The following is a 57,671-nucleotide window of genomic DNA, read 5'->3' on the forward strand; positions in this document are numbered from 1 at the left end:
GCTCGGGCTCGTCGAGGGTGTTCGCGGCACCGGGATCGTCGTCGTGGAGGAGGTGGGTCTCGACGACCTCCACCTCGCCGAGGGCGCTGACGTCGATATCGACGGCGACGGGGTGTTCGAGCCCCCTGTGGACGACGAAGACCGAGGCGGTTCCGGCCTCGTCGTCGACGGTGGCCACGGCATCCACCGCGGGCACCGTCCCGTAGCGGGCGGTGTCGAGCGTCGGGGCCTCGAGGGGCAGTCGCACCGCTCGCCCTCGAGCCAGGCGCGAGCAGATCGCGAAGGGGAAGAAGGTCGTCTGGCGCCAGGCGGGGCCGCCGGGCTCGGTCATGATCGGCGCGATGACGTTCACGAGTTGAGCGAGAGACGCCGACGCCACCCTGTCGGCATGCTTCAGAAGCGAGATGAGCAGACTGCCGAAGACCACGGCATCCAGGACGGAGTACACGTCTTCGAGCAGGCGCGGGGCGACCGGCCAGTCGTCGATGGCGGTGGGTTTGACGGCATCCACGCGGTCGATGTACCAGACGTTCCACTCGTCGAACGAGATGCCGATGCGCTTCGTGCTGCCGCGCGCCGCGCCGACGTGGTCGGCGGTGGCGACGACCGCCTCGATGAAGCGATCCATGTCGACGGCGGAGGCGAGGAAGGATGCCGCGTCGCCGTCGTGCTCCTGGTAGTAGGCGTGGCACGAGATCATGTCGACGTCGTCGTAGGTGTGCTCGAGCACCACCCGCTCCCACTCGCCGAAGGTGGGCATCTGCGCACCCGACGAGCCGCACACGACGAGCTCGATCGAGGGGTCGAGCTGGCGCATGCCCTTCGCCGTGCGGGAGGCGAGCTTTCCGTAGTCGTCGGCGGAGCGGTGGCCGAGCTGCCACGGGCCGTCCATCTCGTTGCCGAGGCACCACACGCGCACGTCGAACGGTTCGGCGCGGCCGTTGTCGATGCGCTGCTGCGACAGCGCCGACCCACCCGGGACGTTGGCGTACTCGAGCAGGTCGATCGCCTCGAGCGTGCCGCGCGTGCCGAGATTGACCGCGAGCATGAGGTCGCTGCCGACGGCCTCGAGCCAGTCCGAGAACTCGTGCAGGCCGACCTCGTTCGTCTCGGTCGAGTGCCACGCGAGGTCGAGGCGACGAGGCCGCTCGGCGCGGGGCCCGACACTGTCCTCCCACCGGAAGCCCGAGACGAAGTTGCCACCGGGGTAGCGGATCGTCGAGACCCCGAGTTCTCGGACGAGCGCGATCACGTCGCGGCGGAACCCGCGCTCGTCGGCTTCGGGGTGGTCGGGCTCGTAGAGGCCGTCGTAGACGTGGCGGCCGAGGTGCTCGACGAACCCCCCGAACAGGCGCCGGCGCACGGGGCCGATCGCGAAACGGGGGTCGACGGTCAGTCGGGCAGCGGTCATCGGTGCTCCTCGCGGTTTCGACGACGGTACCCCGGCGCGGGCGCCGCGCTAAACGTTTTCGAAACCTCGCGGAGACGCCGTACCGCCGAGGGCGCGGTCGTTCGGCGAGGCCGCCGTGGGCGCAGAGCGCGGGTCGGGCGCGGAGCGCCGGGCCGGTCAGATGACCGATGCGCTCCATGCGTCGACGGCGCCGAAGCGGAACGCGCCGATCGACACCGCCTGCTCGCGCAGGAACGGCAGCAGCTCGAGGCGGCCGGCCGTCGTGACCTCGTCCGCGTACACGGTGAGCGAGACATCGCCCGCGACCGTCTCGGCAACGGCCGCGCGCAGCGTCGCCACCGTCTCGGCGGGGCCCACGAGGCGCAGGCGCCCGGGGCGCGGGGCGACGACGAGGGTTTCGGCATCGCCGTCGGCGGCATCCGGGATGCCACCCGCCAGACGCTGCAACCACTCGGCGTCGCTCTCGACCGAGACCGCGACCCCGCTGTCGCCCAGCAGGTGTCGGACGGCGGCGGGAAGACCCACCGGGGTACTGAGGCTGAAGGCCGAGCCCGAGCGCACCGCGGCCACCAGAACGCGCAGCACCGCCTCCCACGCGGCGTCGGCGGTGGCGCGCACGGCGACATCGACCGGACGGTAACGCCGGAGGTTGCGTTCGACGACCAGGCGCGACACGTCGCGGACGCGGCCGAACTCGCGATCCCACGCGACGGCGTCGGCGAGAGCGCCCCGACGGAGCCAGTCGAACGCCTCGTACGACAGGGTCGGTTGGGCCGCTTCGATCAGGGCCGTGATGCGCGAGTCGAGTCCGCGCAGGTGCAGGGTCGACGACGACGCCCCTCCCGACGACGGCCGCCACGATCCGAGGGTGACGAGACGGTTCGGTCCTCCCGACATCGCCCCGTCGCCCACGGACGCCTCGCCCCACCCGCCGAGCGGCTCGCGCTGGATGACGGCCCCCGTCGAGGGACGGTTGACCCGCAGCACGGCGGCCTCGACGGTGTCGAGCCAGAGCTCGAGGTCGGCCTCGTCGCGGGTGTGGAGACCGGCGACGAAGCCCGAGCCGATCGCGTTCTGCAGCTCGATCGCGCGTGTCACGGTGGGGGCGTGCAGGATGCCGAGCACCGGCGCCGCGACCGCGGCCCGGGTGAGGTGAGACCCTGCGGTGACGCCCGTACGCACGCCCGGTGACCAGAAGCGGCCGGCCGTGTCGGGTCCGAGGTCGAGCTCTCGCGGTTCCACGAGCCAGCGTTCGCCGTCGCCGAGGACGGTCAGGGCGCGTCGCACCTCGCCCGCGGGTTCTTCGACGAGCGGACCGATGTCGGAGAGCGGGTCGTCGGCGGGACCCACGCGCAACGACGAGACCGCGTCCTTGAGCTGCTCGGTGAACCACGGCGAGCGGCCGACCGCCCCGACGAGGATGACGAGCGACACGGCCGTGGCGGCCTGGCCCGCTCGGGCGAAGGCGCCGGCGACGATGTCGGCGACGGCGGCGTCCACGTCGGCGGAGGGGGCGACGATCGCGACGTTGCGCCCGGCGGTGAGCGCCTGCACGGGCAGGGCCGGTCGCCAGGCGGCGAAGCGCTCGGCCGTCGTCCGGGCTCCCGCCAGCAGCACGCGGTCGACGCCGGGGTGGGCGATGAGCGCGCGGCCCGAGGCGTCCTCGTTGAGATCGACATAGGCGAGCACGTCGCGCGGCACCCCCGCCGCCCAGAGAGCCTCGGCCACGACGGCTCCGCAGCGCCGTGCGCGCGGCGAGGGCGTGAGCAGCACCCCGGATCCGGCGGCCAGCGCGGCGACGGCCTCGGCGGCGCAGAGCCCGACCGGGGCGTTCCAACGCGGGGCGACGACGCTCAGCCGATCGGGTACGAACACGGCCCCGGGCACGCGATCGAGCTCCTTCGCGGTGGCGGCGTAGTACGCGGCGGCGTCGACGGCCTGGCTCACCTCGGCGTCGGCCTCGGCGAGCAGAGCCCCGCCCTCGGAGGCGAGAACCTCGATCAGCTCGCCCCGGCGCTGCTCGAGGCTGCGTGCGACCGACTGCAGCACAGCGGCCCGGTCGGCGGCGGCGAGCGCACCCCAGGGCTCTGCGGCGGTGCGCACGCGGTCGATCACCGCGTCGAGCCCCGCTTCGTCGTCGATGCGTCCCGCGGCGGCCGTGGCGTCTCCGGCGGTCGAACCGGCGACGCGGCCGAGGGCGGCCATCGACCAGGCGCGGTCGGCGGCCAGAGTCGGGTCGGTGTCGGGCACGTTGCGGAACCCGGGTGCGCCGCCCGCGAGTTCCGCGCTCTCGCGAGCCGAGAACACGGCGGTGTCGACGAAGGCCTGTCCGCCGAACAGCATCTGCTGCACGTCGGGGCCCAGAGCGGAGGTGTCGGCGGATGCCGCGGCCTCGCGCGCGATGCCCAGCACCGCCTGCGTGAGTCCGGGCTCGGCGGCGTCGTCGGCCGGGCGCTCGCGCAGGATCGCCGGATCGGCCTCGGTGTCGCGCTGCGGAGCGCGCACGGCGGGCGAGGGAAGGTCGGCTGCGGCCAGGGCGCGTCGAGCGCGGGCCGCGATCGATGCGGTCTCGGGGGCGTCCTCGGGCGTGCTCTCGCCGGGCTCATCCTCCGACGCGGGCACCGCCAGCGGCAGGTCGGGGGAACCGGCCACCTCGATCGCGTAACGGGCGGCGAGGCGCGCGACGACGGCATCGACATCGTCGGGGTACGCGGTCGGCGCCGTCCACAGGCGCCCCTCCCCCGGTGTCCACGGCGCGGTGTGCGGCACGGCGAGCGCGAGTTCGGCCCCGGCCTCGGTCGCGAGAGACAGGGCGAGGGCGGCACGTTCGGGGTCGGCGGTCGCAAGTTCCACCGCGAAACCCTCGATCCCCCTCGTGCTCAGGGCCTCGCGCAGGCCGCGCACGAGGGCGGCATCCACGTCGTCTCGAGCCGTGACCGCCGGGGCGAGCCACCCGTGGCGCGCCGCCGACACGGCATCCGGGGTCTCGATGGGGGCATCGCTCAGGCGCAGCGTCAGGCGGGCGCCACCCGCGGAGGTGCGCACGCGCGCCCACGCCGACAGCTCCCGGACGGCCTCGGGGACCTCGGCGACCGCCGCGGGCAGCTGGACACCGGCCCGGAGCGAGGTGAGGCGCGGCTCCTCGAGCACGCGGGTGAGCACCGCGACGGTGAGATCGAGGTCGTCGCGTCCTTCGACGACGAGGGTGACGTGGGTGCGCGCGGCGAGCGCATCGAGGAAGACCGGCAGCAGCCGCTCGGCCGCGTGCTCGACCTCGGCATCGAAGGCCCACGGCGACGGCTTGACCACGACATCGGAGATCGCGAGACAGACCCGCGGGACGTCCTCGCGGGAGAGGAGCGAACGGATGCCGTCGACCCGGCGTCGCGCACCCGCGTCGCCCACGACGGCGGGACCGACGAGGCGCACCTCGACCGGTGAGCCGAGCGCATCGAGCGCGGGGCTGAGCCGCTCGGGGCGCGCGTCGAGCACGAGGGCGGCGAGGAGGTCGCGCAGCGCGCGGCGAGCGAGGGGTACGGCGGGACTCGGCAGGACGGGCGCGACGGCTCCGCCGAGCTGCAGGGCACCGCGGACGAACCACGGGAGGGACGCGGGGAGGTCGCCGGCGAGCCGGTGCAGCGCGGAGGCGGCCGAGGTCAGCGACTCCGGACGGGAGACGCCGTCGACCGCTGCGGCCAGGAACGCCGCGGCGGCGGGATCGGCGGGCAGTTCGCCACGACGCGGCGCGGCGGTGGGGGCCGTTCGTCGAGAGAACGTCGAGGCGACGCGAGCGGCGCGGGCCGGAAGGCCCGGAGAGAGCGCGGGAACGGGGGCGCCGGGGTCGTTCGTGCTCATGCCCGTCAGCCTAATTAGCGCGTGCGCGGCACCTCGGCGGCCCGCCGCGCAACCCGCGGATCGGCGGCCGGGTCGCAGCTCACGGGGACCGAATCGCGTGTCCCCCGAATGGGCGACATATTTGCACTCTGATCAGAAATTCACAGGAATTCCTTCGCTTTTCGTCCGGGTCGTGTTTTCATGGCGGTGGGTACCCCGCCATTTATCCCCCCTGGATGGAAGGTCACTCCACGTGAACCGCATATCGAAGACCGTCGTGGGCGCCACCGCTCTCGGCCTGTTCCTGACCACCGCCGCCACCGCTCCCGCGCTGGCGCAGACCCCCACGTCATCGCCCGGCGCGGCCGTCGACGGAGTCGACGCCCAGCTGCTCGAAGCGATGGCGGCCGACCTCGGCACCGACGTGGCCGGAGCGCAGGACGTCCTGCGTTTCCAGGCCGACGCGGCCGGGACCGCCGACGAGGTCGCCGCCGTCTCGGGCGACGCCTTCGCCGGCACCTGGCTCGACGAGTCGACGCGCACCGTGTACGCCGCGGCGACCACGGATGCCGCTCGCGAAGCGGCCGCAGAAGCGGGCGCCGTCCCCGTCGCCGCGGAGCACTCCCTCGACGACCTCGAGGCGCTCGCCGCGAAGCTTGCGGCGAGCCCCGTTCCCGATGCGATCCCCTCGTGGTGGATCGACGTCGAGCAGAACGACCTCGTCGTCGACGTGGTGGCCGGCGGCGACCAGGCCGCGGCCGACTTCGTCGCGACCCTCGACGCCCCCGCGGGCGCCGTGCGCCTGGAGACCGGAGCCGAGGCCCCGGAGACCTTCGCGACGATCCAGGGCGGCATCGCCTACAACATCAACAACCAGAGCCGCTGCTCGGTGGGCTTCGCGGTGCAGGGCGGTTTCGTCACCGCCGGCCACTGCGGCGACGCGGGCGACAGCACCACCTACGGCACGTTCCAGGGCTCCTCGTTCCCCGGCAACGACTACGCCTGGGTCAGCACGCCCAACCACACCCCCGTCGGCTCGGTGTCGAACTACTCCGGCGGCTCCGTCGCCGTGAAGGGCTCGACCGCCGCCGCCGTCGGCGCGACCGTGTGCCGCTCGGGCTCGACCACCGGCTGGCACTGCGGCCAGATCCAGGCCTACAACTCCACGGTGCGCTACGCCGAAGGATCGGTCTCGGGCCTCATCCGCACCAACGTCTGCGCCGAGCCCGGCGACTCCGGCGGCTCGCTGCTCGCCGGCAACCAGGCCCAGGGCGTCACCTCGGGCGGCTCGGGCAACTGCTCGAGCGGCGGAACGACGTACTTCCAGCCCGTGAACGAGATCCTGCAGACCTACGGCCTGCGCCTGCTCACCAGCTGATCCCCTCCCGGTACCCCGGTGCCCCGGTCGCCTCACGGCGGCCGGGGCACCGTTTTTTCGATCTTCTGTCCGGGATGCCGCGGTCACCTCACCGCGGCCGGGGAACCGTTTTTCCCGTCTCCTGTCCGGGATGCCGCGGTCACCTCACGGCGGCCGGGGCATCGTCTTTGCCAGTCCCCTGTTCGGGATGCCGCGGTCGCCTTGCGACGGCCGGGGCATCGTTCGACTCCGTCGTCAGCTGATCGCCCGGCGGCGGCGCTTCAGGGCCGCCCCGACCAGGACCGCGAGCAGTCCCAGGGCGAGGGCCGCGCCCGAGACCGCACCACCGGTCACCGCAAGCGGTGCCGCGCTCGAATCTGCGGCGTCGTCCCGAGCCGGGGGAACGACGGGGGTGGTGCCCGTGGCGGCAGCCGCGACCTCGATACCCACCGCGGCCTCGACGCCGCCGATGCGCGCGATCACCCGGTGGACGCCCGCGGGGCTGTCCGAGGGGAGCGTGACGTTCACGAGGAACGCCCCGGCGGCGTCGGTGCGGACCGTGCCCAGCTGGACCGGAGTGGAGCGCAGTTCGAGCTCACCGTCGGCGTTCGCCGGCCAGCCCGTGCCCGACACGGTGATGACCCCGCCGGCGGTGAGGTCGCCCGAGACCGACAGAGTCGGGTCTCCCGCGCTCGCGCCGACAGAGGTCGATCCGATCCCGCTGACGTTGCCGGCCACGTCCACCGCCCGGTACGACACGGTGGTCACGCCCGCACCGACGCTCGCGACCGCCCGCTCCCCGGACGCGGTCGTCCAGGCCGCTGCGTCGCCGACGCGGTACTCCAGGCGCGCGACTCCCGACCCGCTGTCGCTCGCGAGGAGTGTCACCGTGCGGGCCGCGGCATCCACCGTCGCCGTCGTCGCCGGGGCGGCGCGATCGATCCTCACCGCCGCGGTCACCGACTCCGAGACGTTGCCCGCGGCGTCCGTCGCGCGGAACGCGAGGTTCCACGTCCCCTCCGCCGGGGTCACCGCGCCGGTGTACGTCGCCCAGGTCGTCCCCCCGTCGGCGCTGAACTCGAGGCGCGGCGCCGGGTCGAGGTCGTCGGTCGCCGAAGCCGTGATCGTCGGCTGCGACACGTACCACCCGTCGGCTCCATCGGGCGAGATCGGATCGGCCGTCACGGCCACCGTGGGCACCGTCTTGTCGGCCGGACGCGTGTGCATCCGCACGAACGTGACCGAGTACGGCTCGAACGACTGCGTGAAACTGCTCGAGACCGGCATCCGCGAGGTCTTCGGAGCCACGGGCGTCGATGTCGCCGTGTTCAGCGCCGTCGGAGCCGCCTGCAGGGTCGTCACGTCCGCGGTCGGGAGCACCGTGAGCCCTCCGAGATCGACCTTCGTCACCGCCGCCTTGGCCTGGGCGTTGACGACCTTCAGGATCACATCTCCCGTTGACTCGTCCTTCGTCATGACCTGGGCGAAAGGCTCGACCGCCGTGTTGGAGAACTGGCCCTGCTGCACGCCGTCGGCGAAGAGCGTCACCTGCGCGCCCCGTACCTGCACGCGCAGGTCATAGGTCCGACCGGTCTCGACGCGGGGGGTGCCCGTATCGGCGACGATCGATTTCGCCCCGTCCACGGCCTTCTCCACGACGCTGCGGGTGTTCCCCCACCCGCCGAGGTTCCACCAGAGGTAGTCGGCCGACCCCTTCACGCCGAAGCCCACGAGGAAGCCCTCGGCGCCGGCGAGCTTGGTGGCCTTGAGCGAGACGTCGTAGTCGGTGGCGGTCAGTGCGGGACCGGCGACCAGCGTGTTGTTCGCCGTCGTCGACGACTGCACGTAGCTGCCGTCGGCGGCCGACCACGATCCGGCGCCCGCGAGCTTCGTCCACCCGTCATCGTTCTTGTCGGCGAAATCGTCGGAGAAGAGCGTCTTCCCATCGGGCGTCGTGACCTTCACGTCGTCGTAGCGGGCGGAGGTGCTCCACGTCGACAGACCCACGGCACCGGAGACAGCGGTGGATGCCAGATCCCCGCCCGCCGTGGTCGGAACGACCCGGTCGCCGACATTCCTCATGAAGAGCTTCTGCACCTCGTAGTTCGCCGAGCCCCACACCTGGTCGCGGTCGAACCAGATGAGGTCGGGGCTCCACTGCACGTTGCTGGTGTCGGCCAGCAGCGGCGCGTACGACGCCATCTTGACCACGTCGGCGTTGCGCTCGAGGCCCGTCATGTACGCGGCCTCGGAGAGAGCGTTCGCGAACCGGTTGTCACGCGAGGCGTACTCACCGATCCACACCTTGGGTCCGCCCCGGTCGTACGAGTCGTACCGCTGGTTGTGCGAGAGGAACCACGAGGGGTCGCGGTAGTAGTGCTCGTCGACCATGTCGACCTTCTCGGCCCTGTTCTGCTCCCAGTGCTTCTCGAAGCTCGCGCCCTCGGCGTCGGGGCCCGAGTTGCTGATCAGGATCATGTCGGGGTACTTCGCCGTGATGGCATCCCGGAACTGCACGAAGTTCGCCATGAACGCCTCGGGGTAGTTCTCCTCGTTGCCGATCTCGATGCGGTCGAGCGCGAAGGGGGCGGGGTGGCCCATGTCGGCACGGAGCTTGCCCCACGTCGTCGTCACGTCGCCCTTGGCGAACTCGATGAGGTCGAGGGTGTCCTGGATGTGGCGCTGGAGCAGGGCCGGGTCTGTCGGCTGGAGGGCCTGACCGCAGCCGTTCATCAGGGCCGGCACGTCGGGGACGGGCTTGGCGCCGATGTCTTCCGCGAACTGGAAGTACTCGTAGTACCCCAAGCCCAGCGACTGGTTGTAGCCCCAGAAGTTGGCGTTGGTGGCTCGGGTCTCGACCGGGCCGACGCTGTCCTTCCACTGGTACGACCGGGCGCGCTCCCAGTTCGAGTCGGCCGAGTAGTCCTCGTGGCTGTTGACGTTGACGATGCAGCCGCCGGGGAAGCGCACGAACTTGGGGTGGAGGTCGGCGATCTTCTGCGCGACGTCCTTGCGCAGGCCGTTCTCGCGGCCCTTGAAGGTGTCGCGCGGGAACACCGAGACCTCGTCGAGCCGGAGCGTTCCCGCCCCTGCCGCCTGCACGAGCACGCGCGCGGCGTCGGTCGTGGCCGTCGCCGTCACGGAGCCGCGGTACTTCACCCAGCCGTCTCCGCCCACGGTCGCGGTGAAGGGGTTCGACAGCACCGTACCGTCGGCGGAGCGCAGCGCGAGCGAGACGGGGGTACCGCTGGTCGCGGTGGTGCGCGCCCAGAACGACACGTCGTAGACGCCGTCCTTCGTCAGCGCGACTCCGGTGTCGAAGCCCGCGTTCTCGACGCCGTACGTGCCCGCGCCGCTGTTCAGATCGAGCTGCAGGTAGGTGCGGTTGCGCTCGTTCATGCGCTCGTCGTCGTTGACCGGCTTCGCCGATCCCGCACCGCCGCCGAGCGCCACCGGCGTCCACGCCGTCATCCCGGTGAAGCCGCGGTTGTCGACGGGCAGGAACTCGAACGAGCGGTTGCGCACGAGCTCGGCGTACAGGCCGCCGTCCGCGGCGTTGTTGATGTCCTCGAAGAAGACGCCGTACATCGCGTCGTCGATCTCGGCGCCGTCCGTGTTCGGGTCGGCCGTGATCGAGTAGTCCGCGGTCTCGTCCGTCGGGTACGCCGCGAGCAGCCGCTGCTGCTCCGCCGCGGTGATCGGCAGGACGGTTCCGTGCCGCGGACGCGCCGGGAGGGTGGCATCCAGGACCGATGTCCAATTTCCGGACGCGATGTCTCGGGTCTCGAACATCATGTAGCCCTGACCGCCGTGGTAGCTCGGTTGGTCGATGAGCATGTACCAGTGACCGGCCTCGGCGTTGTCGGGGAACACCGTGGGTCCCTCGCCGTTGGTGAACGTCCCGCCCCAGGGGTTGGGCTGACCGACGCCGATCTGCTCCTTCACGAGCTGCCAGCCGGGGCTGGAGGTCGGGGTGGGAAGGGAGCCGGATACGGTCGCGGTGAGCGAGGTCGAGCGCTCCTGGCGCACGGTCATCGACGCTTCGTCTTTGATGAAGCGGTAGTACGTGTCGCCGTCGCGCACGACGGTGGCGTCGATCGTGCCCTTACCCGCGCCGCGCTGGACGTCGACCCACGGCTGCGGCTCGCTGAAGGTGACGAAGTCGCGCGTGGTGACCATCATCATGCGGTTGTAGGTGTCCGATGCCTTCCGGCCCGCGGTGGACGCGCTCGGGTACAGGTTCGATGCCCAGTAGACGACGTACTCACCGCGGTCGGCGTCCCACGTGGCTTCGGGGGCCCAGGTGTTGCCGGCCAGCTCGCTCGACACGGTGATCTGCCGGAGCGGGCTCCAGGTCGCGAGGTCGTCGGACTGCCAGACATTGAGCGTGCGGCTGCCGACCTCCTGTGCGCGGCCGAAGTCGCCGTTGTAGAGGTCGTACATGTTCAGGTCGGTCGACAGCATGTAGAAGCGGTCACCGTCGGGCGAACGCATCACGAAGGGGTCGCGGATGCCCTTCTCGCCCTGGTCCGAGGTGAGCACGGGCTGGCCGTCGTTCAGGGTCAGCCAGCTCTTCGGGTCGTTCCCGCGGCTCGTGGCGAACGAGATCTCCTCGTCCGTTGTCGTGCTCTCACCGGTGAAGAACGGGAAGAAGTAGCCCTCGAGCTTCTGCTGCGCGGGCTTCGGCTGGACGACCAGGTCGAAGGTGCGCGTGGTCTCGCTCGACCCCTTCGCGACCGTCGCGGTGAGCGTCACGGTGACGGCCGCCGACCCGGTGGCCGGCCGCGCGACCTCGCCGGTCGGGGTCACGACCTGCGCGTTCGACGACGACCACGCCACCGATGTGCCGTTCGACCCGACCGTGGGCAGCGTCACGTTGCCGCGCACGTCGTCGGCATCCGGGATCGAGAGGGCCTTCGCGGCGGTGTCGACGTCCTGCGCGTTCGTCGGTGTGCCCTGCGCGACGAGCGCCTTGACGTCGTCGTCGCTGAGCGCGCTGTCGAAGATCGCGACATCGCGCACGCCGCCCTTCCACACGCGATCGGGATAGGACGAACGACCGATGTAGCCCACGAGACCGGAGCCGAAGTCGGCGATCGAACGCGAGGTGGCGACCGTGCCGATCTTCGTCTCTCCCAGGTAGGAGGTGATCGAGGTGGGCGTGATCACCGTGGTGTACAGCGCCCATTCGGACGTCGAGGAAGGACCCGGGATGCCGCGGGTGCCGTCAGTCGGAGCGATCCCGCGCTCGAGGGTCCAGGGCTGGGCGATCCGCGGCCCGTCGGTGAGGACCGACTTGACCTGACCGGCCGGATTGGCGGGGTTGAGCAGCCAGTACTGCTGGGGGAGGTTCTCTGTGGTGCCGAAGAACATCGCGGCCTGGTTGCCGGAGCCGGTGCGGTCCTGCAGCCACGCCGAGACGGTGACGGTGCTCTTGCCGTCGAACAATCCCTTCGGCAGCTCGACGTACGCCGCCGACGAACCCGCCGCGCCGCCGGGGAGCGACAGGGCGTCACCCTCGACCGTCGCCCCGGCGCCGACGACGGTCGCATCGCGACCGTGACCCGAGGCATCGGGAACGACGGTGCCCGAGGTGGCGGCGAAGTCGTACGACGCCAGCGGCGCGGGCAGCGGTGCCGCCGACGCGGCGGCACCCGGAACGAGGCCGGTCAGAACGACGACGGCGGCTGCGGCGATCGCGCCCGCGCGTCGAATCCGTCCCCCGGGCAGATGGGGTCGTGACAGCACCATGATCGTCCTCCTCGACGATGGGTGGCCGGCTGACAGCCGGCGTGCAGCGGCGCTGAATGTGAGCGCTCACTATGAGTAGTGTCTGAGATTCCCAACTGCAAAGTCAACGCATGAATGCGTCACTTTGTGCGTTTCGAGCGGTCGATGTGAAGCTTCACAGAAGTAACAGGCAACTGAAAGAAAGCTGGGCGACTGCGTTTTACGGCCACAACGATGTTTTACTTCCGGCGGGTACCCACACCATTTATCCCCCTGGATGGAAGGTCACTCCGTGAACCGCATATCGAAAATGACCGTGGGCGCGTCCGCCCTCGGGCTGATCCTCGTCTCGGCGGCCGCAGCGCCCGCACTGGCCCAACCGTCACCCGCCGCGTCCTCCCCCTCCTCCGAGACGCAGCTGCTCGATGCCATGGCCGAAGCCCTCGGCACCGACGTCGCCGGCGCGCAGGACGTCCTGCGCTTCCAGGCCGACGCCGCCACCCTCACGGCCGATGCGTCGGCTGTCGCCGGCGACGCCTACGCCGGTTCGTGGATCGATGAGAGCAGCCGCACCGTCTACGCCGCCGCGACCAGCGAGGCCGCCCGCGCCCTCGTCGCGAACGCCGGTGCCGTTCCGGTCGCGGCCGAGCACTCGCTGAACGAGCTCGAGGATGTCACCGCGCGTATCAGCGCCGCAGACCGCCCCGCCGGGGTCGCCTCCTGGCACGTCGACGTCGCGGCCAACGACGTCGTCGTCGAGGCCCTCCCGGGCTCGGAGGCCAGCGTGACCACCTTCGTGACCGGCCTCGGCGTCGACGCCGACGCGGTGCGCGTCGAGACGGCCGGCGGCACGCCGCAGACCTTCGACGACCTGCGCGGCGGCATCGCGTATTACATCTCGAACCATGTACCGCTGCTCGATCGGCTTCGGTGTCGTGGGCGGCTTCGTCACCGCCGGCCACTGCGGCAGCCAGGGCGAGAGTACGAACTACGGCACCTTCGCGGGCTCGTCGTTCCCCGACAACGACTACGCCTGGGTCTCCACCCCGAATCACAACCCCCTGGGCGAGGTCGTCGACTGGTCGGGCGGCAACGTGGCGGTCAAGGGTTCCACGCCCGCCCCCGTCGGAGCGACGGTCTGCCGGTCCGGGTCGACCACCGGATGGCACTGCGGCGAGATCCTGGCCTACGACACATCCGTGCAGTACGGCAGCGACACCGTCAACGGTCTCATCGAGACCACCGTGTGCGCCGAGCCCGGCGACTCGGGCGGTTCGCTCCTCGCCGGTGATCAAGCCCAGGGCGTGACCTCCGGCGGATGGGGCGACTGCAGCAGTGGTGGGCAGACCTGGTTCCAGCCGGTGAACGAGATCCTCGACGCCTACGGCCTCACCCTGCTCACGAACTGAGCACGCGCAACGCCCCGATCGCCCTCGTGGAGTCGGGGCGTTGCCGTGCCCGCTACTGTCGATGTCCATGGCCGTGACCTTCACCGACATGCCACTCGACCTGCTGCGCGAGTACCGCCCATCCCTGGTGGAGCCCGCGGGTTTCGACGACTTCTGGAGCGAGACCCTGACCACGGCCCGGGAGTCCGCCCGCCCCGCGTCCCTCACCCCTGTCGAGGCCCCCGTCAGAGCGCTGAGCGTTCACGATCTGACGTTCACCGGCTTCGCGGGTGACGAGATCCGCGGCTGGGTCGTGCGGCCGCACGGCGACGAGGTCCTCCCCGCCGTCGTCGAGTACATCGGCTACGGCGGCGGCCGTGGGCTGCCCGGCGAGAAGCTGTCGTGGGCGGCCGCCGGATACGTCCACGTCATCATGGACACGCGCGGCCAGGGATCCACCTGGAGCAACGGCGACACCCCCGACCCGCACGGCTCGGCGGCTGCGTTCCCCGGTGTCATGACGCGCGGCATCCTCGACCCTCGCGACTACTACTACCGCCGCCTCTACACCGACGCCGCACGTCTCGTCGATGTGGTGCGCGAGCTCCCCGGCGTCGATCCCTCGCGCGTGGCCGTCACCGGGGGCAGCCAGGGCGGGGCGCTGTCGATCGCGGCGGCCGCCCTCAGCGGCGATGCGGTGGCGGCGGTCATGCCCGACGTGCCGTTCCTGTGCGACATCCCGAACGCGATCGTCCGCACGCCGTCGGCACCCTTCACCGAGATCACGCGCTACCTGTCGGTGCATCGCGACGACGCCGAGCGCGCGCTGCACACCCTCTCGCACATCGACGGCGCCATCCACGCGCGCCGCATCAGCGCGCCCGCCTACTTCTCCGTCGGCTTCATGGACGACATCGTTCTACCGTCCGGAGTGTTCGCGGCGTTCCACGCACTCGCCTCCGACGACGCAGCGATCGAGGAGTACACCTACAACGGCCACGAGGGCGGCGGCCACCGCCACTGGATGCGCCAGGTCGCCTGGCTCGACGCGCGCTTGGGCCGGTAGGGCCGGTCTTCAGCACCGGTGACCCCGACCCCGCGTCTCGACTGCGCCGCGCCCTGCCGCGCGTAGGAGGGGTGAACCCTCACCCCCACACGCTGGGCGCCGGACGCTTCGTCGAGGGCAGCGCCGAACCGGCGGCCCAGTCGTGCACCCACGACTCGATGTCGGGCAGCCCCTCGGGGCGCCCGACGGCGGCGAACAGCTCGTCGTGCGGGACCGTGCCGCCGGTACGGCGGAGGATGCGGGCACGGATCATCGCCCGGGCATAGATCTCGCCCCTCACCAGCGCGCGGTGCTCGAGGTAGACGGCGCGATCGTCGTGCCCGATGAGACGGGTCTCGAGCACGAACCGCTGCCCGAGCTCGAGGGAGCGACGGAACGTGATGGTCTCGGCGGCGACCACCGCGTACCAGCCCTGCTTCGTCATCGCGGCGAGCAGACCGGTGCGGGTCAGCAAATCCCACCGCCCGAGGTCGAACAGCGACAGGTACCGCCCGTTGTTCAGGTGGCGCAGCAGATCGATGTCGGTGGGCAGGACGCGGATCGACACGCGGGCCACGGTGTTCGGATCGATGGGACCTTCGCGACGAAGACGACGGCGGGCACGAGCGAGCACCAGCAGGGTGCGCCAGAGGACGTTCACGAGGGGCGAGCGTAGCGATCCGACCACGGATCGGCGATCCCGTTGTAGACGAGCGACAAGGTGGCCAGCTCGCCGTATAGCGCATCCGAGAGCCGGAGCGCCTCGATTTCACCCGCGACGAGCGCCCGCGTAGAGTCGCGCCATGACTGCGGAAGCCCGAACCGACATCGTCGTCCGTCCGGTAAGAGACGTGGATGCCGAGGCCCTCGGCCGCGTGCACGCGACCTGCTGGCACGAGACCTACGACCACCTGATCAGCAAGGCCGCCCTCGAGGCCGTCTCGCCTCGCCGCATGGCAGAACTCTGGACCCACTGGGCCTCCCAGGGCGAGGATTACCGCATGCACGCGGCCCTCGTCGACGGCGAGATCGTCGGTTTCGTCGGCTCGGGCCCGGCGCGCGACGACGACGCTCCGCGCGAGCGCGAGCTGTACTTCATCTACCTGCTCGACGCTTACCACGGCACCGGTATCGGCCAGCAGCTGTTCGACGCCGCGATCGACGACGGTGAGGGCGTGTACCTCTGGGTCGCCGATGACAACCCCCGCGCGCACCGCTTCTACACGCGCAACGGCTTCACCCTCGACGGCGCCTCGCAGGTGCAGCCCTTCCTCGGTGAGGAGCTCACCGAGGTGCGCTTCGTCCGCTGACGTGCTGCAGATCTGGGCCCTCGACGGCATTCCCGAGATCACCGCGGGCGACGACCTCGTCCGGGTGATCCTGGATGCCACGACCGAACCCCTGCGTGACGGTGTCGACGGGTCGCTCCGCGACGGCGACATCGTGGTCGTCACCAGCAAGATCGTGTCGAAGGCCGAGGGCCGGATCATCCACGCCGCGGACCGCGAGGACGCCATCACGCGCGAGACCGTGCGGCTCGTGGCATCGCGCACCTCCCCCACCGGTCACGTGACGCGGATCGTCGAGAACCCCCTGGGGATCGTCTCGGCCGCCGCCGGCGTCGACGCGAGCAACACCCCCGAGGGCACCGTGCTGCTGCTGCCGATCGACCCCGACGCCTCCGCGCGCGCCTTGGCGACCGGGCTGCGCGCCGCGACCGGGGCCCACGTCGGCGTCCTGATCACCGACACGCTCGGCCGCGCCTGGCGCGAGGGCCAGACCGATCACGCGATCGGGGCCGGCGGCATCCACGTGTTCGAAGATCTCCGCGGAACGGTGGATGCCGAGGGCCGCCCCCTCGTCGTGACCCTGCCCTGCGTGGCCGACGAGATCGCCGCGGCCACCGACCTCGTCAAGGGCAAGGCCGCGCGCCGCCCCGTGGCGGTCGTGCGCGGCCGCGGCGACCTGGTGGGAGAGCTCGACCTGCCCGGAGCCCGCTCGATCGTGCGCGATCCCGCGCGGGACATGTTCCGTCAGGGAGCCGACGAGGCCTATGCCGAGGGCTTCGCCGCCGGGCGGACCGCCGCGGGCTGACGCGGCGAGTCATCGCGCGGGGTACTGACGCCGCGGTCGCCTCGTCCGCGCCTTGCCACCGCTCTCGCACGTCGAGACCGCAACCGTTCGGCGAAGAGGACGCATCGCACCGACGGTGGGCGCCCGCGGTCTCGACGCCGACTCAGCGCACCCCGCGGGCGGCGAGGGCCTCGCCGAGCTGGTCGGCGTGCCGAAGCGACAGCACGAGGAACGGCACGATCGAGAGTCGCAGCGAGGGCCGCACACCGCGGGCCCGCTGCGCCTCGCGCACCTCGGCAGCCCGTCGCGCCAGCACCGGCACGGTCGTGACCGTGACGGCGAGCAGCAGCACTGCGCGCTCGGCATCGCCTCCGACCCGCCGCAGCGGGGCGAGTCCTCGCTCGAGGGCGTCGAGCAGCTCGTCCGCGCGCGTCGTCAACGGCAGCAGGGCCGCGATCAGCAGCGCCGCCGTCACGCGCGCGGTGTTCGCGACGGCGGGTTCGATGCCGAGGAAGAGCAGTTGCCCCGCCGCGGTGACGACGACGATCCATCGCAGGGCCCAGGTCTGTCTGGCCAGCTCCCGAGCCCCCAGAGCCGACACCGCGTAGCAGGCCCCCGCCACCGCCGCCGCGACCCCCGCGGCCCACAGGGTGGTCGGCAGCACCGCCACCGCGAGGGCGAGCACCGCGACCGCCAGCATCTTCGGGCCGGCGGGGAGCCGATGCAACACCCCCGTCCCCGGCCGATACACGGTCAGCACGTCAGCGACCGCTCATAGCGATCGACGATCCCGGATGCCGCGCCGGCGGCGAGCACGCGACCGTCCGCGAAGAGCACCGCGGCTTCGCATCGTCGTGCGAGGGCGAGATCGTGGGTGACGACGAGCGCGCGGTGGCGTCCGTCTCCGAGCAGATGGTCGGCCACCCGGCGGGCGTTGCGTGCGTCGAGGAGGGCCGTGGGCTCGTCGGCGACGACCAGCGCGGGGTCGCGCACGAAGGCGCCGCAGAGCGCGAGCAGTTGCTTCTGCCCACCGGACAGGTCCGAGGCGGGACGGTCCGCGAGGTCGGTGAGACCGAACCGTTCGAGGGCCGCGGCCACGCGCGCCGCCCGCTCGGGCTTCGGCAGGCGCTCGGGACGCAGCGAGAAGGCGACGTCATCGGACACGACCGGCATCACGATCTGCGCGTCGGGGTTGCTCAGCACGAGGGCGATGCGGCGGCGGTGGGTCGCGGCATCCGTCGCCGGATCCGCCCCGAGCACCTCGAGCGCGCCCGAGGACCGGGGCACGAGCCCCGCGACGACGCGGGCGAAGGTCGACTTGCCGGAGCCGTTGTCGCCGATCACGGCGATCGTGCGGGCATCGAGGTCGAGGGTCACGTCGCGGAGGACGTCTCGGCCGTCGAGGCGTGCGGCCAGGCGAGAGCAGCGGACGGTTCCTCCGCGGATCGTCGGCCTCACGCGCGGGCGATCGCCGCGGGGCGCACCGGAGCGCCCCAGTCACGCCGGAAGCCCCGCGGGTAGGCGCGGACGAGGGTCGAGACCACGACGGTCGCGAGAGCGGCCTTGAGCAGGTCGCCGGGGACGAAGACCAGGCTCGACAGCGCCGTCTCACCGAGCGGCAGCCGGGTCACGAGACTCTGCACGGGGATGCCGACGGCGTAGATCGCGACGATCCCGCCCGAGACCATGGCCAGACCCGTACGCCAGACGACGGGCCGCCGTCCGCCCGCGTGCACCACGAGGCCGATGACCGCCGCCCCGAGGATCCACCCCAGCGCGTAGCCCGCCGTGGGGCCGAAGAAGACCGCGATGCCACCGCGTCCGCCCGCGAGCAGCGGGAAGCCCACCGCGACGAGGGCGAGCAGCACCGTGACCGAGAGGGCGCCGAGCGCCGGGCCGAGGACGGCACCCGCGATCATGACCCCGAGGGTCTGTGCGGTGATCGGCACGCCGCCGAAGACCGGGAAGCTCCCGGGGAGCCCGAGAACAGCGATGAGGGCGGCGAAGACGGCCACGCGGGCGAGGTCGGTGGCATCGAGGGAGCGGCGCATGGGGGCCTTTCGGAGCGGGTACCTGAACACTGTTCACCTGAACGGCGTTCACTATACTCAGGCTCATGGCACCGCGAGGACATACGGCCGACGACGTCGCGAGCACCGCCCTACGGATCCTCGACGACCACGGCCTCCCCGACCTGACGATGCGTCGCCTCGCAACCGCCCTCGACGTGCAGGCCAGCGCCCTGTACTGGCACTTCCCGAACAAGCAGTCCCTGCTCGCGGAGCTGTCCGATCGGATCGTGGGGCGCATGGCATCCGGCACCTCCGACGACCTCCGCTCTCGGGCCGGCGCCCTGCGCGATGCCCTGCTGGCCTACCGCGACGGCGCCGAGGTCGTCTCGAGCACGCTCGCTCTGGGCCTAGGCTCGACCCTCGCGCTCGACCGACTGACCGAGGCGGTCGCCGCCGACGGCTTCGCCCCCGACACCGCTCGGCGGGTCGCTACCACGGTGCTGCACTACGTCCTCGGGTTCGTCTGGCACGAGCAGCAGCGCCTGCAGTACGACAGCGCCGGGGCCCGAGAGGGAGCACGGGAAACGCCCTTCGCCGCTGCATCCTCCGCGGACGACTTCGCCTTCGGGCTCGACCTCATCGCCGCGGGCCTGCGCGCGAGCGGTCGCGTCTGAGGCCGGAGCGGCCACCAGGGGAGTTGCCGGGACCACCCACGTTCGCCGAGACGACCCGAGATGCCGCGCATCGGCTCGTGATCTGGCCCACCGGCTCGTCATCCCGGGGCGGCGACCCGCGGCAACGTCAGCGCTGCTTGACCTCGCCGAACAGGCGCGCGATCGGCACGAGCACCGCGGGGCGCGCGGCCACCCAGGCCGCGGCCATCACGACGAGGGATGCCGCGAAGATCAGCAATCCGGTGGGATCGCTCACGAACGCCTCGGGATCGACCGCGCCGCGCGCGGCGTACATGTGGTTCAGGTTGCGCAGGGCGCCGGTCGCGAGGACGAGGGCGACGTGCACGATGATGAACGCCACGAAGAAGAGCATCGTGGGGAAGTGCACCTTGCGCGCCCACTCGACCGGGTACAGACGGTTAAGCTTCTCGGCGTTCTTGGGCCACACGCCCGACAGACGCACACCGCTGACGATCGCCAGAGGCGCGGCGACGAAGGTGATCGCGAAGTACGACAGCTGCTGAAGACTGTTGTAGTTCACCCAGCCGTTCTCGGTGGGCCAGTCGAGAGAGGCGTACTGCAGCGCGGCCGAGAGCGCGTTGGGGAAGACCTCCCACGACGTCGGCACGATCCGCATCCACTGCCCGGTGACGAACAGCAGCACCACGAAGACGACGCCGTTCGCCATCCAGAGGATGTCGAGCGCCTGGTGGAACCACAGCGCGAGGCTGATGCGGCGCTTCTTGTTGTTGCGCGGCGACCAGAAGGCCGAGGGCCTCTTCTCCCGGCGTACCTGCCACCCGGTGCGGATGATCAGCAGCAGGAAGAAGCTGTTGAGGAAGTGCGACCAGTTCAGCCACGCCGGAAGCCCCACCGGAGCGGATGCGGGCAGGTGGTACTCGCCCGGGAATGCCGCGAGGAACTCCCGCCCGGGGCCGATCGCGAGCACGAATCGCGCGAGCAGCACGACGATGCCCACGAGAGCGAGTGCGAAGACGCCGAGAACGGCGGTCGATCCGAGCAGTTGGACGGGCGAGTAGTCGCCGAGGGCGGCTGCGCGGGGCTTCGCTCCGGGTACCGCGCGAGTCGCGGAGCGACGGGCCGCGGCGCCGGGCCAGACGGTGCGTGCAACGGTGAGGGGCGGCCGCGGGGCCGGGTGCGCGAGGGCCCCGGGCGCCTCGGCCGGGGGCACGGGCACCGAGGTCGCGCCGATCGCGCCGTCAGCCGGCTCGGCGGGGGCTGTCACCGCAGACGCCCCAGCGGATTCGGACGCGTGCACCGGACCCGGACGCGACGGCGCCTCCGACCCGATTCCGCTGCGCACGCCCGAATCCGACGCCGAGCGCACACCGGATGCAGCATCGGATGCCGGAGGCCAGGGCTCCCCGCCGGGCTCGCGCGGCAGACCTCGGCGCACGCCGGTCGCCGCGGCATCCGACGTCACGCTCTGCTGTGCCGGACCGAGCGAAGGGCTCGCGAGCTCGACGGATTCGGACGCGTGCACCGGATCCGGGCGCGACGGTGCCTCCGACCCGATTCCCATGGACGAATTCGAATCCGCTGCGGGCGAGCCGGCGCCGCGCTTCTCGACGGCCGCTGCGGGGCCGTCCGCGTCATCGTGAGGCGAAGACGTCGAGGGCGCGTCCGAGCCCGCGAGCGGCCAGGGCTCCCCACCGGGGACGCGCGGCAGCCCGCGACGCGGAGTGCGGGGTGTGGACGCCATCTACTTCTTGTGAGCCTCGAGCGCGCTGATGAGTTGCGGGACGACGGTGAACAGATCTCCGACGATACCGAAGTCGGCGATGTCGAAGATCGGCGCCTCGGGGTTCTTGTCGATCGCGACGATCGTGCGAGCGGTCTGCATGCCCGCGCGGTGCTGGATCGCACCCGAGATCCCCAGGGCGACGTACAGCCTCGGCGAGACCGACACCCCCGTCTGCCCGACCTGCGCGGTCGCGGGCACGTACCCCGCGTCGACGGCCGCGCGCGAGGCGCCGACGGCAGCGCCCAAGGCGTCGGCGAGCTGCTCGACGAGGGCGAAGTCCTCTTTCGATCCCACGCCCCGGCCCCCGGCGACGACCGTCGCCGCGCCACGCAGCTCCGGCCGGGTCGAGGGAGCGGTCGTCTCGGAGAACGCCTCGACGCGAGCGGAGGGCATCGCGGATGCCGGCGCCTCGAGGTCTCGCACGGCGAGCGGCCGCGCGTCGAGGCGCCCCTCGACCGCCCCGGGCCGCAGGGTCGCGACGAGGGGCCCGAAGGTGGGCGCGCCGTCGACGGCGAAGGCACCGCCGAACACCGAGTGGTGGGCCACCACCCCGAGGTCGTCTCGAGCGACGCCGACGACGTCGGTGGCGAGGGGCAGGCGCAGCCGCACCGCGAGGCGGGCCACCGCATCACGCGATTCGATGGCGTTCGAGGCGAGCACCAGGTCGGGGTTCTCGGCTGCCACGGCGGCCGCGAGCACGTCGACGACCGGGCCGGTCAGGAGGGCGGGGTCCACCTCGGCGGAGAGGACGCGGACCGCCCCGAGCTCCGCGGCCTCCCGGGCGGCGCGGTCGAGCACCCCGGCGGGGGCCGCGATCACCGCGACCGGCTCTCCCGCCGCGTCCGCGGCCACGAGCAGCCCGGGGGACGAGGCCGCCAGCGCTCCGGAGGGCAGCACCTCGAGCAGCACGAGAGCAGTGCTCATCACGCCACCCCCTCGGCCATGAGGAAGGCCGCGAGCTTCTCGCCGGCATCGCCCTCGTCGACGATCTTCGTCCCTGCCTCTCGCGGCGGCCTCTCGGCGACCGACAGCATGATGTACCGGGCCTGCGCCGGGTCTTCGGCCTCGACGCCCAGCTCGACGGCATCCGGGGTCTCGTACGGCTTCTTCTTCGCGGCCATGATGCCCTTGAACGTCGTGAACCGCCCCTCGGGCTGCGCCTCGGTCACCGAGACCACCGCGGGAAGCGACGCCGACACCCGCATCGTCCCGGCATCGCTCACGCGGTCACCGGACACGGTGTCGTCGGTCACCTCGAGATTCGACAGCGCGGTGAGCTGCGGCACGCCGAGCACCTCGGCGACCATCGCCGGAACGACTCCCCCACCGCCGTCGGTGGAGAGGTTGCCCGCGATGACCAGGTCGAACCCCGTGCGCCGGATGGCTGCCGCGAGCACGTCGGCGGTCAACAGCAGGTCGGCACCGCGCAGGGCGTCGTCGACGACGTGCACGGCCGAGGTCGCGCCCATCGCGAGCGCCTTTCGCACGGTCGCCGTGGCCGAGGCCGGAGCCATCGTGAGCGCAACGACCTCGGCGCCGGGGTTCGCGTCGGCGTATGCGAGGGCGGCTTCGACCGCGCGCTCGTCGATCTCGTCGAGCACCGGGGCCGACGCGGCGCGGTCGGAGAGCCCGGTCTCGAGGTCGAGGCGACGCTCGCCCCAGGTATCGGGGACTTCCTTGATCAGCACCACGATCTTCATCGATCATGCTCCTTCGGTGAGAGGACGAATGCCGCCACCCCGCGGCAGCGGCCGGACTCGGGGCGCCGACGGGCTCAGCCGCCGCCGGGCAGCGCGGCCCGCGGGCGAGCGGTACCGTGAAACGCGAGGAGGACCGATGACGCGACGATTACCGGTCGACCCGATCGCCGAGGCCAAGCGCCAGTGGCTCGCACACGGGTGGGACGACGCCGCCGACGGCATGACGGTCGTGACCTCGGTGATCCGCGCGCACCAGTTGCTCCTGGCATCCATCGATCGAGCGCTCAAGCCCTTCGACCTGTCGTTCTCGCGGTTCGAGATGCTGCGGTTGCTCGCCTTCACGCGAGAGGGCCGGATGCCGATGGCCAGCGCGATCGCGCGCCTCCAGGTGCACCCGACGAGCGTCACGAACACGGTCGAGCGCCTCGCTCGAGACGGGCTCGTGACGCGCGAACCGCACCCGACCGACGGGCGTGCGGCCCTGCTCGCGCTCACCGAGGACGGGCGTCGACGGGTCGACGACGCCACGACGGCCTTGAACGAGGTGTTCGCCGATCTGGGCCTCGACGACGAGGACGCGACGGCACTGGTGCGGATCATCGCGCGCTTCCGCAAGGGCGCCGGCGACTTCGCCGACCCCGCGCCGGTGCCCGATCCGCTCTGAGCGCTCATCGGTGCGTGAACGACGGCGACCGCTTCTCGCGGAAGGCCGCCATCCCCTCCTTCTGATCGGCGGTGTCGAACAGCGCTGCGAACGCCTGACGCTCGAAGCGCACGCCCTCGGCCAGCGTCGATTCCAGGGCCACGTCGAGAGCGGCCTTGGCCGCGTACAGGGCCGGGAGCGGCTTCTCTGCGATCGTGCGGGCGACCGCCTCGGCTTCGTCGAGCAGGTCGGCCGACGCCACCACACGAGAGACGAGTCCGGCGCGCTCGGCCTCGGCGGCGTCGATCATGCGTCCGGTGAGCACGAGCTCGGCGGCCTTGTAGTACCCGAGCGCGCGGACGAGCCGCTGCGTGCCGCCCATCCCCGGGATCACGCCGAGCTGCACCTCGGGCTGGCCGAACTTCGCGCGATCGGATGCCAGGATCACATCGCACATGAGAGCGAGCTCGCACCCGCCGCCCAGGGCGTACCCCGAGACCGCGGCGATCACGGGCGTGCGGACGGCGGCGAAGCGCGCCCAGGCACCGAAGTGGTCGGTGAGCATCATGTCGAGACCCGACTTCTGCTCCATCTCTTTGATGTCGGCCCCGGCCGCGAAGGCCTTCTCGCTGCCGGTCACCACGATCGCGCCGACGCCTTCGTCGGCGTCGAACGCCTCGGCAGCCGCGACGACCTCGGTCATGGTCCGCGTGTTGAGCGCGTTCAGGGCCTCGGGACGATCGAGAGTGATCCACCCGACTCGTGCGCGCTGCTCGACGCGGATCGTCTCGTACCCTGCATCGTGATCCGTCATGTCACTCCCGTCTCATCGGCGCGGCGAAGCCCGCACCGGCATGCTCGCACGACCCGCCGACATCCGCCCGGGCCTTTCCTCCGCGCGCGTCACGCGGCCAGGACGCTGCGGCCGACGATGAGCCGCATGATCTCGTTCGTCCCCTCGAGGATCTGGTGCACCCGCAGGTCGCGGACGACCTTCTCTATGCCGTAGTCCTGCAGGTAGCCGTATCCGCCGTGCAACTGCAGCGACTCGTTGGCGACGCGGAAGCCGACGTCGGTCGCGAACCTCTTCGCCATGGCGCACCGGGTCGCGGCATCCGGAGTCTTCGCATCCAGGGCCGTCGCGGCATCGCGCACGAGCAGTCGAGCCGCCTCGAGCTCCGTCGCCATGTCGGCCACCGCGAACACCACGGACTGCTTCTCGCTCAACGCCTCGCCGAACGTGAATCGCTCGTGCACGTAGGCGACGGCGCGATCGAGCGCCCAGCGCGCCCCTCCAATCGAGCAGGTGGCGATGTTGAGGCGACCGCCATTGAGGGCGTTCATGGCGATCGAGAAACCGCGCCCCTCGCCGCCGAGCAGGTTCTCGGCCGGCACACGCACCTCGTCGAGGATGACGGGCCGGGTGGGCTGGGCGTTCCAGCCCATCTTCTTCTCGTTCGGCCCGAACGACAGCCCCTCGGCGTCGGCGGGCACGAGGAAGGCGCTGATGCCGCGCGCCCCCGGCTCGCCCGTGCGCGCCATCACGACATAGACGCTCGCCTCGCCCGCGCCCGAGATGAACTGCTTCACGCCGGTGAGCACGTACGAATCGCCGTGGCGGATCGCCGAGGTCGTGATGGCCGCGGCGTCGGACCCCGCCCCGGGTTCGGTGAGGCAGTACGCCCCGAGGTCTTCCATCGCCGCGAGAGTCGGCAGCCACCGCTCACGCTGCTCGGCGGTGCCGTAGGTGTCGATCATCCACGCGACCATGTTGTGGATGGTGATGTAAGCCGTCACGGTCGGATCGCCGTAGGAGAGCTCTTCGAAGATGGCCACCGCGTCGGCACGAGACAACCCGGCGCCGCCCACGTCGTCGTTGACGTAGACGCCGCCGAGACCCAGCTCCCCCGCGCGGCGCAGGACGTCGCGGGGGAAGTGCTTCTCGGCATCCCATTCGAGGGTGTGCGGGGCGAACTCGGCGGCGGCGAAGTCCCGCACGGCCTCGAGGATGGCGTCGCGCTCGTCGGCCGACAGGGTGCTGCCGGGTGCGGCGTCGAGCGCGGGGGCAGGGGTGGTGTCCATGCGGCTCTCCTTCGTGGGGCGACGACCTCGTCGCACTGTTCAGAATAGCTGGACGTCCTAGTAATTAGTAGAGGGGCCGACGGATACTCGAGGACCACCCTCGTATCGCGCTCTGGGCGTCGCGTTCTCCCCCCGTTCACCGGACCGACACGAACTCCAGGCAAAATTCACAGGATCGCGCCTCCCGCGCGCTTCGCCATCCCCACCCGAACCCGAGGACACAGCCATGCCTTCGACATTCCTTCGCCGCGCCGCCGCGTTCACCGCGACGACCGCGGCGGTGTGCGCTCTCGCCCTGTCGAGTACCACCGCGGCATCCGCCGCGATCGTTTCGCAGCCCGTCTCGAACAGCGTCTCCGGCGCCGCGATCAGCGTGACCCCGGTCGGCTCGTACGACACCGGCGTCTACAAGGAGTCGGCCGCCGAGATCGTGCAGGCCTACCGCGACCGCCTGTTCGTCGTCAACGCGCAGGCCGGCACCGTGACGGTGCTCGACAACAGCGACCCGACCAAGCCCGTCAAGATGTTCGACATCGCCTCCGCCGGTGTCGCCAACTCGGTCGCCGTCCGCGACGACGGCCTCGGCGTCATCGCCTTCGAAGCCAGGACGAAGACCGACCCCGGCCACCTGGTCTTCTTCGACGCCAACAAGACGGATGCCGCGAGTGCGAAGCTCGGCGAGGTCATCGTCGGCGCCCTGCCCGACATGGTGACCTTCTCGAAGGACGGCTCCTACGTCGTCGTCGCCAACGAGGGCGAGCCCGCGGCCGACTTCTCGGTCGACCCCGAGGGCTCGGTCAGCGTCGTCGCGCTGTCGTCCGCCCTGTCCGCCCCCGCGCAGAGCGCCGTCAAGACAGCGGGCTTCCGCGCCTTCGAGCCCGGCGGGAGCAAGACGCTCGACTCCAAGGTGCGCATCTTCGGCCCCGACGTGGCCGCCCCGAGCCAGGACCCGGCGACCCTGTCGACCAACCGCGTCTCGCGCAACCTCGAACCCGAGTACATCACCACCGACGGCACCGTGGCCTACGTCACCCTGCAGGAGAACAACGCCGTCGCGACGGTGGATCTGACGAAGGCCGAGGTGACCGGCATCCTGCCCCTCGGGTACAAGGACTGGAGCGTCGTCGGACTCGACCCGAGCGACAAAGACGGCACGACGGCCGCCGAGAGCATCCGCCCCGTCGCCGGCCTCAAGGGCCTCTACATGCCCGACGGGATCGCCTCGTACTCGGCGAGCACCAACGGCAAGGCCACGACCTACCTCGTCACCGCGAACGAAGGGGACGGGCGCAAGTGGGGCTCCTTCGACGACGAGGCGCGCATCAACGCCTTCGGCAAGAACGGCCTGGCGCCCATCTGCGCCTCGAGCCCGCTCGCGGGCCAGACCGCCAATGACGCCGCCGGTCGCCTCAAGGTCGTCACCGACCTCGGCAAGACAGCGGACGGCTGCTACAGCGAGCTCTACGCCTACGGCGGGCGCTCCTTCTCGATCTGGGACACCAAGGGCGCTCTCGTCTTCGACTCGGGCGACCAGTTCGAGCAGAAGCTCAAGAACGTCGCCCCGCAGCTGTTCAACGTCTCGAACGACAACAACACCCTCGACGACCGCAGCGACGACAAGGGCCCCGAGCCCGAGAACGTCACCATCGGCGTCGTAGACGGCCGCACCTACGCCTTCATCGGCCTCGAGCGCGCGGGCGGCGTGATGGTCTACGACATCACCGACCCGACGAAGGCGAGCTACGTCACCTACGTCAACAACCGCAACGTCAACACCACGAAGGCGGACGACACGATCGACTTCGCCGCGTCCGGTGACCTCGGCCCCGAGGGCATCACCTTCGTGTCAGCCCTGCGCTCGCCCACCGGCGTGCCGCTGCTGGTCACGGGCAACGAGGTCTCGGGCACCACGACCGTGTTCGAGGTGCGTCCGACGCAGCCGAAGACCCCCGACCTGCAGATCCTCACGATCAACGACTTCCACGGACGCCTGCTGCAGGAGACCGGTGGCGTCGCCGGGGCCGCGGTGCTCGCCGGCGCCGTCGAGAAGTACCGCCAGCAGAACCCGAACACCCTGTTCGTCTCGGCCGGCGACAACATCGGCGCGAGCGCCTTCGAGTCGTTCATCGACCAGGACACCCCGACCATCAAGGCCCTCAAAGCCGCGACGCTCGACGTCAGCGCGGTGGGCAACCACGAGTTCGACCGCGGCTTCGCCGACCTGACCGAGCGGGTCATTCCCACCTACGGCGGCAACACGGGAGCATCGAGCGACTTCGCTCTCGGCGCGAACGTCTACAAGAAGGGCACGAAGACCCCCGCCCTCAAGCCCTACACGATCAAGCAGGTCGGCAGCACGAAGATCGCCTTCGTCGGCACCGTCACTCCGCAGACGGCCGGCATGGTCGACCCCTCGAAGATCACCGACATCGAGTTCGGCGACGAGACCGAGGCCGTGAACCGCGAGGCGAAGAACGCCCGCGCGGCGGGTGCCGACATCGTCATCGTGCTGGTCCACGACGGCTCGGAGAGCACGAACTGCACCACGATCGCGACCGAGTCCAGCGACTTCGGCGCCGTCGTGCGCGGTGCCTCCGCCGACGTCAACGCGATCGTCTCGGCGCACACGCACCAGAAGTACTCGTGCACCATCGGGGGTCGCTCGGTCATCCAGACCGGCTCGTACGGCACGAACCTCGGCACACTCGACATCGATCTGGACGCCTTGGGCAAGCTCGTGTCGATCGCGCCCGGCGTGCGCTCGCTCTACGACTCCACCGTGGGCCAGTACATCGCCTACCCCCAGGCCGCTGCGGCGAAGGTCGTCGCGGATGCCAAGGCCACCGCCGACACGAAGGGCAAGGTCGAGGTCGGCACGATCACCGCTGACATCACCCGCGCGAAGAACAGCTCGGGTGGCGAGGACCGCGGTGCGTACTCCACGCTCGGCAACACCGTCGCGGACGTGTACCTCTGGGCCACGAGCGAGAACCCCTCGTTCAACGGGCAGGACGCGCAGATCGCGTTCATGAACCCCGGCGGTCTGCGGGCCGACCTGCTCTACGGCTCCGACAACGGCTCCGTGTCGTACCGCGAGGCGGCCAACGTGCAGCCCTTCGGCAACACGCTGGTGACGCTGTCGCTCACCGGCGCGCAGCTGAAGCAGGTGCTCGAGCAGCAGTGGCAGCCGTCGGGTGCGGCGCGCCCGGTGCTCGCGCTCGGCGTCTCGAAGGGCTTCACCTTCCAGTACGACCCGAAGGCCGCGGAGGGCTCGCGGATCTCGTCGATCGCACTGAACGGAACGCCCATCGGCGCGACGACCTCGTACCGCGTCGTGACCAACTCGTTCCTCGCGGCGGGAGGCGACAACTTCGGCGTCTTCGCGCAGGGCACGAACAAGGCCGACTCCGGTCAGATCGACCTCCAGGCCACGGTCGACTTCTTCACCGCGAAGAAGACCATCGCGCCCTCACCTCTCGGCCGGGCGTACCTGATCGGTTCGACGCCGGTCGACGAAGGCACGCCGAAGCCGACGCCCACCGCCAACCCCACGGGCCAGCCCACCGGCAGCCCCACGGCGTCGCCGTCGACCTCGGCGCGCATCACGGCGAGCGCGGCGCGCGTCGAGCAGGGCGGGTCGTTCACCGTCACCGTCTCGGGGCTGAACGCCGGCGAGCAGCTGACGGCCACGCTCAACAGCACGCCGATCGTGATCACCGGCATCCCGGCCGCCGATGCCTCCGGCACCGTGACCTTCCGGGTGAACGTGCCCACGACTCTCGAACCCGGGGCGCACACGGTGGTCATCAAGCGCGCCGACGGCACCGTGCTCCCCGCTCTCGCGGTCGAGGTGGTCCGTAAGGGCGCCCTGGCGGCGACGGGCGCGCAAGCGCCGTGGGGCATCGCCCTCGCGGGCGGCTTCCTCGTGGTCGCGGGCGGTCTCGCCTTCGCGCTGCGTCGCCGCCGCACCGCCTGACGCGCGGATTCCGCAACGGCCCTCACCCCTCGGGGTGGGGGCCGTTGCGTGCAGGAATCGCCGGGCTCCGCCGCGTCGGGGCTCGCGCGAGAGACAGATCCCTTCGACTCGCGGCGAGCGCTGAGCCTCAGGCGCGGAGCACCTGGACGTGGACTCCGGATGCCGAGGACTCCACGCGCCAGACCTGCCCGCCGCCGCGGACGGCCGGGGCCGCCTGTGCCGAGATCACCAGGGCCGTGTGCTCGTCGATCGCCACGCCGTCGGAGACGAGCCCGGCATCGACCGCGGCGACCAGACGAGAAAGGGTCCCCCACTGGGCGGCGTGCACATCGACGGCGAAGTCCAGCAGTCCGAGGCCCGCGCGGACCTCGAGCTCGTCGAGCTCCTCGCCGGCGTTCTCCGACACGACCTCGACCCCGCCCAGACGGTATCCGCCGACCAGCGCCGGACCGGCGGCGATCACCGAGCCGGCAGAGAACCCGGCGTACGGCATCCCCTCGCGGACACGCTCGATCACGGCATCCCGGATCTGCGCGAAAGCGTCCAGGTAGGCCGGGGTGAGGCCGCCGCCGACGAACAGCGCGTCGGCGGCGAGCGCCGAGGCATCGAAGACCTCGCCCTCGACGATCGTCTCGACGCGGATCTCGGCGGGCACCGCCTGCGCTGCGTCCAACATGGCGCGGTGGAGGGCGATCCTGGTGTCGTCGTCGGCATCGAGCACGAGCACGAGCAGCAGCGCGATCACCGGAGGGCGGTCGCCTGCGCGCTCGCGCGCCTCGAGGACGAAGGGACGCAGCAGGTCGCCGCAGCGCGCGACGTCGCGCCCGCCGCCGAGAAGGAACACGCTCATACGCCCAGTATCGCGGGCCCGTCCGCGTCGCGATTCCTAGACTCGACGCATGGACATCCGCCTCCGACCGAGCGTGCCCGCCGACATCACCTGGCTCGTCGAGCTGCGCGCCGAGGTGTTGCGCGCCGATCTCGAGCGCCTCGGCCGCTACGACGAGCATCGCGTCCGCGAGCGCATGCGCGCGGGTTTCCGTCCCGAGTTCACGCGCGTCATCGTCGTCGACGGGGCGGATGCCGGCTCCCTCACCATCCGTCCGGACGGGGCCTCGCGCTGGGTCGAGCACTTCTATCTGGCATCCGCTCTGCAGGGTCGGGGCGTGGGCGGCGAGGTCCTCTCTCGCGTGCTGGCGGAACCGTGGGACGGCCCGACGCGCCTGAACGTGCTGCAGGGCAGCCCCGCCCGCCGCCTCTACGAGCGCGCCGGGTTCACCCTCGACTCCGAGGACGAGGTCGACGTCTTCCTGGTCCGCCCGGCGCACACCTGATGGCCCCCGCGCCGCGGCCCGCATCGCCCTGGGCGGGCCGTCCCGCGGACCCCGCCCCCGACACGCCGACCACCCGCCCGCCGCCCCGGCATGTCGCCGACGAACTGCGCGGGACGGCCCGCTTGGTGAGGGCGAAACCCGACTCAGTACCGCCGCAGCAGCGCGGCCAGGGCCTGTCCGCCACCGATGCACATCGTCACGACGGCGTACTCGAGGTCGCGACGGCGCAGATCGAGGGCCGCGCGCACCGTGAGGATTGCGCCCGTCGCACCGACCGGGTGGCCGAGGGCGATCGCGCCGCCGTAGGGGTTCACCTTCTCGGGGTCGAGGCCCGCGTCGCGGATCACCGCCACCGCTTGGGCGGCGAAGGCCTCGTTCAGCTCGATCACGTCGACGTCGGCCGGCGTGAGCCCGGTCTGCTCCCACAGCCGCTGCAGCGCGATGACGGGCGCATAGCCCATGATCTCGGGGTCGACGCCGGCGGTGGTCACGGCCTCGAGCGTCGCGAGCCCCGACAGACCGCGCTCGCGCACGTCGTCCTCGCGCATCAGCACGGTCGCCGCGGCGCCATCGTTGATGCCCGAGGAGTTGCCGGCCGTGACCGATCCGTCCTTCTCGAACGCGGGGCGCAGGCCCGCGAGGGCCTGCAGGGTCGTCCCCGGACGCGGGTGCTCGTCGACCGAGACCTCGACGGGCGTGCGGCCGCCGGTGGTCACGGGCACGATCTCTTCCGCGAAGGCCGCGCGCGCGGCATCCGTCGCCGCTCTGCGCTGGCTCTCGACGGCGAAGGCGTCCTGCTGCGTCCGCGAGACGGAGTATCGGGATGCCACGACCTCGGCCGTCGTGCCCATGTGCCGGCCGCTGAAGGGGTCGGTGAGGATCGCGAGCGTGCCGTCGAGGAGCTGCCGATCGCCGAGCCGCGCGTTGCCGCGGGCACCGTACTCGAGGAAGGGCGTGCGCGACATGCTCTCGTCGCCACCGGCCACGGCGACGTCGATCCCGCCCCAGCGAAGCTCCTGGGCGGCCGACCAGATCGCCTGCAGACCCGAACCGCAGAGGCGATTCACCGTGAACGCGGGCACGCGCGTGGGAAGGCCCGCGGCGAGCGCGACGCGACGGGCGTTGTAGGCATCGGGCCCGTTCTGGGCGATGCAGCCCATCACGACCTCGTCGACCGCGTCTTTCTCGACGCCCGCGCGACGCAGCGCCTCGGTGACGGCGACCGCGCCGAGCTCGTAGGCGTCCACGCCCGAGAGCGCTCCGCCGAACGAGCCGATGGGCGTGCGGGCGCCCGAGACCAGAACGATCTTCGGAGACGACATCAGCCGGCCGCTTCCTCGGGGCGCTCCTGGGCCTCGACGTCGGCGGCATCCGGGACGTAGCCCTCGACGTGGCGCTCGTCGGGACCGACGTACTCCGAGAGGGGGCGGATGAGGGCGTTCGACGCCTGCTGCTCGCGGATGTGCGCGGTCCAGCCGGTCACGCGCGCGGCGACGAAGAGGGGGGTGAAGGTGAGCGTGTCGAAGCCCATCAGGTCGTAGGCCGGGCCCGAGGGGTAGTCGAGGTTCGGGTAGATGCCCTTCCGCTCGACGAACTGCGACTCGAGCGCGTCGTAGAGGGCGGCGACGTCGGGACGACCGTAGTGCTCGACGAGCGTGTCGAGGGCGGCTTTCATCGTCGGCACGCGCGAGTCGCCGCGCTTGTAGACGCGGTGACCGAAGCCCATGATCTTGCGCTTGTCGGCGAGGGCGGTGTCGAGCCACGGCCCGACGTTCTCGGCCGAGCCGATCTCGGTGAACACGTGCAGCACGGCCTCGTTCGCCCCACCGTGCAGGGGACCCTTGAGAGCGCCGATCGCGCCGACGACCGCGGAGTACAGGTCGCTGAGGGTCGAGGCGATCACACGAGCGGTGAAGGTCGAGGCGTTGAAGGAGTGCTCGGCGTACAGGATCATCGAGCGGTTGAACGCATCGACGACGACCTCGTCGGCGTCCTCGCCGAAGGTCATCCAGAGGAAGTTCGCCGCATAGTCGAAGTCGTCGCGGGGCTCGACCAGCTCCTCTGCACGGCGGCGACGCTGACCGTACGCGACCACGGCGGGCAGCTGCGCCCACAGGCGGATCGAGCGCTCGAGGTTCTGTTCGGGCGTGCCCACGGCATCCATCACGTTCGAGATCCCCGCGGTCTCGCGCGCGCCGATCACGCTCACGGCCGTGCGTACCTCATCCATCGGGTGGGCGCTCGTGGGCAGAAGGTCGATCGCGGCGCGGACGTCGTCGCTCAACGCGCGGTGCGCACGCTCGGTCCGGCGCAGGTCGGCGAGCTGCGCGGCATCCGGAAGCTCCCCGTTCCACAGCAGGTACGCCACCGCTTCGAACGGCTGGGTGGCGGCGAGCTCCTGCACGGGGTAACCGCGGTACAGCAGGCTGTTGGTCTCGGGGTTCACCTTGCTGACGGCGGTCTCGTCGACCGTGACCCCGGCGAGGCCCTTCTTGATGTCGGTCATCGTCTCTCCCTTGAGTCGTGCTCGTGTGCGGCCGCGTCAGCGTTCGACGGTGAAATCGAAAACGTCGGCGTCGAAGCGGGTGTAGCCCTCGTAGTCGATGAGGTCGTACAGGTCGGCGCGGTGCTGCATCGCGCCGAGATGGTCGCGCAGGTGGCCCTCGGATGCCAGGGCGTCGAGGCCGCGGCCCGCCGCGCCCATCGCGAGTCGGAGCAGCGACACCGGCCAGATCACCAGGTTCACCCCGGCGTCTTGCAACTGCTGCGTCGAGAACAGCTCGCTCTTGCCGAACTCGGTCATGTTCGCCAGGATCGGCACGTCGAGCGCCGAACGCATCGCCTCGAACTCTGCGAGGTCGCGCATCGCCTCGGGGAAGATCGCGTCGGCGCCCGCGTCGACCAGGGCTTTCGCGCGGTCGATGGCGGCATCCAGTCCCTCCACCGCCCGCACGTCGGTGCGCGCCATGATCAGGAAGTCGGGGTCGCGGCGGGCATCGACCGCGGCGCGGATGCGCTTGATCGCGGTGTCGGCGTCCACGACGCTCTTGCCGTCGAGGTGGCCGCACCGCTTCGGGTTGACCTGGTCCTCGATGTGGGTGCCCGCAAGCCCCGCGTCTTCGAGGGTCTGGATCGTGCGGGCGACGTTCATCGGCTCGCCGAACCCGGTGTCGGCGTCGATGATCGCCGGCAGCTCCGTCATGCGCGCGATCTGCTGACCGCGACCCGCGACCTCGGTGAGGGTCGTGAGGCCGATGTCGGGCAGACCCAGGTCGGCCGAGATCACCGCGCCCGAGATGTAGACGCCGTCGAAGCCCTTGCGCTCGATGAGTCGGGCCGACAGCGGGTTGAAGGCTCCCGGCATCCGGACGAGTTCACCGGATGCCAGCTTCTCGCGCAGCGCGCGACGCTTCTGCTGAGCGGTGGTCTGGGCGTAGAGCATCAGTTCTCCTCCGTCGGGTGTGCACAACTCCTGAAGAATCGCGGCACAGCGACGCAGCACCCGCGGAATGACACGGAGCCGAAGCCCCCGACCGTGCAGACTTCAGGAGTTACGCACGGCCCGCGCATCAGAACAGCCCCTTCGGCGCGGGTGCGAGGGCCAGCACGCCGGGCTTCGCCACGATGGTGAGCTGCATCACCTCGGCGGGGGTCAGCTCGGGCAGGCGCTGCACGAGCTCGAGGAAGCGCTCGATCTCGTCGGGCAGCAGCACGGGCTCGGCGAGCAGGCGGAACTTGCGCACGTAGTCCTCGCGCGCGAACGGCCGGGCGCCGAGCGGGTGGGCATCGGCGACGGCGATCTCGTCTTCGACGATGGATCCGTCGGTCAGGGTGATCACGACGCGACCGCCGAAGGCCTTCTCGTTCGGGTCGTCGGAGTGGTAGCGGCGCGTCCACTCGGCATCCTCGGCCGTGGTGACCTTGTGCCACAGCGCGACGGTGTCTTCGCGGCCCGCGCGCTCGGGGGTGTAGGAGTCGACGTGGTGCCACGCGCCGTCCTGCAGGGCGACGGCGAAGATGTACGGGATCGAGTGGTCGAGCGTCTCGCGCGAGGCGGTGGGGTCGTACTTCTGCGGGTCGTTCGCTCCGGAGCCGATCACGTAGTGCGTGTGGTGGCTCGTGTGCAGGACGATGGATGCCACGTTGGCGGGCTCGCGCAGCTCGGGGCGCTCCGTGCCGAGGCGACGGGCCAGGTCGATCCAGGCCTGCGCCTGGTACTCGGCCGAGTGCTCCTTCGTGTACGAGTCGAGGATGCCGCGCTTGCTCTCGCCCTCGCCGGGCAGGGGCACGTCGTAGGACGCGTCGGGGCCGTCGAGCATCCAGGCGATCACGCCGTCCTCGCCCTCGTAGATCGGCGAGGGGCTGGTCTCGCCGCGCATCGCGCGGTCGACGGCTTCGATCGCCATCTTGCCGGCGAAGGCGGGCGCGTGCGCCTTCCACGTCGAGATCTCGCCCTTGCGCGACTGACGGGTGGCCGTGGTGGTGTGGAGCGCCTGGCCGATGGCCTGGTAGATCGTCTCCTGGTCGAGGTCGAGCAGGGTGCCGATGCCGGCGGCCGCGGCGGGACCGAGGTGGGCGACGTGGTCGATCTTGTGCTTGTGCAGCGAGATGGCGCGCACGAGGTCGATCTGGATCTCGTAGGCCGTGGCGAGAGCGCGCACGAGGGCGGCGCCGTCGCGCCCCGTGTGCTGGGCGACCGCGAGGACCGGAGGAATGTTGTCGCCCGGGTGTGAGTAATCGGCAGCGAGGAAGGTGTCGTGATAGTCGAGCTCGCGCACGGCCACGCCGTTCGCCCACGCCGCCCACTCGGGACTCGTGCGCCGCTCGAGCAGGCAGCCGAAGACCGTGGCCCCCGAGCCGCCGATCGAGACGGCGTGGTCGAGAGCCTGCTGACGCGCAGCGCTCACGGGCTGACGGGTGATCGAGGCGGCGGCGACGGCCGCGTTGTCGATGAGGCGGTTGACGATCATGTCCACCACGTCGTCGTCGACGGCCACCGGGTCGACCGCGACGCGGGCGAGCGCCCAGGCGAGCTGGCCCTCACGGGCGAGGTTCTCGTCGCTGCGGTGCACGCGCACGTGGTGGGTGATCGTCATGAGGGGTCCTCCGTGAGGGCTTCGAGGATGGTGGTGAGGGCGTTGTGCAGGTGCACGTGGGTGGCGTGCGCGGCGAGTTCGGGGTCGCCGGCGCCGATCGCTCTCGCGATCAGTTCATGCTCCCCGGCCGAGGCCGAGAGGCGAAGGGGGTTGTCTCGCGCCATGCGTCGCACCCGTACGAGGTGAGTGCGGACGCTCCGGAGCGCTGAGGAGAGGTAGGCGTTGTCGACGGCGTCGTCGATCGCGGCGTCGAAGCGGGAGATCAGGGCGTAGTACGCGTCGGCGTCGGTGGTGTCGACGGCGGCGAACTCGGTCGCGAGGCGTCGGAACTCCCCGCGATCGCCCCGTCGAGCGGCCAACCGCGCGGCCTCGGTCTCGAGCGCCCGGCGCAGGTCGAAGAGAGAGCGGATGTCGTCGGCGTCGATGCCGGCGACCACCGTCACGCGGGCTGAAGCCTGAGCGACGAGGCCGTCGGATGCCAACCGGCGCAGCGCCTCGCGAAGAGGCGTGCGGCTGACTCCGAGGCGGGTGGACTGCTCCACTTCGGCGAGGACGGTCCCCGGCGACAGCGTGCCGGTCTGGATCTCGTCGAGGAGAGTCGCGTAGGCACGATCACCCGCCCGCATGCTGCCCCCTCGCCGTCATTGCTCCAGTGTATGCAATCCGCCAGCGAAACGGAGATTTATTGCCTCCCGGATGCCGTCTAGGTATACACAGAGCGGCTCGATTCCCCCCTCGCGGAGCGGCCCGCCACCTGCCACACTGGGCGCATGCTCGTCACGACCATGAACGATGTCCCCGGCCGCCAGATCGTCGAGGTGTACGGCGAGGTGACCGGCCTGACCGTGCGCGCCCGCAACATCGGCGTGCAGTTCGGCGCCGGACTCAAGTCGATCTTCGGCGGTGAGCTCCAGGGCCTCACCAAGCAGCTGCAGGACAGTCGCGACGAAGCAAAGCAGCGCCTGGTCGAGGCCGCCGAAGCCGTCGGGGCCGACGCGGTCATCGCCATGCGCTTCGACACGAGCGAGGTGGCGCAGAACTTCCAGGAGGTCGTCGCCTACGGCACGGCCGTGAAGCTGGGCTGACACCGCCGGGTGCCGGCTCAGCCCCACGACTCCAGGGTCGAGGAGACGGATGCCAGGGTCGCCAGCGCCGCGTCCCGATCGGCGCGCGCGAGGGTGAGGCCGGCCACCACGAGCGAGGCGCACACCGCGGCGAGGGCGTCCACGGCATCCGGGGTCAGATCCGGACGCCGGTCGGCGACCGCCGAGCGGATCGCGGCGCGCATCTCGGCGGCGTAGTCCGAGACGAGCGTGCGCACCTCGGCGTCGTCGCTCGCCAGCGGAGACGAACCCGCGTTCAGCAGCAGGCAGCCGAGCCGCGCGCGCGGGGCGTCGGTCTCGATGGCCGAACGCATCTCGTCGACGTAGGCCTCGAGCGCGCCGGGGTCTCCCCCGCCGAGGGGGCGGAGGCGCGTGCGCACGACGTCGTCGAGGTACGCCGAGAGGACGGCGTCGAAGAGTCCGCGTTTGCTGCCGAAGGCATTGTAGAGGCTCGACCGGGTGAGGCCCGTGGCCTCTTCGAGCTCGACGATGCCCGTCTCGGCGTACCCGCGGCGCCAGAAGACGTCGCGCGCGGCGTCGACGACGGCGGAGCGTTCGAAGCTCGGCATCCTGCCCATGTTCTCTCCCTCGCCACTTGACGTCTTCCGGGTTGCATTCGCAGGCCCGAGGTCTATATTAGACCGGTCGTTACAAAATAACCACAGGAGGAATCCATGCGCGCAGTCATCCACCATCAGTTCGGCGAACCGGCCGACGTCGTCGGCGTCGAAGAGGTCGAGAACCCGACCCCCGGCCCCGGCGAGGTGCGCCTGCGCGTGCTCCTGTCGCCCATCCACAACCACGACCTGTGGACCATCCGCGGCACCTACGGCTTCAAGCCCGAGCTGCCCGCCCGCGCCGGCACCGAGGCCGTCGGCGTCATCGAGGAGCTCGGCGAGGGTGTCGAGAACCTGACCGTCGGCCAGCGTGTCGCCACCGGCGGCACGTTCGGGGTGTGGGCCGAGCAGGTCGTCGCCAAGGCTGCCGGCCTCATCCCCGTCGCCGAGGGTCTGAGCGACGAGGTCGCCTCGCAGCTCGTCTCGATGCCCTTCAGCGCCATCAGCCTGCTGCACTCGCTCGACCTGAAGGCCGGCGACTGGATCGTGCAGAACACCGCCAACGGCGCCGTCGGCCGCATGGTCGCGCAGATCGCGAAGGCGCGCGGCGTCAACGTCGTCGGCCTCGTGCGCCGTCAGAGCGCCGTCGAGGAGCTCGCCGCCCAGGGCATCGACAACGTCGTGTCGACCGACGCCGACGACTGGCGCGATCAGGCCCTCGCCCTCGTCGGCGACGGACGGGTCGTCGCGGGCGTCGACTCCGTCGGCGGACCCGCCGCCGGCCAGGTGCTCTCGCTGCTCAGCGAGAACGGCACCCTCGTGATCTTCGGTTCGATGGGCGCGGGCAAGCTCGAGCTCGGCGCCGGCGACCTCATCTTCCGCCAGGCCACCGTGAAGGGCTTCTGGGGCAGCGTCGTCAGCAAGACGATGGATGCCGAGACCCGCGGCGCCCTCTTCGGCGAACTGTCGCGCTACCTCGCCGACGGCACCCTGACCCTCCCCGTCGCCGCCACCTTCGGTCTCGACGACATCGTCGAAGCCGTCACCGCGAGCGACGCGCCCCGCGTCGGCAAGATCCTCATCCGCCCGTAAGCGGGTCGCGCCGCGGGGCTCGCGTCCCGCGTCGCGCGTCCCGCGGCGCGCGTCCCGCGTCGCGCGGGCCCGAGCCCCTCTTGAGTGTCCAGAACACCCGGACGATTTTTCGGAACGTCCGGGTGTTCTGGACACTCGTGCGTTCGGGGCGCGGGCGCCCGAGGCGATGCGGAGCCCCCGGACGGAGCGGCAGCGCGGGGAGGGTCGCCGCGCGTAACTCCTGAGAGAACGGCGCGCGCCGGGCGCCGTGCCCTGTATCCCGGGGCGCCGAGGAGACGGGGCCGCCTCCGTTCAGGAGTTACGCACCATTCCACGGCCCGAGCGAGGCGGCCGCCGCGGCGTGCGCGGCCGAGGGGTGGCACGCGGGTAGCGGCGGCACGGGCCAAGGAGGCGGCACGCGCCGGGGATGGCCGGGGCGTACACAAGTCCTGAGAAGCGCGGAGCGGGCCGCCTGTTCGCCGGGAGAACCGGCGCGGATATCCGGCTGCGCCGCGGCTTCTCAGGAGTTACGCACGACCTCCGCCCCCAGCGGGGAGCGCCTCAATCGCCACCCAGGCCCTCGAGGGCGACGGCGAGCGCGTCGATCGCGGGGCGCTGCCCCTTCACGAGGGCCTCGCGAGCGGCATCCAGGCCCATCCACTCGGCGCGGTCGACCTCGGGGAACGTCGCGGTCTTGCCCGAGCGGGGTGGCCACGCCATCTCGAAGGTGCCGAAGGCGAAGTCGGATGCCGAGAACCCGCTGCCGTCACCCGCGAAGACCACGACCTTCTTGCCGCTCGAATACGCGAACGTGCCGAGTTCGGCCCACTCGACCTCGGGCGCATCGACCCCGAGCTCCTCGCGGAACTCTCGGCGGGCGGCATCCAGCGCCCCCTCGGTGTCGGGGTCGTACTCGCCCTTCGGGATCGACCAGGCGCCGGCGTCCTTCTTCGCCCAGAAGGGGCCGCCCATGTGCGCGACGAAGACCTGCGGCTCCGGGGCGAGCCGGTACAGCAGGAGTCCCGCGCTCCACACGACCATCAGGTCACGGTCGCCGGAACGCGGTTCGCCTCGTCGGCGATGATGTCGGCGCGCTTGCGGAAGGTGCGGGCCGACACCCGGTCGAGGGCGATCTGCCCACGCATCTTCTCGGCCTTCTCGTAGAGCGAAGGGCCGCCGAAGCCGGTCAGCACCTTCACCAGCACGGGCAGCAGCTCGATCATGAAGAACAGCGCTGCGATCAGATAGTGCGCCCAGCGCAGCGTCGGCTCGCGATCCGACAGGCGCTCGAGGGCCGTGATCTGGCTCAGCAGACCCACCGCTCCCGCATTGCCGTCGGCGACCGACGACGCCCTCGCGTTGTACGCCGTGAGCGCCGAGTCATACTGGGCGCGAGCGGCGGGCAGCTGGTCTTCGGCCTGCTGCTTGTTCTGGTCGGCGGACGATGCGGCGGCCTCGGCGCCGGCGGAGTTCGCCGCGGCGAGCGTCGACTGCGCCTGCGCGAGCTGGGTCGACAGCGAGTCGTACGCCGACTGCGCCTGTGCGAGCTGCGCTTGCGCCGCATCGGAGCTCGCGCCGTTGCCGGCGACACCGGTGCAGCCCGGAACCGTTCCGGCGCCCTGGCCGGTGAGCTCGCACTGGTACACGGCGCGCGCCTGGTCGATCACGCTCTGCTGGGCGGCGAGCTGTTGCGTGAGCTGGTCGACGCTCTGCTGCGCAGCGGCGGATTCGGCGGAGGTCGACGAAGTGCCGGTCACGATGCCGGTCGCCGCCTGGTTCTCGAGCGCCGACACCTGCGCGCTCGCGGCGTCGAGCGCCTGCTTCTCGGGGCCGTTGGTGACGGCATCCTGGTCCGTGAGGGCCTGCGTGACGTTCGTGGAGTTGACCTCGCGCACGATGTCGTTCTGGAACACCTGCAGAACCAGGGGCTCGGCCACGACGATGCCGATGAGGGCGGCCATGATCACGCGGGGCATGGCGAGGCCGAGCAGCCGGAAGATGTTCTTCGTCGAACGCATCGTGGAGGTGAGGAAGCGGTCGAGGTTGAAGATGATGAGGCCCCACACGATCGCGAGGGGGATCGCGAGCCAGAGGCTGACCCGCACGCCCGTCAGCAGCGCGAACATCATCGACAGCGACGAGACGAGAGCGGTTCCCGCGAGCACGAGGAACATCTGCACGAAGCGCGGCACCTCCTCGGGAACCTCGTCGAGCACGTCGTTGTCGGCGCCGCCGAGCACGGCCATGCGGCGGATCAGCGACAGGCGCGGGCGGCGCGGGTCGTGTCGGCGCAGACGGGGCTGGCGCGGTTCGGATGCCACGGGGATGGATGCCGCGGGCTCGGGCGCCTCGTCGGACGGGACCGCGGTCTCGTCGTCGGCGCGCGCACGCTCGGCGCGATCGATCACGACGGTGTCGCGGGCGTCGGCGGCGTCGACGTCGAGCGGATCGGTATCGCTCGGGTCGGCGGCGATGGAGGAGCGTGGGTCGTCGTCAGCGGGCGGCGCGCCCCAGGGCTCGGCAGTGTGATCCTGGGGTTCGGCGGGACGGTTCGCCGCGTTCTGCGCGGCGAGGATGTCGTCGAGATACTGCTCGCGTTCCTCGTCCGTCGTGAACTCGATACGGCCGTCGGAGCCGAAACGGCCGGGCCGGTGAGCGGAAAAGGACATTCGCACAGGGTACGACGCCCGCACCGTTCTCTCCTGAGCGGGGCCTGAGGCGCAGCCCAGCGGCGCCGCCACCGGTCCGCGCCGGCCGGACACCTGCCATCACCCCCGCGGCACTGCGCCGAAGCCGGCACCGCCGCCGCGGCATCCGCCCCCTCACGCATAAACGCGATGCGCGACGAGAAACGCGAGCACACCGCGTTTATGGTCGCAGGAAGCGTTTCTGCGCGGGACGAGCCGGTTTCGCGGACGCCGAGGCCGAAGCCGACGCCCAGTCCAGCACCGCAGCCCGCACCGACGCCGGCACCGCGTCCGCGGCATCCGCCCCCTCACACATAAACGCCATGCGCGACGGGAAACGCGAGCACACCGCGTTTCCCGTCGCAGGAAGCGTTTCTGCGCAGGACGAGCCGGTTCCGCGGAACACGAAGGGCGGGGCGGAGCCGAAGCCCGCCCCGCCCGCGCTCGACTCAGGCCACGCGCTCCTTCGGTGACACCTCGTACGTGTTCTCGGGGTCGGAGAACACCGCGTCGCCGAGCGCCTCGTCGATGGCGGCGAGGGTGTCGGCATCCAGGGTCACTCCCGACGCCTTCACGGTGTCGACGAGCTGCTCGGGGCGCGAGGCTCCGACCAGGGCCGCGGCGATGTTGGAGTTCTGCAGCACCCACGCGATCGCGAGCTGGGGCATGGAGAGACCCGCCTCGTCGGCGATGGGCTTCAGGCGCTGCACGGCCTCGAGGGTGTCGTCGTTCAGGAACCGCTTGATGAAGGTCGCGCCGCTCTTCTCGTCGGTCGCGCGCGAGCCCTCGGGCACCGGTTGGCCGGGCAGGTACTTGCCGCTCAGCACGCCCTGCGCCATGGGCGACCAGACGATCTGCGAGATGCCGAGCTCTTCGCTGGCCGGCACGACCTTGCCCTCGATCACGCGCCACAGCATCGAATACTGCGGCTGATTCGAGATGAGCTGGATGCCGAGCTGCTTCGCGAGCGCATGCCCCTCGCGCAGCTGCTCGGCGGTCCACTCGGACACCCCGATGTACAACGCCTTGCCCTGGCGGACGACGTCGGCGAACGCCTGGAACGTCTCTTCCAGCGGGGTCTCGTAGTCGAAACGGTGGGCCTGGTAGAGGTCGACGTAGTCGGTGCCCAGGCGCTCGAGCGATCCGTTGATCGAGTCCATGATGTGCTTGCGGCTGAGCCCGGTGTCGTTCGGCCCCTTGGGACCGGTGGGGAAGTACACCTTCGTGAAGATCTCGAGGGACTCACGCCGCTGCCCCTCGAGGGCCTTGCCGAGCACGGTCTCCGCCGCTCCGTTGGCGTAGGCGTCGGCGGTGTCGAACGTCGTGATGCCCGCGTCGAGGGCGGCGTGCACCGTGGCGATCGCCGCGTCGTCGCCGACCTGCGAGCCGTGGGTCACCCAGTTGCCGAGGGTGATCTCCGAGATCTTGAATCCACTGTTTCCGAGATAGCGATAACCGACCATCCCTCCACGCTAGACCCGGCCACCGGCACCGGGGCCGCGGCATCCCTTCCCCCCCCTCACGCATAAACGCTTTGCGCGCACGGAAACGCGAGCAGAGCGTGTTTATGGTCGCGGGAAGCGTTTATGCGTGGGGGTGCGAGGGCGGGTTCGCCGTCACGCGTCCTTCCGGATCCACCGGAACGTCAGACGCACGAGCGCGAGCCCCAGCACCAGCCAGAGTCCCGTCACCAAAAGGATCAGCGGGTGGTCCCACGAGCCCGACGGCTCGGCCGCGGCGAAGCCCTCGGGCAGGAACACCGAGCGGAAGCCCTGCGCGAGCCACTTCAGCGGGAAGATGCTCGCCACGTTCTGCAGCCACTCGGGGAGGGCTGCGAAGTTGATGTAGACGCCCGAGATGAACTGCAGCAGGAGCACGATCGGGATGACGACGCCTGTGGCGCTGCGCCCGGTCCGCGGCAGCGCCGACAGGCCGATGCCGAGGATCGCGCACGTGGTCACCCCCAGCAGGAACACCCACGCGAAGGTCAGCCAGCGCTCCGGCTCCGTCGGCAGCGGCACCCCGAAGAACACCGCGGCGACGACGATGAGCAGCACCGACTGCAGGAAGCCGGTCACCAGGACCTGACCGAGCTTGCCGATGAAGTACGACACGGGGCTCAGCGGGGTGCCGCCGAGGCGTTTGAGCGTGCCGTCGCTGCGCTCCATCGCGATGTCGATCGACATGTTCTGCAAGCCCGACAGCAGCACGCCCGCGGCGAGCATCGCGGGGAGGTAGAACTGCGCGGCATCCACCTCGTCTCCGGGCGGACCGAAGGTCTGAGCGTCGAAGGCGACGGCGAAGATCAGCAGGATCATCACGGGGAAGAGGAAGGTGAAGAACACCGAGTCGCCCTGGCGGAAGTACGAGCGCACCTCGAAGGCGATGCGCGCGGCGCCCAGCCGCAGCACGCGGCTCACGCGACACCCCCGGCCGCGGTGATACGACGCGCCTCGTCGCCGAGGAACGACAGGTACGCGTCTTCGAGGCTCGGGCGCACGACCTCGAGCCGCTCGGGCTCGCCGAGGCGGGCGTACAGCTCCGCCACCACGGCCCCGGGGTCCTGCGTGCGTTCCTCGCGCACCTCGCCACCCTCGCGCCACCGCACGAAGGGCACACGCGCCGACGGTCCCCCGAGTTCGTCGACACGACCGACGGATGCCATCTGCCCGCCGACGATGATCGCTGCGCGCTCCGCCAGCTCGGCGGCTTCGTCGAGATAGTGCGTCGTCAGCACAATGGTGGTGCCCTCGTCCTGCAGCTCGCGGATGAGGTCCCAGAACTGCCGCCGCACCTCGGGGTCGAAACCCGTGGTCGGCTCGTCGAGGAACAGCAGCTCGGGTCGGCCGATGATGCCGAGGGCGACGTCCACGCGGCGACGCTGACCACCCGAGAGCTTGCGCACCGACACCTTCGCCTTCTCGCTCAGCCCCACCGCCGCGATCACCTCGTCGACGTCGCGGGGCCGCGGATAGAACGCGGCGAAGTGGGCCAGCAGCTCGCGCACCGACGCGGTCGGGGCCTCACCGGTGTTCTGCAGGACGATGCCGAGCCGCGCCTTCCAGTCGAGACCGCCGCGGTGCGGGTCGACGCCGAGCACGCGCACCTCGCCGCTCGTACGGTCACGGTAGCCCTCGAGGATCTCGATGACCGTGCTCTTGCCTGCACCGTTGGGGCCGAGCAGCGCGAACGTCTCGCCGCGGCGGATGTCGAAGCTCACCCCGCGCAGCGCCTCGAGGCCCCCTCGGTAGGTCTTGCGCAGGTTCTCCACCCGCACGACGTTCTCGCTCATGTCCCCAGTCTGGCGGCGAGCGGGGCGGACCGGCACGACGGGCCGGGGAAACGGCATCCATCCATCGGTCGATACGCGGCGAACAGGTCTTGGCATCCGACACGCAGCGCCATATGATGGCTGACGCCTGACCGCTGATGGTCACACCACGAAGGAGTGAGACGATGAACGAAGCGCACGCCCTCCGCGCATTCCCCGCCCCTGCCGCCGTGAGCGCCGACGAGGTGCGCGCGGCCTCCGAGGCGCTCGGCTCCCGCCTCGTCGTGCTCGACGACGATCCGACGGGAACGCAGTCGGTCGCCGACCTGCCCGTGCTCACCCGCTGGGAGATCGACGACTTCGCCGCGGTATTCGCCACCGAGGCCCCCGCCGTCTACGTGCTCACCAACGCCCGCAGCCTCGGCGACGACGACGCTCGCCTGCGCAACCTCGAGGTGGCGCAGAACGCCCTCGCCGCCGCGGCCACCGCGGGAGTGGAGGTCGAATTCGTCAGCCGGGGCGACTCGACCCTGCGCGGGCACTTCCCGCTCGAGACCGACACCCTCGCCGCCGCCGTCGCGGCGGCGGGCGGCGCACCGATCGACGGGGTCGTGATCGTCCCCGCCTTTCCCGATGCCGGTCGCATCACCGTCGGCGGCGTCCACTACATGCGCGACGGTGATGACCTGCAACCGATCGGCGAGACGGAGTTCGCCCGCGACGCGACGTTCGGCTACCGCAGCTCGAACCTCGCGGCCTGGGTCGAGGAGAAGTCGGGTGGTCGCTACCCGGCCCACGCCGTCATCACGCTCGACCTCGGCACCATCCGCGCGGGCGCGACGGCCGTCGCAGATGCGATCCAGGATGCCGTGGACCTCACCCCGATCGTGTGCGACGTCGTGACCGAAGACGACCTGCGGCTCATCTCGCTCGGTCTGATCGAGGCACGCCGGCGCGGCACGACCCTGCTCTCACGCGTGGGACCGCCCTTCGTGCGCGCCCGCATCGGCAGCGAGAGGCGCGAGCCGCTGACGGCCGCCGAGATCTACCCCGACGGCGGCACCGACCGGGGCGGGCTGATCGTCGTGGGCTCGCACGTGGCCGTCACCACCCGCCAGCTCTCCCGCCTGCGCGAGACGAATCCCGACCTCACCGACATCGAGATCGACGTCGCCCGCGTGCTCGACGCCGACGGCGCGCCCGCCTACCTCCGCGCCATCGCCGACCGCGTCGTCGACGAGCTGGAGGGCGCAGACGTCGTCATCAGCACGACCCGCACGGTGACCACCGCCGCGACCGCCGACGACAGTCTGCGGATCGCCCGCACCGTGTCGGCCGCCGTCGTCGACGTCGTGCGCGAGGTCGTCGCCCGCACCCGGCCGCGCTTCGTCGTGGCGAAGGGAGGCATCACCTCCAGCGACGTCGCCGCCCACGGGCTCGCGATGCGCCAGGCCACGGTGCGCGGCCCCATGCTGCCGGGCATCATCTCGCTCTGGGAGCCCGCCGACGGCCCGGCCACCGGCATCCCGTACGTCGTCTTCGCGGGCAACGTCGGTGACGACGACGCCCTCGCCCAGGTCGTGTCCACCCTCACCCGCACGCCCTCGGCCGTCACCGGCCGCTGACCCATCCGCACGCAAAGGAGCTCTCCGATGACCACCACCTCCACCGTCGCCGTCCTGGGGCTGGGAGCCATGGGCCTGCCCATGGCCACCCGCCTGGCCACCGGGCTCACGGTCCACGGCTTCGACATCGCCCCGTCGCGCCTCGCCCTCGCCGAGGAGCAGGGCGTCACTCCGTTCCCCTCTGCCCGCGCGGCCGTCGCCGAGGCTGACGCCGTCCTGCTCGCGGTGCGCGACCAGTACCAGCTCGACGACGTGCTCTTCGGCGACAGCGGCATCGCGCCCGCACTGCGCCCGGGATCGGTCGTCATCCTCACCAGCACCGTCGGCACCGCCGGCATCCGTCCCGTCGCCGAGCGCCTCGAGGCGGACGGCATCGATCTCGTCGACGCGCCACTCTCGGGCGGTCCCGTGCGCGCCGGTCAGGGCGACCTGCTCATCGTCGTCGGCGCCTCCCCCGCCGCGCGCGAGAAGGCGGCACCCGTGCTCGAGCTCCTGGCATCCACCCTGACCGTCGTGGGTGACAACGCCGGCGACGGCCAGGCACTGAAGACCGTGAACCAACTGCTCTGCGGCGTGCACATCGCCGCCGCAGCAGAAGCCCTCGCCCTGGCCGACGCCCTGGGACTCGATCCCGAGAAGACGCTCGAGGCCCTCATGGGCGGTGCCGCCGCGTCGTTCATGCTCGGCAACCGCGGCCCGCGCATGCTCCAGGCGTACGACGAGGAAGGCGCCGAGGTGCTGAGCGCTCTCGACATCTTCGTCAAGGACATGGGCATCGTCGGCGACGCCGCGCGTCGCGTGGGCCTGCCCACCCCGGTCGCCGCCGCCGCCGAGCAGCTCTACCTCAGCGGTCGCGCCCAGGGCCTGGGCTCGAACGACGACTCCGCCGTCATCCGCGCCGTCGCCCCCGAACGTCGTCACGGCTGACGACACGCTCACCCGAGATCGAAGGAGATCCCGCCATGCTTCCCATCCTCACGGCCGACACCCCGCCCATCGCCCCGGCGGTGGAGTTCGGCACCGGTCCGCTGCTCGCCATCGCCGCGGCGGGCATCGCCCTGCTGCTCGTGCTCATCATCCTGTTCAAGGTGCACGCGTTCGTCTCGCTGCTCATCACGAGCGTCGTCGTGGCGATCTCGGCGCAGATCCCCGCCGGTGACGTCTTCACCCTGGTCGCGAACGGCGTCGGCTCGACGATGGGCAAGGTGCTCATCATCATCGCGCTGGGCGCCATCCTCGGCCGCCTCATCGAGGTGTCGGGCGGCGTGCAGCAGCTCGCCGAGAGCTTCACCGACCGCCTCGGGCCGCGCCGCGTGGCGATCGCCCCTGACCATCGTGGCGTTCGTGGTCGCCATCCCGGTGTTCTTCGAGGTCGGCGTCATCGTGCTCGTGCCGATCCTCTACGCCTTCAGCAAGATCGCGGGTGTCAAGCCGATCGTGTTCGGTCTGCCGATGTTCGGTCTCATGCTCGCCGTGCATGTGGCCGTCCCGCCGCACCCCGGCATCGTGGCGGGTGCCGGTGTCTTCGGTGCCGACCTGGGCCTGGTCACGGCGATCGCCCTGCCCATCTGCGCGGTTCTCGGCTTCCTGTGCTTCTGGGTCGCGCGCATCATGAACCGCACCGAGTACGCCCTCGCACCGCGGGTCGCGACCCAGATGGCGGAGTTCGGGCAGACCTCCACGGTCATCGAGTCGCGCCGCGCCGACGGAACCGTCATGGCGCCGCCGAGCACCGGCACCGTCGTCGCCCTGATCGCCCTTCCGATCGTGCAGATCCTCGTCGGCACGATGCTCTCGCTCAGCCTGCCGGCCGGGTCGAGCGGCCGCGGCATCGCCACCTTCATCGGCACCCCGGCCTTCGCCCTGCTCGTGGCGGTCATCGTGGCCTTCTTCGTGCTGCCGGTCCGTCGCCGCTGGGGTCTGGCCCGCACGAACGAGGTGTTCGAGAGCTCCATGCCCCCGATCGCGTCGATCCTGCTGGTCGTCGCCGGCGGCGGCGTGTTCGGCGCGGTGCTGCAGGCCTCGGGCATCGGAACCGCCCTGTCGGTCACGCTCGAACACCTCGGCGTCCCTCTGCTGGGTGCGGCGTTCCTCATCACGCTCGCACTCCGCGCCGCGCAGGGCTCGGCGACCGTCGCCATCGTCACCACGGCCAGCCTGCTGTCGGCCGGCGTCGCCGAGGCCGGGTACAGCCCGGTGCAGATCGCCGCCATCGCCGTGGCCGTGGGCTTCGGCTCGCTCGGCCTGTCGATGGTCACCGATGCGGGCTTCTGGATCGTCACGCGCTACCTCGGCCTCACGGTCGCCGACGGCCTGCGCACGTGGACGGTGCTGACCACCATCCTGGGTGTGGCCGGCTTCCTGCTGACCTGGGCGGTGTTCGCCCTGGCGGGCTGAGGCATTCGGCATCGACGCCGGGTCGGGGACGAGAGTTCCCCGGCCCGGCGATTAGGTTGGAGCGGAAGGGGGATGCCATGGCACGACGCTCACGTGTCGACGAGGTGGTCGACGGCTTGTTCGACGACATCGTCGCGCGCCGACTCGTCGCCGATCAGGTATTGCCCAGCGAACCCGAGCTGGGCGAGCGTTTCGACGTCAGTCGGGTGACCGTGCGCGAGGCCATCAAGACCCTGCAGGCGCGCGGCGTCGTGCGCGTCGAGAGCGGACGCGGATCGTTCGTCCAGCCGCTCGCGCGCTGGACATCGCTCAGCGCCGTGCTCGCCGCCACCTCCGCGACCGGCGACGCCTCGGCCGCCGAGCAGCTGATCGAGCTCCGCCGCATCTTCGAGACGGGCGCGGCCGCCCTCGCGGCCGAGCGCGCACGACCCGACGAGGTCGAGGCCATCGCCGCCGACCTCGCGGCGATGCGCGACGCTCACGAGGCCGACGACCTGGCATCCTTCGTCGCCGCCGACCTGTCGTTCCACGACCGCATCCTCGCCGCATCGCGCAACCCGTTCCTCACGGTGATGTTCGCTCCCCTCACCGAGGTGCTCTCGGAGCGCCGCGCACAGACGTCGGCCGTCCGCGTCATCCAGCACAACGCCATCGCCGAGCACGAGCACGTGCTCGAGGCGCTGCGCGACGCCGACGCCGAGGGCGCGCGCCGCGCGATGGACCAGCACATGCAGCAGACACTCGACGACCTTCGCACGCACGTGCTGGGCGCAGGCCGCGCCCGCTGAGGCCGCCGTCGCAGCCTGCGGCATCGCGGACGCCGGTGCAGCGCCGCCCTCATGGATTCCCCGCCGGGCGAGGCGAGCCGGGGAGCAGGCTCAGCCCGGGCTGGTCGGATCCACGTCGACCAGCCACGCGGTGACCGCGACCGTCGGCCCCTCGACGATATCGAGTTCGATCGGCCAGGAGCCGCGCACCCTTCCCCCGGTCTGAGCGGCCCACACCGTGTGGGTCACCGGGGCGCCGTGCGGGGAGGCGGCATCTCATCCGAGCACCGTGACGGCGAACCCGCCGACGAGAGTCTCGATGAGCTGCGGGCCGGGCCCCTGCGCCATGAACGACCCGCCGCTCGACGGTGACGTCGAGAAGGTGTCCGTTCTCGTCTCCGAACGCGACATCGGGGTACGGCCTCGACCTTCGAGCCTGGCAATCCCCTGTGCCGTCCAAACCATTCCCCCCGCCTGCCCCCGAACCACCTGTGCGAGACGTTTTCGCCCCCGGTCGTCGCGCAGATCCCCTTACCGCCCTCGAACCGTCCACGTGGACGCTGGAGGTTCTTTTGTCGTTGCTGCAGTCCCCCCTCCTTTCGCAGACCGCCCCGAACCCGACGCCCGATCCCCTGCTGACGCCGGTCGCCCCCGCCCCCGGTCAAGGCTCGACCGGCGTCACCGACACCGTCATCCCCGTCCAGCCCGGCACTTCCGCCCCCGGCGGGTTCCTTCCCGACTGGTCGATCGGGGAATGGCTCGGCTACAGCGGCGTCATCGTGCTCGCTCTCGCCCTGACCGTCGTCGCGACGACGACCCTGTGGTGGATGCTGCACGCCTGGCGCTCCGCCGACGACCTGCGGGCGACGCAGTTCAGCTCGTCCCCACGACCCGCTCGACACCGCTTCACGCTCCTCGTCCCCGGTCGACACGAAGAGGAGGTCATGGGCCAGACCCTCGATCGCCTCGCGCAACAGGATCACCCCGACTTCGAGATCATCGCGATCGTCGGGCACGACGACCCGGGCACCGAGCTCGTGGTCCGCCAGGCGGCAGCGCGGCATCCGGACCTCATCAAGGTCGTCGTCGATGACAGCGTCCCCAAGAACAAGCCCAAGGCGCTCAATCGCGCCCTGCAGATCGCCACCGGCGACGTGGTCGGGCGTGTTCGACGCGGAAGACGAGGTGCACCCCGGTCTGCTCACCGTCGTCGACTCCAAGTTCCAGGAAACCGGCGCCGACGTGGTTCAGGGCGGCGTGCAGTTGATGAACTTCGAGACGAGCTGGTGGTCGCTGCGCAACGTGCTCGAGTACTACTTCTGGTTCCGCTCGCGTCTGCACTTCCACGCCCGGTCGAAGTTCATCCCGCTCGGGGGCAACACCGTCTTCGTCACTCGCGAGCGGCTGCAGTGGTCGGCCGGTTGGGACGACCAGTGCCTGGCCGAGGACTGCGAACTGGGCGTGCGCCTGTCGAGCGACGGCGCGAAGGTCGTCGTCGCCTACAACCCCGAATACGTCACGCGTGAGGAGACCCCGCCCACGCTGAAGTCGCTCTACAAGCAGCGCACACGCTGGAACCAGGGCTTCCTGCAGGTGCTCGGCAAGGGCGAATGGAAGGCACTGCCGACCCTGCGCCAGCGCATGTACGCCCGTTACCTGCTGAACATGCCGTTCCTGCAGGCGGCGACCGGACTGCTGATCCCCATCTCGATCGCGTTCATCCTGCTGATCAAGGTGCCGACGCCCGTCGCCCTCATCACGTTCCTCCCCCTGGTGCCGACGGTGATCACCCTCGTCGCGGAGGCTGCCGGGCTGACGGAGTTCGGACGCGTCTACGACAAGAAAGTGCGCGTGCGCGACTACGTCCGTCTCGTCCTCGGCCTCGTTCCCTACCAGGTGTTCCTCGCCGCCGCGGCCGTGCGCTCGGTCGTTCGCCAGCTCAAGGGCGACGGCAGTTGGGAGAAGACCGAGCACACGGGTGCGCACCGGGATGCCGCCGCGGCCCCGGCCGCGACGTCCGAACTCGTGACCACGACGGTGGCGGTGAACCGATGACCTCCATCCTCGATCGCACGTCCCCTGTCCCCGCCTCTCGTCGAGCGGAGCGGGTGTCAGAGACCCGACGATCGCGGTGGCGCGAGCGTCTGGTCGATGCCGCGTGGCTTGTGCCTCCGCTGCTCATCGGCATCTTGGTCAATGCCCTCAACCTGGGCGGCTCGCCCCAGCGCATCGACGACGAGGGCACCTACACCGCCCAGGCGTGGAGCCTCGGCAATCTCGGCGAGCTGACGCACTACACGTACTGGTACGACCATCCGCCGCTCGGGTGGATCCAGATCGCGGCGTGGGCCGGGCTCACCGACGCGTGGGACCGATACGACGTCGCCGTGATCGCCGCCCGCGAGGCGATGCTGGTTGCGACCGCGATCGCCGCGGTGCTGCTTTGGTGCCTCGTACGCCGCATCGGATTCGCCCGGCTCACGGCATCCGTCGCCGTGGCGATCTTCCTGCTGTCGCCGCTCGCGGTGCAGTTCCACCGTCAGGTGTACCTCGACAACATCGCGACCGCGTGGTTGCTCGGTGCACTGCTGCTCGCGATGAGTCGGCGCGCCCAGCTGATCGGCTACGCCGGTGCGGCGGCGGCCTTCGGTGTGGCGGTCCTTACGAAAGAGACCTACCTGCTGGCACTTCCGCTCGTGGCCTGGTTCATGTGGCGGGGCGCCGACCGGACGACGCGTCGGTACACGGTGTCGGTCGCGGCCTCCGTCCTCGCCCTGATCGGCCTGACCTACGTGGCGTTCGCGCTGGTGAAGGGCGAGGTGACCCCGGCACCCGGTCGGGTGAGCCTGTGGGACGGTCTCGCTTTCCAGCTGTCGTCGCGAGAGGGCAGCGGATCGCTCTTCGATCCCGAGAGCCTCATGTCGCGGACCATCGGTCTGTGGTGGCAGCTCGACGCCGTGCTCATCGTGACCGCGCTGGCCGCCGCCGTCGCCGCGCTGTTCGTTCGTCGCCTGAGGCCGTGGGCGATCACTCTGCTGGCGCTGACGGCGTTCATGTTCCGCGGGGGCTACCTCCCTGTGCCGTACGTCATCATGCTGCTGCCGTTCGCCGCGATCGTCGTGGCCGGCATGGGCCAATGGGCCGTCGAAACGCTGCGCGCGGACGCCGTGCTGCAGCGCTTCACGGGTGTCGCGCTGGCCTCCGGCCTGATCGTCGCGCTCCTCGCGGCCGGGCCGCTGTGGGCGGCGCAGCTCCGGGGCTTCTTGCTCGCCGACCTCGACCGCCCCCTCCGTGACGCCGAGACATGGATGACCCAGAACGCGCCGGGAGACGCGCGCATGCTCGTCGACGACGCGATGTGGGTCGATCTCGTCGACGCCGGCTTCGACCGCGAGAACGTGGTCTGGTACTACAAGGCCGACACCGACACCGACGTGCAGCGCCTCGCTCCCGACGGGTGGCGCGACTACGACTACGTCGTCACCACGGACTCGATGCGCACGTTCCCCACCGAGTTCCCCACGGTGCGGCAGGCGATCGACAACAGCGTGGTGGTGGCGTCCTTCGGCGAAGGCGCGCAACAGGTCGACGTCCGCCTCGTCGATCGCAACCAGGCGGCACTGGCCCAGGCCTCGGACGACGGGCTCTACGCCGCCCGATCCGTCGCCGGTCAGCAGCTCCTGCAGAACCCCGACGTCGGTGTGCCCGGCCCGGAGCAGGACCTGCTCACCTCCGGCATCGTGGACGGCCGCATCCTGCTCACGCTGGGCCAGTTGGCGGCGACCGGTCGCGTCGATATCGCCGACATCGCGCAGTTGGGCGGCGACCCCTCGGGCGTCCACCGGCAGCTCGTCGTGAGCTCGTTCGCCGGTCAGGACGCACGCGGTGACGCTCCCGGCGCCGACGAAGTCGTGCGGTTCTTCTCGTCGCTCGCGGGTCCTCTGCGCCCGGTCTCGGTCGAGCGAGGGGACGCCGGGGTGATCGTGACGTTCTCACCCGACGAACCCACCGACCTGCTCCCCCGCCCCGCTTCATGATCCCGTTCATCCGTTCGATCCCCCTCCCCCCGAAGAAAGGATCCGCCATGACCATCTCCTCCCCCTCCCCCCGTTCCGCCCGTCGGTCTCGGATCGGCCTGCGCGGCCTTGCCCTGACCGCCGCAGCCGTACTCCCCCTGGCCCTGGGCGTCGCAACGGCGCCCGCGGCGATGGCCGCACCGGCCGCACCGGCCGCACCGAGCGGCTGGGCCCGGGTCGCGCATCTCTCGCCCGATACCAAATCGGTCGACGTGCAGATGACCGCGCTGGCCGGGGGTGCGGTCGTCTACGAGCTCGACGACGTCTCGTACGGAGCGGTGAGCGACTACATCCCTCTCGCCGAGGGAACGTACGTCGTGTCGATGGTCCCCTCCGACGCCACGGACGACTCCGAACCCGTCGTGCAGCAGTCGGTGGACGTGTCGGCGGGAGAGCCCATCACCGTTGCGGCATACGGGCGCAACGCCGAGCTGAAGACCACCGTCTTCGACGACGACCTCTCCGCCCCGGCGGAGGGCCAGGCACGCGTGCGCGTCGTGCAGGCGTCCACGCTCGAGCCCCGCGTCGACGTCGACACGGCGGAGGGCCGGTCGATCGCGCAGGCCGTGACCTCCGGCTCCGCAACCGGCTACGCCGCCGTGCCCGCCGGCTCTTGGAACCTCGAGCTCTCGGGCGCTGGCGAAACGGCATCCTCCGCCGTCGCCCTTCCCGCGGGGAGCGTCTCGACCATCTTCGTGCTCGACGACGCCGCGGGCGCGCTGACCGCCCGGACGGTCACCGACTCGGCGACTCTCGCCGACATGCCCACCGGCGGTATCCACACGGGCGGCGGCGGCACGGCGGTGCAGTCCGCGGCGCCCGCTGGGCTCATCGGCGGCGTCGTCGCACTCCTCGGCGGACTCGTTGCGACGATGGTGGTGCTGCGCCGTCGGTCCTCGAAGGGCACCGCATGATGCGCGGGAGGAAGACCCTCGCGGCCGCTGTCGTCGCCACGGTCTGCGTCGTGACGCTCAGCGCATGCACCGCGCCGACGCAGCAGGTCTCCGACGCGCGCGAGCGTACCGTCGCCACGGCATCCGCGTTCCTGTCGACCTACGTCGACGACGGACGCGTCGTGCGAACCGATCAGGGTGGCGACACGGTGAGTGAGGGGCAGGCGTACGGCCTGCTCCTGGCCGTGGCCGCCGACGACGAGGAGCAGTTCGACCGGATCTGGGACTGGACCGTCGACAACCTGCAGCGCGACGACCTGCTGCTGTCCTGGCAGTGGAAGGACGGCTCCGTCGTCGATGATCAGCCCGCTTCCGACGCCGACCTCGACGCCGCGCGCGCCCTGGTGCTGGCCGGCGACGAGTTCGGACGCGACGACCTCCGCGAGCGAGGAGTCGAGCTGGGTACCGCGCTGCTCGATCGCATGACCGCGACCACCGCCCTCGGCCGCATCCTGCTGCCGGGGCCATGGGCCACCTCGACGCCGCACGCTTACAACCCCTCCTACGCATCGCCGGCCGCATACGCGGTGCTGTCGGACGCGTCGGGGGACACCCGGTGGGACGAACTGGCCGAGGGCAGTCGCGCAGCCACCGCGGCTCTGCTCGATGCGAATCCCCTGCCGACCAACTGGGCAACGGTCGCCGACGACGGCACGGTAGCGATCGCCGGCTCCGCGGGCGGCGGCGGCGAGCCGCGGTACGGATACGACGCCGTTCGCACGCCGATCCGGTTCGCGGAGTCGTGTGATCCCGCTGACCGCGCCCTGGCGGGTCGGATGGCCGACGCGCTCCCCATGGATGACGTGCTGCCCGCCGAGTTGGACTCCGGTGGCGGGGGCGTCACCGGGGATCGGCACGCGAGCGCCTACGCGGCTCGAGCCGCAGCCCTCGCCGGCGGCGATCGCGACGAGGCCGCGCGCGCGGACCTCTCGCGCATGACCGAGACCTCCTCGAGCACGCCGACGTACTACGGCGACGCATGGAACGCGTTGACCACGGCCATGCTGAGCGATGATGTGCTCGGCGGCTGCCCGCCGCTGAGCGACGACGGGGCGGCGGCCGGCGCGACCAGCGGGGGCGCTGCCGCCGCAGGCGACGCGCGCGGGGCCGCAGCGGGGCTGCAGGACCCGGTCTCAGCGCCCGCTGCCTCTACCGCGACGCCCACGCACATCTCGATTCCCGCCATCGGCGTCGACTCCGACCTCGTCGGTCTGGATCGCGGAGCAGACGGGTGGATCGAAGCCCCCACCGATTACAACGCGGTCGGATGGTACGAGAAGGGCGTGCTGCCCGGCGCCGTGGGACCTGCCGTGATCGCGGCGCACGTCGATTCACCCACGGGCCCCGCCGTCTTCTTCGACCTCCCGCGGCTCGAAGCCGGAGACCGGGTATCGATATCGCGCAGCGACGGCACGACGGCGACCTTCGTCGTGACCGGTTTGCAGACCGTCGAGAAGGACACCTTCCCCACCGCGTCGATCTACGCTCCCGTCCCCACCCCGGAACTGCGGATCGTGACGTGTGCGGGGGCGTGGGACCCGGCCACCGGCCACTACGTGGACAACCTGGTCGTCACGGCCGTAGCCGGCTGAAGCGGCGAGGTCGGTCGGGGACGGGGCTCAGCCGACGGGCGTCGCCTCGGCGGCCGCCTCGTCTTCTTCGGTCGCCACGAGCTGGCCGCACGCCCCGTCGATCTCTTTGCCGCGGGTGTCGCGGAGGGTCGTCGGGATGCCGGCGTCGTTCAAGCGGCGCACGAACTCGTTCTGCACGGGGACCTCGGATGCCGTCCAGATCGAGCCCGGAGTGGGGTTCAGCGGAATCGGGTTCACGTGCACCCAGCCCCGGCCGCGGGCGTTGAGCTTGTCGGCCAGCAGATCGGCACGCCAGGCGTGGTCGTTCATGTCTTTGATCAGGGCGTATTCGATCGACACGCGGCGCCCGGTCTTGTCGAAGTAGGCACGCGCGGCATCCAGGGCCTCGTCGACCTTCCACTTCGAGTTCACCGGGATGAGCTCGTCGCGCAGGTGGTCGTCGGGCGCGTGCAGCGACAGCGCGAAGGTCACCGGGATGTCCTCGTCGGCGAGCTTCTTGATCGCGGGCACCAGACCGACGGTCGACACCGTGATGCCCCGCGGGCGCTCATGCCGAGCCCGTGGTCTTTGTCGACCATGACGCGCACGGCCTGCATGACGCGGGCATAGTTGGCGAGCGGCTCACCCATGCCCATGAAGACGATGTTCGACACACGGTCGAGCGAGTGGTCGGAGCTCTTCTTGCCGCCCAGGCCGCCGGCGGCGATGAGGGCGTTGGCGCGCACGATCTGGTCGACGATCTCGGCCGCCGACATGTTGCGGGTCAGTCCCGCCTGGCCGGTGGCGCAGAACGGGCAGTTCATGCCGCACCCCGCCTGGCTCGACACGCACAGCGTGATGCGCCCGGGGTAGCGCATGAGAACGGACTCCACGAGCGCGCCGTCGTGCAGCTTCCAGAGGAACTTGATGGTGTCGCCGCGGTCGGTCTCGAGCCGGCGCACCTCGGTGAGCAGCGGCGGCAGCATTCCGGCGACGAGTTCTTCGCGACCGGATGCCGGCAGATCGGTCATGTCGGCCGGGTCGGAGGTGTAGTGGGTGAAGTAGTGCTTCTCGAGCTGCTTCGCGCGGAAGCCGGGGAGGCCGAGCTCCTTGAGCTTGGCGATGCGCTCGTCGTGCGCGAGGTCGGCGAGGTGCACCGGCGGCTTGCCGCGCTTGGGGCTGGCGAACTGCAGCAGCGGACGACCGGTCTCGTCCTTGGCCTGCTGCCATCCTTCGGTCTTGGGGCGCACCTGGCGGATGCCGGTGTTCGCCGGGGCTCCCTCGGGGCGCACCGGGCGGGGCGTCGTCGTGCGCACGGGGGGCTGATCAGTCATGGTTTCCAGGGTACCGGGCGCATCTGCGCCGCGGCTGGGCGCTTCACCGCCGCGCGAGCGGTCCTTCCTCGGCCCGACGAGTCCCGTTCTCGCCCCTCACGCGCGTACGCAGCGGGACCGCACCCTAGGATGCATCCCA

45 protein-coding genes and 4 pseudogenes (2 of these 49 only partly in view) are annotated in these 57,671 nt (G+C 71.1%); 22 read left to right on the forward strand and 27 right to left on the reverse strand.

Annotation, left to right across the window (positions count from 1 at the left end; translation table 11 throughout):
- Together QE454_RS04450 and QE454_RS04455 are read right to left on the reverse strand one after the other, a co-directional pair.
- A protein-coding gene (locus tag QE454_RS04450; RefSeq protein WP_307457689.1) for an alpha-N-arabinofuranosidase crosses the window boundary here: on the reverse strand, window positions 1-1,411 show its 5' portion. 104 nt of this gene lie to the left of the window's left edge; 1,411 of the gene's 1,515 nt are visible here — the first part of the coding sequence; its start codon is at window positions 1,409-1,411; its stop codon lies off the left edge, out of view.
- A 156-nt stretch (window positions 1,412-1,567) separates the two neighbouring features.
- Window positions 1,568-5,266 (reverse strand): aldehyde dehydrogenase family protein, encoded by a 3,699-nt coding sequence (locus tag QE454_RS04455; protein ID WP_307457685.1) that lies wholly within the window; start codon window positions 5,264-5,266, stop codon window positions 1,568-1,570.
- Between the two features lie 232 nt (window positions 5,267-5,498).
- Here QE454_RS04455 and QE454_RS04460 point away from each other — a divergent pair, with 232 nt between their 5' ends.
- Window positions 5,499-6,623 (forward strand): S1 family peptidase, encoded by a 1,125-nt coding sequence (locus QE454_RS04460; RefSeq protein ID WP_267788380.1) that lies wholly within the window; start codon window positions 5,499-5,501, stop codon window positions 6,621-6,623.
- Between the two features lie 234 nt (window positions 6,624-6,857).
- Here the strand turns inward: QE454_RS04460 and QE454_RS04465 are convergent, their stop codons facing one another.
- Window positions 6,858-12,353 (reverse strand): alpha-L-arabinofuranosidase C-terminal domain-containing protein, encoded by a 5,496-nt coding sequence (locus QE454_RS04465; protein WP_307457681.1) that lies wholly within the window; start codon window positions 12,351-12,353, stop codon window positions 6,858-6,860.
- A 409-nt stretch (window positions 12,354-12,762) separates the two neighbouring features.
- Here QE454_RS04465 and QE454_RS17235 point away from each other — a divergent pair.
- The 3 genes and pseudogenes from QE454_RS17235 to QE454_RS04480 form a co-directional block, all read left to right on the forward strand.
- Window positions 12,763-13,092 (forward strand): annotated as a pseudogene (locus tag QE454_RS17235) (alpha-lytic protease prodomain-containing protein); the annotation flags it as partial.
- Window positions 13,093-13,237: 145 nt separating this feature from the next.
- Window positions 13,238-13,741: a S1 family peptidase gene (locus QE454_RS04475; protein WP_309668538.1), complete on the forward strand. Its 504-nt coding sequence runs from the start codon at window positions 13,238-13,240 to the stop codon at window positions 13,739-13,741.
- A gap of 67 nt (window positions 13,742-13,808) precedes the next feature.
- Window positions 13,809-14,786 (forward strand): acetylxylan esterase, encoded by a 978-nt coding sequence (locus tag QE454_RS04480; RefSeq protein ID WP_307457675.1) that lies wholly within the window; start codon window positions 13,809-13,811, stop codon window positions 14,784-14,786.
- A 79-nt stretch (window positions 14,787-14,865) separates the two neighbouring features.
- Here QE454_RS04480 and QE454_RS04485 read toward each other — a convergent pair whose 3' ends face one another.
- Complete coding sequence (locus QE454_RS04485; RefSeq protein ID WP_267788389.1) at window positions 14,866-15,426, reverse strand: acyl-CoA thioesterase; 561 nt, start codon at window positions 15,424-15,426, stop codon at window positions 14,866-14,868.
- A gap of 142 nt (window positions 15,427-15,568) precedes the next feature.
- Between QE454_RS04485 and QE454_RS04490 the strand changes: the two genes are divergently transcribed.
- The gene (locus tag QE454_RS04490) at window positions 15,569-16,075 is read left to right on the forward strand and encodes a GNAT family N-acetyltransferase (RefSeq protein WP_267788390.1); all 507 of its coding nucleotides are present in this window, start codon (window positions 15,569-15,571) and stop codon (window positions 16,073-16,075) included.
- A 1-nt stretch (window position 16,076) separates the two neighbouring features.
- Window positions 16,077-16,859 (forward strand): coenzyme F420-0:L-glutamate ligase, encoded by a 783-nt coding sequence (gene cofE / locus QE454_RS04495; protein WP_307457672.1) that lies wholly within the window; start codon window positions 16,077-16,079, stop codon window positions 16,857-16,859.
- Window positions 16,860-17,001: 142 nt separating this feature from the next.
- On the opposite strand, the gene QE454_RS04500 is transcribed toward cofE, so the two are convergent.
- The 3 genes from QE454_RS04500 to QE454_RS04510 are packed head-to-tail and all read right to left on the reverse strand — an operon-like array spanning window position 17,002 to window position 18,889.
- On the reverse strand, window positions 17,002-17,598 hold the full coding sequence (locus QE454_RS04500) for an energy-coupling factor transporter transmembrane component T (RefSeq protein WP_307457668.1): 597 nt from the start codon (window positions 17,596-17,598) through the stop codon (window positions 17,002-17,004).
- Window positions 17,592-18,296 (reverse strand): energy-coupling factor ABC transporter ATP-binding protein, encoded by a 705-nt coding sequence (locus QE454_RS04505; RefSeq protein ID WP_373459397.1) that lies wholly within the window; start codon window positions 18,294-18,296, stop codon window positions 17,592-17,594. Before QE454_RS04505 ends, QE454_RS04500 begins: the two co-directional genes overlap by 7 nt.
- Window positions 18,293-18,889, reverse strand: coding sequence for a biotin transporter BioY (locus tag QE454_RS04510; RefSeq protein WP_307457665.1), 597 nt, complete (start codon window positions 18,887-18,889; stop codon window positions 18,293-18,295). The genes QE454_RS04505 and QE454_RS04510 overlap by 4 nt, the downstream gene beginning before the upstream one ends.
- A 65-nt stretch (window positions 18,890-18,954) precedes the next feature.
- Between QE454_RS04510 and QE454_RS04515 the strand changes: the two genes are divergently transcribed.
- A complete protein-coding gene (locus QE454_RS04515) occupies window positions 18,955-19,524 on the forward strand; it encodes a TetR/AcrR family transcriptional regulator C-terminal domain-containing protein (RefSeq protein WP_307457663.1) in 570 nt (189 codons plus the stop codon).
- 127 nt (window positions 19,525-19,651) lie between these two features.
- Here QE454_RS04515 and QE454_RS04520 read toward each other — a convergent pair whose 3' ends face one another.
- The 3 genes from QE454_RS04520 to QE454_RS04530 all read right to left on the reverse strand — a co-directional run bounded on the left by QE454_RS04520 (window position 19,652) and on the right by QE454_RS04530 (window position 22,989).
- Complete coding sequence (locus QE454_RS04520; protein ID WP_307457660.1) at window positions 19,652-21,067, reverse strand: cytochrome b/b6 domain-containing protein; 1,416 nt, start codon at window positions 21,065-21,067, stop codon at window positions 19,652-19,654.
- A gap of 180 nt (window positions 21,068-21,247) precedes the next feature.
- Window positions 21,248-22,213 (reverse strand): electron transfer flavoprotein subunit alpha/FixB family protein, encoded by a 966-nt coding sequence (locus QE454_RS04525; RefSeq protein WP_307457656.1) that lies wholly within the window; start codon window positions 22,211-22,213, stop codon window positions 21,248-21,250.
- Window positions 22,213-22,989 (reverse strand): electron transfer flavoprotein subunit beta/FixA family protein, encoded by a 777-nt coding sequence (locus QE454_RS04530; RefSeq protein WP_307457653.1) that lies wholly within the window; start codon window positions 22,987-22,989, stop codon window positions 22,213-22,215. The genes QE454_RS04525 and QE454_RS04530 overlap by 1 nt, the downstream gene beginning before the upstream one ends.
- A 136-nt stretch (window positions 22,990-23,125) precedes the next feature.
- Between QE454_RS04530 and QE454_RS04535 the strand changes: the two genes are divergently transcribed.
- On the forward strand, window positions 23,126-23,653 hold the full coding sequence (locus QE454_RS04535) for a MarR family winged helix-turn-helix transcriptional regulator (protein ID WP_210076050.1): 528 nt from the start codon (window positions 23,126-23,128) through the stop codon (window positions 23,651-23,653).
- A gap of 4 nt (window positions 23,654-23,657) precedes the next feature.
- On the opposite strand, the gene QE454_RS04540 is transcribed toward QE454_RS04535, so the two are convergent.
- Both QE454_RS04540 and QE454_RS04545 read right to left on the reverse strand, forming a co-directional pair.
- On the reverse strand, window positions 23,658-24,446 hold the full coding sequence (locus tag QE454_RS04540; RefSeq protein ID WP_307313525.1) for an enoyl-CoA hydratase-related protein: 789 nt from the start codon (window positions 24,444-24,446) through the stop codon (window positions 23,658-23,660).
- Window positions 24,447-24,535: 89 nt separating this feature from the next.
- Window positions 24,536-25,714: an acyl-CoA dehydrogenase family protein gene (locus QE454_RS04545; protein ID WP_307457647.1), complete on the reverse strand. Its 1,179-nt coding sequence runs from the start codon at window positions 25,712-25,714 to the stop codon at window positions 24,536-24,538.
- 226 nt (window positions 25,715-25,940) lie between these two features.
- On the opposite strand from QE454_RS04545, the gene QE454_RS04550 reads away from it, so the two are divergent.
- Window positions 25,941-29,690: a choice-of-anchor I family protein gene (locus QE454_RS04550; RefSeq protein ID WP_307457644.1), complete on the forward strand. Its 3,750-nt coding sequence runs from the start codon at window positions 25,941-25,943 to the stop codon at window positions 29,688-29,690.
- A gap of 127 nt (window positions 29,691-29,817) precedes the next feature.
- On the opposite strand, the gene QE454_RS04555 is transcribed toward QE454_RS04550, so the two are convergent.
- A complete protein-coding gene (locus QE454_RS04555) occupies window positions 29,818-30,540 on the reverse strand; it encodes a Type 1 glutamine amidotransferase-like domain-containing protein (protein ID WP_307457640.1) in 723 nt (240 codons plus the stop codon).
- A 49-nt stretch (window positions 30,541-30,589) separates the two neighbouring features.
- Here QE454_RS04555 and QE454_RS04560 point away from each other — a divergent pair, with 49 nt between their 5' ends.
- A complete protein-coding gene (locus QE454_RS04560; protein ID WP_307457638.1) occupies window positions 30,590-31,024 on the forward strand; it encodes a GNAT family N-acetyltransferase in 435 nt (144 codons plus the stop codon).
- 143 nt (window positions 31,025-31,167) lie between these two features.
- Here QE454_RS04560 and QE454_RS04565 read toward each other — a convergent pair whose 3' ends face one another.
- The 5 genes from QE454_RS04565 to QE454_RS04585 all read right to left on the reverse strand — a co-directional run bounded on the left by QE454_RS04565 (window position 31,168) and on the right by QE454_RS04585 (window position 36,746).
- Complete coding sequence (locus QE454_RS04565; protein ID WP_307457635.1) at window positions 31,168-32,346, reverse strand: thiolase family protein; 1,179 nt, start codon at window positions 32,344-32,346, stop codon at window positions 31,168-31,170.
- The gene (locus QE454_RS04570; protein WP_307457633.1) at window positions 32,346-33,530 is read right to left on the reverse strand and encodes a bifunctional 2-methylcitrate synthase/citrate synthase; all 1,185 of its coding nucleotides are present in this window, start codon (window positions 33,528-33,530) and stop codon (window positions 32,346-32,348) included. Before QE454_RS04570 ends, QE454_RS04565 begins: the two co-directional genes overlap by 1 nt.
- 36 nt (window positions 33,531-33,566) lie before the next feature.
- Window positions 33,567-34,466, reverse strand: coding sequence for a methylisocitrate lyase (gene prpB / locus QE454_RS04575; protein ID WP_307457628.1), 900 nt, complete (start codon window positions 34,464-34,466; stop codon window positions 33,567-33,569).
- A gap of 127 nt (window positions 34,467-34,593) precedes the next feature.
- Window positions 34,594-36,120, reverse strand: a complete 1,527-nt coding sequence (locus QE454_RS04580) for an MmgE/PrpD family protein (RefSeq protein ID WP_307457622.1) — start codon at window positions 36,118-36,120, stop codon at window positions 34,594-34,596.
- Window positions 36,117-36,746, reverse strand: coding sequence for a GntR family transcriptional regulator (locus QE454_RS04585; RefSeq protein ID WP_307457619.1), 630 nt, complete (start codon window positions 36,744-36,746; stop codon window positions 36,117-36,119). The genes QE454_RS04580 and QE454_RS04585 overlap by 4 nt, the downstream gene beginning before the upstream one ends.
- A 144-nt stretch (window positions 36,747-36,890) precedes the next feature.
- Between QE454_RS04585 and QE454_RS04590 the strand changes: the two genes are divergently transcribed.
- Entirely contained in the window at window positions 36,891-37,205 is a 315-nt protein-coding gene (locus QE454_RS04590; protein ID WP_210076028.1) for a YbjQ family protein, read from the forward strand.
- A 17-nt stretch (window positions 37,206-37,222) separates the two neighbouring features.
- On the opposite strand, the gene QE454_RS04595 is transcribed toward QE454_RS04590, so the two are convergent.
- Window positions 37,223-37,792, reverse strand: a complete 570-nt coding sequence (locus QE454_RS04595; RefSeq protein WP_307457614.1) for a TetR/AcrR family transcriptional regulator — start codon at window positions 37,790-37,792, stop codon at window positions 37,223-37,225.
- Window positions 37,793-37,897: 105 nt separating this feature from the next.
- On the opposite strand from QE454_RS04595, the gene QE454_RS04600 reads away from it, so the two are divergent.
- On the forward strand, window positions 37,898-38,872 hold the full coding sequence (locus tag QE454_RS04600) for a zinc-binding dehydrogenase (protein WP_210076023.1): 975 nt from the start codon (window positions 37,898-37,900) through the stop codon (window positions 38,870-38,872).
- A 540-nt stretch (window positions 38,873-39,412) separates the two neighbouring features.
- Here the strand turns inward: QE454_RS04600 and QE454_RS04605 are convergent.
- From QE454_RS04605 to QE454_RS04625, 5 genes are all read right to left on the reverse strand, one after another.
- A complete protein-coding gene (locus QE454_RS04605) occupies window positions 39,413-39,892 on the reverse strand; it encodes an NUDIX domain-containing protein (RefSeq protein WP_210076021.1) in 480 nt (159 codons plus the stop codon).
- A complete protein-coding gene (locus QE454_RS04610) occupies window positions 39,892-41,520 on the reverse strand; it encodes a DUF4407 domain-containing protein (protein WP_307457608.1) in 1,629 nt (542 codons plus the stop codon). Before QE454_RS04610 ends, QE454_RS04605 begins: the two co-directional genes overlap by 1 nt.
- 467 nt (window positions 41,521-41,987) lie before the next feature.
- Window positions 41,988-43,001, reverse strand: coding sequence for an aldo/keto reductase family protein (locus tag QE454_RS04615; protein WP_307457605.1), 1,014 nt, complete (start codon window positions 42,999-43,001; stop codon window positions 41,988-41,990).
- 153 nt (window positions 43,002-43,154) lie between these two features.
- Window positions 43,155-43,958: an ABC transporter permease gene (locus tag QE454_RS04620; protein ID WP_307457601.1), complete on the reverse strand. Its 804-nt coding sequence runs from the start codon at window positions 43,956-43,958 to the stop codon at window positions 43,155-43,157.
- On the reverse strand, window positions 43,955-44,830 hold the full coding sequence (locus QE454_RS04625; protein WP_307457598.1) for an ABC transporter ATP-binding protein: 876 nt from the start codon (window positions 44,828-44,830) through the stop codon (window positions 43,955-43,957). The genes QE454_RS04620 and QE454_RS04625 overlap by 4 nt, the downstream gene beginning before the upstream one ends.
- A 164-nt stretch (window positions 44,831-44,994) precedes the next feature.
- Here QE454_RS04625 and QE454_RS04630 point away from each other — a divergent pair, with 164 nt between their 5' ends.
- The 4 genes and pseudogenes from QE454_RS04630 to QE454_RS04645 all read left to right on the forward strand — a co-directional run bounded on the left by QE454_RS04630 (window position 44,995) and on the right by QE454_RS04645 (window position 49,619).
- The gene (locus tag QE454_RS04630; RefSeq protein ID WP_307457595.1) at window positions 44,995-46,434 is read left to right on the forward strand and encodes a four-carbon acid sugar kinase family protein; all 1,440 of its coding nucleotides are present in this window, start codon (window positions 44,995-44,997) and stop codon (window positions 46,432-46,434) included.
- A 27-nt stretch (window positions 46,435-46,461) separates the two neighbouring features.
- Window positions 46,462-47,361: an NAD(P)-dependent oxidoreductase gene (locus QE454_RS04635; RefSeq protein WP_210076011.1), complete on the forward strand. Its 900-nt coding sequence runs from the start codon at window positions 46,462-46,464 to the stop codon at window positions 47,359-47,361.
- Window positions 47,362-47,396: 35 nt separating this feature from the next.
- Window positions 47,397-48,831 (forward strand): annotated as a pseudogene (locus tag QE454_RS04640) (GntP family transporter).
- Between the two features lie 77 nt (window positions 48,832-48,908).
- A complete protein-coding gene (locus QE454_RS04645) occupies window positions 48,909-49,619 on the forward strand; it encodes a FadR/GntR family transcriptional regulator (protein ID WP_210076007.1) in 711 nt (236 codons plus the stop codon).
- Window positions 49,620-49,709: 90 nt separating this feature from the next.
- Here QE454_RS04645 and QE454_RS04650 read toward each other — a convergent pair whose 3' ends face one another.
- The gene (locus tag QE454_RS04650) at window positions 49,710-49,847 is read right to left on the reverse strand and encodes a hypothetical protein (protein ID WP_267788428.1); all 138 of its coding nucleotides are present in this window, start codon (window positions 49,845-49,847) and stop codon (window positions 49,710-49,712) included.
- 27 nt (window positions 49,848-49,874) lie between these two features.
- On the reverse strand, window positions 49,875-50,009 hold the full coding sequence (locus tag QE454_RS04655) for a hypothetical protein (protein WP_307457589.1): 135 nt from the start codon (window positions 50,007-50,009) through the stop codon (window positions 49,875-49,877).
- A 533-nt stretch (window positions 50,010-50,542) separates the two neighbouring features.
- On the opposite strand from QE454_RS04655, the pseudogene QE454_RS04660 reads away from it, so the two are divergent.
- The 5 genes and pseudogenes from QE454_RS04660 to QE454_RS04680 all read left to right on the forward strand — a co-directional run.
- A pseudogene (locus tag QE454_RS04660) lies at window positions 50,543-50,701 on the forward strand (glycosyltransferase family 2 protein); the annotation flags it as partial.
- Window positions 50,702-50,762: 61 nt separating this feature from the next.
- Window positions 50,763-51,653 (forward strand): glycosyltransferase family 2 protein, encoded by an 891-nt coding sequence (locus tag QE454_RS04665; protein ID WP_309668786.1) that lies wholly within the window; start codon window positions 50,763-50,765, stop codon window positions 51,651-51,653.
- Between the two features lie 53 nt (window positions 51,654-51,706).
- A complete protein-coding gene (locus QE454_RS04670) occupies window positions 51,707-53,635 on the forward strand; it encodes a hypothetical protein (protein WP_309668539.1) in 1,929 nt (642 codons plus the stop codon).
- A 47-nt stretch (window positions 53,636-53,682) separates the two neighbouring features.
- Window positions 53,683-54,588 (forward strand): DUF4397 domain-containing protein, encoded by a 906-nt coding sequence (locus QE454_RS04675; RefSeq protein WP_307457580.1) that lies wholly within the window; start codon window positions 53,683-53,685, stop codon window positions 54,586-54,588.
- Window positions 54,585-56,219 (forward strand): class F sortase, encoded by a 1,635-nt coding sequence (locus QE454_RS04680; protein ID WP_307457577.1) that lies wholly within the window; start codon window positions 54,585-54,587, stop codon window positions 56,217-56,219. Before QE454_RS04675 ends, QE454_RS04680 begins: the two co-directional genes overlap by 4 nt.
- Before the next feature lie 27 nt (window positions 56,220-56,246).
- Here QE454_RS04680 and rlmN read toward each other — a convergent pair.
- A pseudogene (gene rlmN, locus QE454_RS04685) lies at window positions 56,247-57,532 on the reverse strand (23S rRNA (adenine(2503)-C(2))-methyltransferase RlmN).
- 138 nt (window positions 57,533-57,670) lie between these two features.
- Here rlmN and QE454_RS04690 point away from each other — a divergent pair.
- Window position 57,671, forward strand: a 1-nt sliver of a protein-coding gene (locus QE454_RS04690; RefSeq protein WP_307457571.1) for a PRD domain-containing protein. Its footprint extends 908 nt past the window's final position; only 1 of the gene's 909 nt is visible here; its start codon straddles the right edge of the window (only 1 of its three bases is visible, at window position 57,671); its stop codon lies beyond the right edge, outside the window.

The sequence above is a fragment of the Microbacterium sp. SORGH_AS_0454 genome, assembly GCF_031453395.1.
Classification (GTDB): Bacteria; Actinomycetota; Actinomycetes; order Actinomycetales; family Microbacteriaceae; genus Microbacterium.

Coding starts and splice junctions, on each gene's coding strand:
- QE454_RS04455 (WP_307457685.1), bottom strand. CDS start 5,266: ATGAGCACGAACGACCCCGGCGCCCCCGTTCCCGCGCTCTCTCCGGGC.
- QE454_RS04465 (WP_307457681.1), bottom strand. CDS start 12,353: ATGGTGCTGTCACGACCCCATCTGCCCGGGGGACGGATTCGACGCGCG.
- QE454_RS04475 (WP_309668538.1), top strand. CDS start 13,238: ATGTACCGCTGCTCGATCGGCTTCGGTGTCGTGGGCGGCTTCGTCACC.
- QE454_RS04480 (WP_307457675.1), top strand. CDS start 13,809: ATGGCCGTGACCTTCACCGACATGCCACTCGACCTGCTGCGCGAGTAC.
- QE454_RS04490 (WP_267788390.1), top strand. CDS start 15,569: ATGACTGCGGAAGCCCGAACCGACATCGTCGTCCGTCCGGTAAGAGAC.
- QE454_RS04510 (WP_307457665.1), bottom strand. CDS start 18,889: ATGCGCCGCTCCCTCGATGCCACCGACCTCGCCCGCGTGGCCGTCTTC.
- QE454_RS04515 (WP_307457663.1), top strand. CDS start 18,955: ATGGCACCGCGAGGACATACGGCCGACGACGTCGCGAGCACCGCCCTA.
- QE454_RS04520 (WP_307457660.1), bottom strand. CDS start 21,067: ATGGGAATCGGGTCGGAGGCACCGTCGCGCCCGGATCCGGTGCACGCG.
- QE454_RS04525 (WP_307457656.1), bottom strand. CDS start 22,213: ATGAGCACTGCTCTCGTGCTGCTCGAGGTGCTGCCCTCCGGAGCGCTG.
- QE454_RS04530 (WP_307457653.1), bottom strand. CDS start 22,989: ATGAAGATCGTGGTGCTGATCAAGGAAGTCCCCGATACCTGGGGCGAG.
- QE454_RS04535 (WP_210076050.1), top strand. CDS start 23,126: ATGACGCGACGATTACCGGTCGACCCGATCGCCGAGGCCAAGCGCCAG.
- QE454_RS04540 (WP_307313525.1), bottom strand. CDS start 24,446: ATGACGGATCACGATGCAGGGTACGAGACGATCCGCGTCGAGCAGCGC.
- QE454_RS04545 (WP_307457647.1), bottom strand. CDS start 25,714: ATGGACACCACCCCTGCCCCCGCGCTCGACGCCGCACCCGGCAGCACC.
- QE454_RS04550 (WP_307457644.1), top strand. CDS start 25,941: ATGCCTTCGACATTCCTTCGCCGCGCCGCCGCGTTCACCGCGACGACC.
- QE454_RS04555 (WP_307457640.1), bottom strand. CDS start 30,540: ATGAGCGTGTTCCTTCTCGGCGGCGGGCGCGACGTCGCGCGCTGCGGC.
- QE454_RS04560 (WP_307457638.1), top strand. CDS start 30,590: ATGGACATCCGCCTCCGACCGAGCGTGCCCGCCGACATCACCTGGCTC.
- QE454_RS04565 (WP_307457635.1), bottom strand. CDS start 32,346: ATGTCGTCTCCGAAGATCGTTCTGGTCTCGGGCGCCCGCACGCCCATC.
- QE454_RS04570 (WP_307457633.1), bottom strand. CDS start 33,530: ATGACCGACATCAAGAAGGGCCTCGCCGGGGTCACGGTCGACGAGACC.
- prpB (WP_307457628.1), bottom strand. CDS start 34,466: ATGCTCTACGCCCAGACCACCGCTCAGCAGAAGCGTCGCGCGCTGCGC.
- QE454_RS04580 (WP_307457622.1), bottom strand. CDS start 36,120: ATGACGATCACCCACCACGTGCGCGTGCACCGCAGCGACGAGAACCTC.
- QE454_RS04585 (WP_307457619.1), bottom strand. CDS start 36,746: ATGCGGGCGGGTGATCGTGCCTACGCGACTCTCCTCGACGAGATCCAG.
- QE454_RS04590 (WP_210076028.1), top strand. CDS start 36,891: ATGCTCGTCACGACCATGAACGATGTCCCCGGCCGCCAGATCGTCGAG.
- QE454_RS04595 (WP_307457614.1), bottom strand. CDS start 37,792: ATGCCGAGCTTCGAACGCTCCGCCGTCGTCGACGCCGCGCGCGACGTC.
- QE454_RS04600 (WP_210076023.1), top strand. CDS start 37,898: ATGCGCGCAGTCATCCACCATCAGTTCGGCGAACCGGCCGACGTCGTC.
- QE454_RS04605 (WP_210076021.1), bottom strand. CDS start 39,892: ATGGTCGTGTGGAGCGCGGGACTCCTGCTGTACCGGCTCGCCCCGGAG.
- QE454_RS04610 (WP_307457608.1), bottom strand. CDS start 41,520: ATGTCCTTTTCCGCTCACCGGCCCGGCCGTTTCGGCTCCGACGGCCGT.
- QE454_RS04615 (WP_307457605.1), bottom strand. CDS start 43,001: ATGGTCGGTTATCGCTATCTCGGAAACAGTGGATTCAAGATCTCGGAG.
- QE454_RS04625 (WP_307457598.1), bottom strand. CDS start 44,830: ATGAGCGAGAACGTCGTGCGGGTGGAGAACCTGCGCAAGACCTACCGA.
- QE454_RS04630 (WP_307457595.1), top strand. CDS start 44,995: ATGAACGAAGCGCACGCCCTCCGCGCATTCCCCGCCCCTGCCGCCGTG.
- QE454_RS04635 (WP_210076011.1), top strand. CDS start 46,462: ATGACCACCACCTCCACCGTCGCCGTCCTGGGGCTGGGAGCCATGGGC.
- QE454_RS04645 (WP_210076007.1), top strand. CDS start 48,909: ATGGCACGACGCTCACGTGTCGACGAGGTGGTCGACGGCTTGTTCGAC.
- QE454_RS04655 (WP_307457589.1), bottom strand. CDS start 50,009: ATGTCGCGTTCGGAGACGAGAACGGACACCTTCTCGACGTCACCGTCG.
- QE454_RS04675 (WP_307457580.1), top strand. CDS start 53,683: ATGACCATCTCCTCCCCCTCCCCCCGTTCCGCCCGTCGGTCTCGGATC.
- QE454_RS04680 (WP_307457577.1), top strand. CDS start 54,585: ATGATGCGCGGGAGGAAGACCCTCGCGGCCGCTGTCGTCGCCACGGTC.